Genomic DNA, 56368 nt, shown 5'->3' on the forward strand with positions numbered 1-56368 from the left:
GGCAGCCCGCGCTCGGCGGCCAGCCGGACACTCGCCGGTGAGGTGCAGGCGACGACGACCTCGGGGCTCTCGCCGCCCGTCAGGGCCTCCGACGGCCTTGGCACGACAGGGACTTCACGGAAAGCGAAGCGTTCCGAGCCGCCCGCGACGGACGGCTCACGCAGCCACCGCACCAGCAGATCGAGTGATTCCGGGAACCCCTTCTCGTACGCGTCGAGGCCCGTCCCGAAGACCTCCAGGTCCACCCACGGTCCGCCGCGCCCCAGCCCGAGCGAGAAGCGCCCGCCGGACGTCACGTGGAGCAGCGCGGCCTGCTCGCCGAGCGCCACGGGGTGCACGGTGGGCAGCACGCTGACCGCCGTGCCGACCCGGATCCGACGGGTGCGGCCGAGCAGTAACGCCGCGAGCGTGATGGCCGACGGGCACGTCCCGTACGGCACGAAGTGGTGCTCGGCCAGCCATACGGCGTCGAGCCCCGCCTCCTCGGCGACCTCGGCGGACCGCACCGCGCGGTGCAGTGCCTCCCCCTGGCCCTGGCCCGGGAACTGGGCCGCCAGTACAAAACTTCCTACGCGCATCGCACTCCTGCCTCCTTGTGCCGACGCGGCTCCCCCACATCGCATAACCGTCTGACACGTGCCAAGGACACGGCTTGGCGGGGAGATTGGCGGATTGTCTGCAGAATGAGCCGGCCGTGCGGGGGATCTGTGGGGGTTGGTGACGTACGCGTACCCCTGGGTGCTCCGCGTAGGCTGGACACAGCCCGTGCTCCCTGTATAGCTCCGTGAGGTGTCCTGTGTCCCCGCGTCGCAACCGTCCCAAGGGTGCCGGTGACTCCGGCCGGAGCCCGGACGGAGATCCCTCCGACCGTTACGGAGGCTGGCAGTCGACGGAGAGCTGGCAGGGCGAGGCGTGGAGCGTGCGGCACGTGGCGGGCGCGAGTGCCCAGGGCAAGACGTACCGCTGCCCCGGCTGCGACCAGCAGATTCCCTCCGGCGTCCCGCACGTGGTGGCCTGGCCCGAGCACTCCGGTGTGGACGAGCGGCGGCACTGGCACAAGGCCTGCTGGAACGCGAAGGACCGCCGCACCACACGGGTGCAGCGGTCCCGGAACGCCCCGAGGTTCTAGACCTTCGAACGAAGATCCGTACGTTTTCTACGCCCTAGACATCCCGCTTCTCCAGCAGCGCGTACGCCCCGGCGATCGCCGCCGCGGTCACGCCGACGAGGAGGAGGAGCTGGGAACTGCCGTTCCCGTTGTCCGAGTCGATCTGGAAGATCCGGGCGAGCGCGTTCGGAGCGTTGTACTCCATCATCTTCTCGCCGATCGTCCGCATGCTCTCGGACATCAGCAGGAACGCGGGCAGGATCGCGGGCACCAGCACCACACCGAGCATCGTGGTGATCGCGCCGGCGGAGTGCCGCAGCATCGAGCCCACAGCGAGCGCGAGGACGCCGAGCAGCGACACGTAGAGCGCGCCCAGCAGGACGGTCCCGCCCCACTCGTTGTCCGACGATCCGCCGTGCATGCCCGACGTGATCAGGCCGACCACTCCGATGGAGAGGGCCGACACGACGAACGCGACGACGAAGAAGATCATCAGCTTGGCGGTGAGCACCCGGTAGCGCTGGGGCGACGCCGTGAACGTCGTACGGATCATGCCCGTGCCGTACTCCGACGAGACCACGAGCACGCCCAGCGTGATCAGACAGATCTGCCCGAGGATCAGGCCGAAGAAGGCGGGGATCGTGTACGGGACGTCCGTGAAGTCCTCGTTGGTGGTCTGGGCGGCGACCAGGAAGCCGATGCCGACGACCAGCAGCACGAAGACACCGAGCGTCCACATCGTGGAGCGCACCGACTTGATCTTCGTCCACTCGGAGGTGAGCGCGTGACCGAGGTGCGTACGCGTGATCGGAATCGGCGAGGTGTACGAAGTCCCGGGCGCGCCCTGCCAGTTGGGGGCAGGGGCGCCCTGCTGCTGCATCTGGTGCTGGGGCGTGCTCATCGGGCGTCCTCGGGCTTGGTCAGGTCGGGGGCGGCGGAGGAGGGCTGCGCCGGGGCGGCGGTCGCGGGCGCGGCACCGGCCGGCTGGGCGTACGGGTTGGGCTCTCCGGCTCCGGGCGCGGCCGGGGCGCCGTACGGGCCCGAGGGCGCTCCGGCGGGCGGCTGCGCCTGCGGCATCGCGAACGGCTGGCCGCCCTGCTGGGGCGGCGGCGGGGCGTACCAGCCCGGCTGGCCCTGACCCGGCACCGGCATCTGCTGCGGCGGCATCGCGCCCGGCGGCAGCTCCTGCTCGAAGCCCGCGCGCTGGTCGATGGTGGAGCGGTAGTCGACGGCGCCCTGCGTCATCCGCATGTACGCCTCCTCCAGCGAGGCCTGGTGCGGGGAGAGCTCCCACAGGCGTACGTCGGCGCTGTGCGCGAGGTCGCTGATCCGGGGGAGCGGCAGGCCCATGACACGCAATGCGCCGTCCTGCTCGGGCAGCACCTGGCCGCCCGCCTCGGTCAGCGCCGCCGTCAGCTTCTCGCGCTGCTGGGGCTCGGTCTCGGGCGTACGCACGCGGGCGAAGTCGGCCGAGTTGTGCGAGATGAAGTCGCGGACGCTCATGTCGGCGAGCAGCTGGCCGCGGCCGATCACGATGAGGTGGTCGGCGGTGAGCGCCATCTCGCTCATGAGGTGGGAGGAGACGAAGACGGTCCGGCCCTCGGCGGCCAGCGACTTCATCAGGTTCCGCACCCAGAGGATGCCCTCGGGGTCGAGGCCGTTGACCGGCTCGTCGAAGAGCAGCACCTGGGGGTCGCCGAGGAGCGCGGCGGCGATGCCGAGCCGCTGGCCCATGCCGAGCGAGAAGCCCTTGGAGCGCTTTCGCGCCACGTCCTGGAGGCCGACGACACCCAGCACCTCGTCCACGCGGCGGGCCGGGATGCCGGACAGCTGGGCGAGGCACAGGAGGTGGTTGCGGGCGTGCCGGCCACCGTGCACGGCCTTGGCGTCGAGGAGCGCGCCGACCTGGCGGGGGGCGTTGGGCAGCTTGCGGTAGGGGTAGCCGCCGATCGTGACCTGACCGGAGCTGGGGTTGTCGAGCCCGAGGATCATGCGCATGGTCGTCGACTTGCCCGACCCGTTGGGCCCGAGGAAGCCGGTGACGGAACCCGGCCTTACCTGGAAGGAAAGGTTGTACACGGCTGTCTTGTCGCCATAGCGCTTCGTCAGGCCGACTGCCTCGATCATTCTCCGCACCCATCGAATGGTTCAGGACGTCGGGGCACACGCCCCCGTAAGGGTTAGGAGGATAGCCGGGCGCTGACGGTTCCCCCCAAAGCTGAGCAAAATCGTGGGCCCTACGCGTCCCTCTTCTTCAGCAGCACATATCCGCCCACCACCGCCACCAGCACCCACAGGACCATGATTCCCAGGCCGCCCCACGGGCCGTACGGCACATCGTCGTCGATCGGGGTGACGACCTGCATGATCTTGCTGCCCGCCTGGTCCGGGAGGTACTGGCCGAACTTCTTGGTGGCGTCGACGTTGCCGAGGATGGCGGAGATCAGGAAGAAGAAGGGCATCAGGATGCCGAGGGAGAGCATCGGGCTGCGCAGCATCGTGGCGACGCCCATGGAGAAGAGGGCGATGAGGGTCATGTAGAGGCCGCCGCCGATGACCGCGCGCAGGACACCCGGGTCGCCGATCGATGCCCGGTGCGAGCCGAGCATCGCCTGGCCGAGGAAGAAGGCGACGAAGCTGGTGGCGAGGGCGACGACGAAGGCGAGTCCGGTCGCCACCGCGATCTTGCTGAAGAGGAACGTGCCGCGCTGCGGCACCGCGGCGAGCGAGGTGCGGATCATGCCGGTGCTGTACTCGTTGGAGACCACCAGCACGCCGAACACGATCATCGCCAGCTGACCGAGGCTCATCCCCGCGAAGCTGATGAACGTCGGGTCGAAGGAGAGCCGGTCCTTCGTGCTCAGGTCGTCGAACTCGTTCTTCGACAGCAGCGAGATCAGCACACCGAGCGCGACGGTGACCACCGCGGCGAGAGAGAGCGTCCACACCGTGGACGCCACCGACCGGATCTTGGTCCACTCGGATCGGACGACCTGGGTCGCGGCCATGGATTCAGCCCTTCTTCCAGTCGTTGCCCCACTGCGGTGCCTGCGGCTGACCGACCGGCGGAGCCGCGGCCGGCACGGGCCCGGCGAGTCCCGGGTCCGAGTGCGCGTGGTACTCCACCGACTCCGCCGTCAGCTGCATGAACGCCTCTTCCAGCGAGGCCTGTTGGGGGCTCAGCTCATGCAGCACGATCTGGTGCTGGGCCGCGAGCTCTCCGATGTGCTCCGACCTCGAGCCGTCCACTTCGAGCGCCTCGCCGCCGGACTCGACGACGGTGATCCCGGCCCCGTGCAGCACGTCGAGCAACCGCTCCCGCTGGGGCGACCGGATCCGTACGTACGAGCGTGAGTTCTGCCGGATGAAGTCGGCCATGGAGGTGTCGGCGAGCAGCCGGCCCTGGCCGATCACGACGAGGTGGTCGGCGGTCAGCGCCATCTCGCTCATCAGATGCGAGGAGACGAAGACCGTACGGCCCTGGGCGGCCAGCGACTTCATCAGGTTGCGGATCCAGTGGATGCCCTCGGGGTCGAGCCCGTTGACCGGCTCGTCGAACATCAGGATCCGGGGGTCGCCGAGCAGCGCGCCCGCGATACCGAGCCGCTGCCCCATGCCGAGCGAGAAGCCCTTGGCCTTCTTCTTCGCCACCGCGGTGAGGCCCACCGTGTCGAGGACCTCGTGCACCCGCGCCCGCGGGATCCCGTTGCTCTGCGCGAGGCACAGGAGATGGTTGAAGGCGCTGCGACCGCCATGCATGGCCTTGGCGTCGAGCAGGGCACCGATGTACTTCAGCGGATCCTTGAGACGGTCGTAGTGCTGCCCGTCGATCCGCACATCACCCGCGGTCGGCCGGTCGAGCCCGAGCAGCATCCGCATCGTCGTGGACTTCCCGGCCCCGTTCGGCCCCAGAAACCCGGTCACGATCCCCGGCCGCACGGTGAACGTCAGATGGTTCACGGCCATCTTCTCGCCGTACCGCTTGGTAAGCCCTTCGAGCTCGATCATGGGGCCACGCTAAAACGCGACAAAGCCCCCTGCCACTTCAGTGACAGGGGGCTCTATGTCTTTATGCGGCCGCGCCCCGTCAAGGGGCGCGAGGAACTGCGCGACCAGCCGCAACCGGCCCGCAGCTCTCCCACAACCCATCCCTACCGGGACTGCTGCGCCGGAACCCCACGGGAGATCGGCTCGTCCTCGGCCGGCGACCCGGCGGCGGCCACGGCCGCACCGGTCAGCGTCGCGAGCATCTCGCGGACGTTCGTCAGCTGAGCGTTGATCGAGTCGCGACGGTTCGTGAGAGCCGCCAGCTCCCGCTCGGATTCCGAACGGATCCGGTCCGCCTTGGCGTTCGCGTCGGCCACGATGTCCTCGGCCTGGCGCTGAGCCGTCTCCACCGTCTGACGGGCGCGGCGCTCGGCGTCCGTACGCAGCTTCTCGGCCTCCAGGCGGAGCTGCTCCGCGCGGTGCTCGATCTCCGCGAGACGCTTCTCGGCCTTGGCCTGACGCGAGGCCAGGTCGCGCTCGGACTGCTCCCGGCGCTTGGCGAGGTTCGTCTCGAAGTCGGCGGCGGCCTGAGCGGCCTTCGCACGGGTCTCCTCGAAGAGGGCGTCCGCCTCCTCGCGCTTGGACTGCGCGTCCTTCTGAGCCTCGGTGCGCAGCTGGGAAGCGTCGGACTTGGCCTTCTCGACGATCCGGACGCCCTCGTCCTCCGCCTTGGCCTTGCGGTCCGCAGCGAACGATTCTGCGTCGTTACGCACCTGCTGGGCCGCCGACTCGGCGAGCTCACGGTGCTGTTCCGCCGCGCGACGGGCCTCTTCGCGCAGGTCCTTCGCCTCCTCCTCGGCGAGGCGGAGGATCTTCTCGACGCGCGCGCCGAGACCCGCGTACGACGGCTCTGCGTCGCTGACCTGGGCCTGGGCGTTCTGCGTTTCGAGATGGAGTTCCTCGATGCGCTTTTCCAGAGCAGTGATACGGGCCAGAGCGCTGTCACGGTCGGAGACGAGCTTCGAGATGCGTTCGTCCACCTGAGCGCGGTCGTACCCACGCCGCACAAGCTCGAAGCCGTAGGGGGAAGTGTCGCTCATGGGGTTCCTGTCGAATGAGACCGGTGAGGTGATAGGTGGAATCCTAGGGGTCAAGACGGTGTGTCATCGAGCAGTAGCCCGATTGATATGGAGAATGACACCCTTTTTAGTGGCTAACAGCCGGACCGCTTGCCAGAGACGATGCCGAAGGCCTCTGGCAAGCACGGAAGTTGGCCATTTGGCTAGCCCTCCGACGGCTTGCCACCCGAACGAGTCGCACCGGCCGCAGCGGCAGCCTTGACGCCACCGTCCTTGCCACTCGACGGGGCCTCAAACGACTCCAACGCCTCAAGGACGTCCTGGACACGGGAGATCTCGGCATTGATGTCCTCGCGGCGCCGGACCAGCACCTCCAGCTCGCGCTTGCCCTCCTCGACCGCGGCCCGCGCCTCGCGCACGGCCTCGGATCTGATCGCCTCGGCCTCGGAGATGAGCGCGGCCTTCTTCTGCTCGGCCTCCTTGAGGAGCCCCTCCGCCTTCTTCACGGCGGCGATCCGGACCTTGCCCGCCTCGGAGTTGGCCTCCGACACCAGGTCCTTGGCCTTCGACTCGGCTTCCCTCAGCTGGTCCTCGGCGGCCTTGATGAGCGCGTCGCAGCGGTCGCCCGCCGCTTTCATCGTCTCCGCGGACTCCCGGCGGGCCCGGTCGTGCAGATCCTCGATCTCGCCGGTGATCCGGTCACGCAGCTCCTCGGCACGCTCTCTTATGGCGGTGGCGTCCCGGCGGGCACCGACCAGCAGCTCGTCCGCGTCCGTCCGGGCCCGCTCCACCAGCGAGTTGCCCTCGACGGTCGCCTCGGAGACCAGCCGCTCCGCCTCGTTGCGGGCGGCGCCGACCATCGTGTCGGCGTGCCCCTCGGCATCCGCGGTGGTCTTGTGCGCCGTCTGCTGGGCCTCCGTGATCAGCTTGTCGGCCTCGGCGGCCGTCTCCGTGATCAGCGTGTCGACCTGCTCGGCCGCCTCGGAGCGCCGCTTGTTGGCTTCCTTGCGCGCCTTGTCCAGGGTGTCGTCGGCCTCGTCGCGTGCGTTCGACATGAGCCGGTCGGCCTCGGCGGCGGCCTCGTTCTTGACGCGGGCCGCCTCCGACCTGACCCGCTCGGCGTGCTGCTGCGCGGAACCGACCGTCTCGGCCGCCTCGGCGCGCAGCCGCTCCGCGTCGCCCGTCGCGTCCGAGATCAGCTTCTCGGCCTTCGCCACGGACTCCGAACGGACCCGCTCCGCCTCCGCATTGGTCTCCGCCGTGAGCCGCTCCGCCTCCGACGTCACCTCGGTGATGAGGGTGTCGGCCTGCGTCGCCGCGTCCGACCGGATGCGGTTGGCGTCCTCGCGGGCCTCGGCCCGCGCCCGTGAGGCGTCCTGCTCGGCCGCCGCGACGGTGTCCGAAGCCTCCGTACGGGCCCGCTGGACGAACTCCGAGGCATCCGAGCGCAGCCGCTCGGACTCGGTGATCGCCTCCGAAACCGTGCGCTCCGCAAGGGACTTGGCGGCCTCCGCCTCGTCGTGGGCCTCGCGCCGGAGGCGGTTGCCGTCCTCGGCGGCCCGCTCCCGCTCCGCGTACGCGTCGGCGCGGACCCGGTCGGCCTCCTGCTGTGCCTCCGTACGCGTGCGCTCCGCCACGTGCTCGGCGGTGCTGCGCAGGCCCGTGATCTCCTCCTGGGCCTGCTCGTGCAGCCCGGCGACGGAGTCCCGTACCTGCTGTGCGGTCTGCTCGGCGGCCGACACCATCTCGGTCGCCCGGCGGTCCGCCTCCTCGACCAGCCGTACGGCCTCGGTCTGGGCCTCCTCCACGCGGTTGCGCGCCGAGGCCAGCAGCTCCTCGCTCTGCTCGCGGGCCCGCTCCCGCTCCTGGTCGGCCTCCTGCCGGGCGGCGCCGAGGAGCTCCTCGGCCTCGCGGCGGCGCCTGGCGGCCTCCTCCTGGGCGGCGGACAGCGCCTCGGCGGCCTCCGTGGCGAGCCGCTCGGCGGCGGCCTGCGCCTCCGTCCGTACGCGGTCCGCGGTGTCCTGTGCCTCCGACTTCAGCCGCTCGGCCTCCGCCGCGGCCTCCGAACGCAGCCGTACGGCGATGGACTCGCCCTCGGCACGCGACGCGGACGCGTCGGAAGCGGCCTCGTCGCGCAGCCGCTCGGCCTCCGCCTCGGCCTGCGCCTGGAGTGTCCGGATCCGCTCGGCGGCCTCGCCGCGCAGCCGGTCGATCTCCTCGGCGGCCTCACGGCGGATCCGCTCGCCCTCGGCGCGCGCGTCGGTCAGCGCCTGCTCGGCGGAGGCGAGGCGCTCCTCGGCCTCCGTGTGCAGCCGGGTCAGCCCCTCGGCGGCCTCGGCCTGGCGGGCCGCTATGGCCCGCTCGGTGTCCTCGTGCAGTTCACGGGCGGCGCGCTCGGCCTCCGCGATGATGCCCTCGGACTGCTCGACGGCCTCCGCCCGGTGCCGCTCGGCCTCCGCGCGGGTGCGCTCCAGGGTTTCCTCGGCCTGCCGGCGCAGCGTCGTGGCGCGCTCGATGGCCTCGGTGCGGACCCGCTGGCTGTCCGTCGTCGCGTTCGACCGCTGGTCGTCCGCGTCGGCCTTCGCCTTGGCGAGCAGCTCCTCGGCGGTCTTGGCCGCCTCCTCGATCTGCTGGACGGCCTCACGCCGGGCCTCGGAACGGATCCGCTCGCCCTCGGCGTTGGCGTCCGCGCGCAGCTGCTCGGCGTCGCCGCGCAGGCGGCGCGCCTCCTCCTGCAGCTCGACCGTCTTGGCGCGGTACTCCTTGGTGTCGTCCTTCGCCGTGCCCTTGAGCTGCTCGGCGATGTCGTGCGCCTCGGCGCGCAGCCGGTCCGCCTCCGCCTCGGCGCCGGCGCGGATCCGCTCGGCCTCCTCGGACGCGGCCTTGGTGGTCGACTTGGCTTCCTCGGACGCCTTGTTCAGGACGTCCTCGGCCGTACGGGCCGCCTTGGCGAGCTGGGAGGCGGTCTCCTCGGCGGTGAGGCTGCGGGCGTTCTCCTCGGCCTCCGCGACGATCTTCTCGGCGGCGGTCTTGGCGTCCGCGACGACCTGCTCGGCCTCGGCCTTGGTGGTCTCGGCCTCCTTGGTGGCCTCGCTGACCAGCCGGGCGACCTGCTCCTTCGCCGTACGCGTGCGCTGCTCGTTCGCCGACTCCGCGCCGGCGAGCGCCTTGGCGGCGGCCTCCTTCGCCTCGGCGAGGACCTTCTCCGCCTCGGCCCGCGCCTCGCGCAGCGCCGCCTCGGCCTCGCTGGCGCGCTGCTCGGCGGCCCGGCTCAGCTCGCCCGCCTGACGGCGCGCGCTGTCCGACTCGGTGGCGGTCGAACTGCGCAGCTGCTCGGCGTGGTCGGTGGCCTCCTGGGCCTGCGTCGACGCCGCGTTCAGCAGCCGCTCCGCGTCGGTACGGGCCCGGCGCAGCAGCGCCTCGGCCTCCGCGCGTGCCTGCTCCGCGTCGGCCTGCAGCCGCTGACGGGCCTCCGCGGCGACCCGCTCGGCCTCCGCGCGGGCGGCGGCCAGGGCCTGCTCGGCCTCGCCACGGGACTCGTCGACCAGCCGGCGGGCCTGCTGCTCGCTGCGGGCGCGCAGCTGCTCGGCCCACGCCACGTTCTCGTTGACGTGCGACTCGACGCTCTGCCGGCGCTCGGAGAGCTCCTGGTCGAGCTGCTGGCGACGGGTGACCGCCTCCTGGTGCAGCTCCGCCTGGAGGCGGGCGGCCTGCTCGGCGTGCTCCTGGAGGATCCGCTGCGTCTGCGCGCGGGCCTGGCTCAGCTCCCGCTCGGCGTCCTGGCGCAGCTGATCGGCCTGGATCTGCGCGTTACGGAGCATCTGCTCGGCCTGATAGCCGATGTCGGCGCTGTCGTAGGCAGGCCGGGTCGCCAGACTGCGGCGCGCCTCGTGCAGCTTGGCGCGCAGCACCTCGACCTGATAGCCGAGGTCCTCGGCGTGCTGGACGGCCTTCTCCCGCTCGGTCTTCAGCCGTTCCATCTCGGCCTCGAACCGAGAGAGGTGGTCGACGTCAGCCGCCGGCTCTCGCTCCTGGCGTTCGTAGCCCCGCACTGCGCGGTCCCATCCGTCCCCTGGTCGCAAGTCTCTCCAAACGAGCACCGTCCATCCGCCGAACGGGGCCCCCGGGGAATGGTGTCAGATCAACGGCGGAGCACACGCTGCTGCCCCGCCACTCGCCCCCGAAACCTGGACCCCGGCCCTCGGATCCTGACGATGAGGATCCGGACCGCCCCGTAGAAGCGGCGGCCGTCCCCAACCCTACCGGCCCTTATGTACGCGGGTCAGTGCTCAGGTGACTCAACGGGCGCCGATGTGACCAGTTCTGTCAGGACGCCGTGGCAATCCTTCGGGTGCAGAAAGGTGATGCGCGACCCCATCGAACCCCTGCGCGGCTCGTCGTACAGCACGCGTACGCCCTTGTCGCCGATGGCGGCCGCGTCCGCGTCCACATCCGCCGTACCGAAAGCGATGTGGTGCACGCCCTCACCGTTCTTGGCCAGCCACTTCCCGACGGCGGAGTCCTCGCGGGTGGGTTCCAGGAGCTGGAGATAGGAGGCGCCCCCGTCGGACGTCTCATTGATCTTGAGCATGGCCTCGCGCACGCCCTGCTCCTCGTTGACCTCGGTGTGGAAGACCTCGAAGCCGTACGTCGCCCGGTAGAACTCGACAGTCCTGTCGAGGTCGAAACAGGCGATCCCGATGTGGTCGATTCGCGTCAGCATGGTGTCAGTGCAGCGCTCCCGGGGCGGTTACGCAACGTGCGCGCGATCACACACCGCGCCGGATGACGGGGGGCGTACCGCTCAGTACATTTTCAGTAAACCCTCGTTCACTCCTCAGCTGTGCAAGCTGGAAGGGGATCGCTCCTCATGTCTGGAACGAACAGCACCACCTCCGTCATCGTCGCGGGTGCCCGCACCCCGATGGGACGGCTGCTGGGCTCTCTGAAGTCCTTCTCCGGAGCCGACCTCGGTGGTTTCGCGATCAAGGCCGCCCTCGACCGTGCGGGCATCGGCGGCGACCAGGTGCAGTACGTGATCATGGGCCAGGTGCTCCAGGCCGGGGCAGGGCAGATCCCGGCACGCCAGGCCGCGGTCAAGGCGGGCATCCCGATGAGCGTCCCGGCGCTCACGATCAACAAGGTCTGTCTCTCGGGTCTCGACGCAATCGCGCTCGCCGACCAACTGATCCGCGCCGGAGAGTTCGACGTGATCGTCGCGGGCGGCCAGGAATCCATGACCAACGCCCCCCACCTGCTCCCGAAGTCCCGGGAGGGCTACAAGTACGGCGCGATCGAGATGCTCGACGCGATGGCGTACGACGGGCTGACCGACGCCTTCGAGAACATCGCCATGGGCGAGTCGACCGAGAAGCACAACACACGCCTGGGCATCCTGCGGCCCGAGCAGGACGACTTCTCGGCCCTCTCGCACCAGCGGGCCGCCGCCGCGCAGAAGAACGGCCTCTTCGAGGCCGAGATCACCCCGGTCGAGATTCCCCAGCGCAAGGGCGAGCCGGTCGTCTTCAGCAAGGACGAGGGCATCCGCGGCGAGACGACCACCGAGTCGCTCGGCAAGCTGCGGCCCGCGTTCGCGAAGGACGGCACCATCACGGCCGGCTCGGCCTCCCAGATCTCCGACGGGGCCGCCGCCGTCGTCGTCATGAGCAAGGCCAAGGCGCTGGAGCTCGGACTGGACTGGATCGCGGAGATCGGCGCCCACGGAAACGTCGCGGGACCCGACAACTCTTTGCAGTCGCAGCCGTCGAACGCGATCCAGCACGCCCTCAAGAAGGAGGGCATCGGCGTGGAGGATCTTGACCTGATCGAGATCAACGAAGCCTTCGCCGCCGTCGCGGTCCAGTCAATGAAGGACCTGGGCGTGTCCACGGAAAAGGTGAACGTCAACGGCGGTGCCATCGCCCTCGGCCACCCGATCGGCATGTCCGGCGCCCGGCTCGTACTGCACCTCGCCCTCGAACTGAAGCGGCGGGGCGGCGGAGTGGGCGCGGCGGCGCTGTGCGGTGGCGGCGGGCAGGGTGACGCACTGATCGTGCGGGTACCCAAGGCCTGACGCGTTTTCCCGCTCGATGAACGGAGCTGTGATGCAGGACGTCGCCTCGCTGGTGACCCAGGCCAGGGAAGGCCGGCCGCGGGCCGTGGCCCGGCTGATCTCCCTGGTGGAGGGGGCGTCCCCGCAGCTCCGCGAGGTCATGGCCGCGCTGGCGCCGCTCGCGGGCAACGCGTACGTCGTGGGGCTCACGGGCTCGCCCGGTGTCGGCAAGTCGACGTGCACGTCGGCGCTCGTGACGGCCTACCGGCGGCAGGGGAAGCGGGTCGGTGTCCTCGCCGTCGACCCGTCCTCGCCCTTCTCGGGCGGTGCGCTTCTCGGGGACCGGGTGCGGATGTCGGACCACGCGTCCGACCCCGGGGTCTACATCCGCTCCATGGCGACGCGGGGGCACCTCGGCGGGCTCGCCTGGGCCGCCCCGCAGGCCATCCGGGTGCTGGACGCGGCCGGGTGCGACGTCGTCCTCGTGGAGACCGTCGGCGTCGGGCAGTCCGAGGTCGAGATCGCTTCGCAGGCCGACACGAGTGTGGTGCTGCTGGCTCCCGGCATGGGCGACGGCATCCAGGCAGCCAAGGCGGGGATCCTGGAGATCGGTGACGTGTACGTGGTCAACAAGGCCGACCGGGACGGGGCGGACGCGACCGCCCGTGAGCTGAACCACATGCTGGGGCTCGGGGAGTCCCGGGGGCCCGGGGACTGGCGGCCTCCCATCGTGAAGACGGTCGCTGCGCGGGAGGAAGGGATCGACGAGGTCGTCGAGGCGCTGGAGAAGCATCGGGCGTGGATGGAGGAGCGGGGAGTTCTCGCGGAGCGGCGGCTCGCCCGGGCCTCCCGCGAGGTCGAGACGATCGCCGTCACGGCCCTCCGCGAACGGATCGCCGACCTCCACGGAGACCGCCGCCTCAGCGCCCTCGCGGAACGAATCGTCGCGGGCGACCTGGACCCGTACCGGGCGGCGGACTCCTTGGTGGAGGGCCTGACAGAGGGCTGACCCGGGGGTTCCTCGCCCCCGCCGCCCCTACCCGTCCCGTCCCTGGGGGCTGCCGCCCCCAGACCCCCGCATCGGCCTGAACGGCCTCGTCCTCAAACGCCGGACGGGCTGAAAGTGTCGGCCCGGCCGCAGAAAATCTAGCCCCTCCGGCGTTTGAGGAGCGGGGGTTCGGGGGCTGGCCCCCGAAAAGGGACGGGAATGGGTAGGGGCGGCGGGGGCGAGGAAAAGGCCTGTTGGTGGACCGGGGACGCTGGTAGCTTCGGGAGCGTGTTTCTCCTCTTGGCGTAGGGCCCGCTCCGGCCCGCGATCGGCAGCGCGGTAGGCGCAGTCGTCGCGGAGCACAGGCGTCCCCGTCGCCCGGGCGCCCGCCCACCCCGGCGGCGCCCTCTTTCTGAGGAACCCTTCGCATGTCTGCGTCTTCAACGCGGCCCTCGTACGCCGCGGTACTACGCACGCCCCACGCCACCCGCACCTTCACAGCCGCCCTGGTGGGCAGGCTGTCGTACGGCATGGTCTCGCTGGCCGTGCTGCTGGCGGTGAGCCGGGCCACCGGCTCGTACGCCGTGGCCGGCATCATCATGGCGCTCTTCGGCGCCGCGAGTGTCTTTCTGTCGCCCCTGCGGGCCGCCCTGGTGGACCGCCACGGCCCGCGCCGCGCACTGCTGCCGATGGCCGCGCTCTACGCGGGCCTGCTCGGCACACTCGCCGCGGCGACCTGGCGCCCCGGCGCACCCGCGGCCGTCCTGGGCACGGTCGCCGTCGCGGCAGGCGCCTGCACCCCGCCCCTCGGCCCCACCATGCGCGCCGTCTGGGGCGAACTCGTCACCGACAGGCGGCTGTTGCAGCGGGCGTACAGCCTGGACGGCGTCGCCGAGGAACTGCTGTTCGTCTCGGGGCCGCTGCTGGTGGGCGTGCTCGTAGGGTTCGCGCCCCCGGCCGCGGGGGTCGCCGTCAGCGCACTGCTGGTGGGCATCGGCACGCTGGCGTTCGTCACCTCACCCGCGGTGAAGGGCGTTGCCGTACGGGCATCCCGCGTCCGGGCCAGGAGGAGGATCGGGCGCGGGATCGTCCAGCCCGTCGTCGTGGCCGCGGGCGTCGGGCTCTCGCTCGGCGCCGTCGACCTTCTCGTGCTGGCCTTCGCCGAGCAGCGGGGCCACGGGGACGACACCGTGGCGTGGATCTTCGCCGCGCTGTCGGCCGGGAGCGCCGTGGGCGGGCTGCTGTACGGCGCGGTCGAATGGCGCACCGGAACCCGGGTGCGACTGCCGGCGTTGGCGGCGGGCCTCGGCCTCTCCCTGGCCTTCGCCGGGCTCGCCCCGGGCCTCGCCACGCTCACCGGCGCCGTCGTGTGCGCCGGGTTCTTCGTCGCCCCGGCGCTGACCACCGCGTATCTGGTGGCCGACGAGTCCGCCGCGCCGGGCGCCCGGGTCCAGGCCGGTGCCTGGGTCAACACCGCGGTGAACGCGGGCATTTCGACGGGCGCGGCAGCCGCGGGACTCCTGGTGGGCCGCCTGCCCGTGGAGGCCGGATTCGCCCTGGCCGGCGGGGCGGCACTGCTCGCGGCAGCCGCCGTCGCAGTCACCGTCGCCGTGGGAACCCGATATCCCCGCGCACGCCCGGAGAAGCAGGAGCAGCAACAGGAGCAGGAGCAGGGGCACGCGCAGGAGGCCGGCACGGCGTAACAGGCCCGCGAACGCCGGTAAGGGCACCCGGTGCCGGGTGCCCTTACCTGTGGTTCTTGTTGTTCTGTAGTCCCTGGGGGAGGGACGTCAGTCGTTCGAGCGGTCCGCCGTGATCTTGCCGGAGTCGGGGTTGACCCTCCAGTCGCTGCCGGTGCCGTTCGCGGCGGTGGTGTCGACCTCCCAGGCCTTGTCCGTGCTCTCCTCGTCGAGGTCGACGGAGGTCACCGTGCCCTTGGCGGCGCCGGCCTCCGCGGCCTCGGCGGCGGTGACGGAGCTGCCCTTGAGGGCGGCCCGGATCTGCGCGGTCTCGGCGGCGTCGTCACCGTCGTCGTCCCGGTCGACGTGGGAGCCGACGACCTTGCCGGTGGCGGGGTCGACCTGCACGCTGTGCCAGGCGCCGCCGTTGGTGAGGATGTCCACGTCCCACACGTGCTTGGTGCCCTCGTCGTCCAGGTCGGCCGAGACCGCCGTACCGGCCGTGTTCTTCAGCGCCGCCTTGATCGCGTCGGCGGCGTCGACCTGCGCGACCTTGGCGTCGGCGGCGTTCTCGGCCTTGTCCTCGGCGTCCTCGCCGGTGTCCTTCGCGGCGTTGTCCTCGGCCGCGTCGGCCTTGTCCTCCGCCTTGTCGTCCGCGTCGTTGTCGTCGGTGTCGTTCACATTGGCGTCGTCGTCACGGCCCGTGTCGTCGTTCGACACCTGCACGTTGGACTTCTTCGCCGGCGCCTCTTCGTCACCCGAGACCGCGATGGCGGTCGCGGTGCCGCCGCCGATCAGGGCCGCTGCCGCGATGGTGGCGATGACGATGTTGCGCTTCATGGGATTCCTCCAGAATGCGACTGGTTGCAACCAGTAACGGATGGTGTCGCCGGTTGCAGTGGCTTGTTCTGCCTTGTCTGCTGTCGACGGGAACCAATCTGGCCGACCGACGCTGAAGCGGACCTGAAGGCTCCTGAAGGCTTCTTCAGGTTCGGTTTGCGACCCTTGGCCCATGCGCCTGTTGATCGTGGAGGACGAAAAGCGGCTGGCCCTGTCGCTCGCCAAGGGCCTGACGGCCGAGGGCTACGCCGTGGACGTGGTCCACGACGGCCTGGAAGGGCTGCACATGGCCGGCGAGGGCTCGTACGACCTCGTCATCCTCGACATCATGCTGCCCGGCATGAACGGCTACCGCGTGTGCGGCGCCCTGCGCGCCGCGGGACACGACGTGCCGATCCTGATGCTGACGGCCAAGGACGGCGAGTACGACGAGGCCGAGGGTCTCGACACGGGCGCCGACGACTATCTGACCAAGCCGTTCTCGTACGTCGTCCTCGTCGCCCGGGTGAAGGCGCTCCTGCGGCGGCGCGGCCCGTCGGGCGGGGCCTCGCCCGTGCACGAGATCGGGCACCTGAAGGTCGACACCGCGGCCCGGCGCGTGTTCCTCGCGGACGACGAGATCACCCTGACCACCAAGGAGTTCTCCGTCCTCGAGCAGCTCGTCGTGCGGGCCGGGGAGGTCGTGTCGAAGGCCGACATCCTGGAGCACGTCTGGGACTTCGCGTACGAGGGCGACCCGAACATCGTCGAGGTCTACATCAGCACCCTGCGCCGCAAGCTCGGCCCGGAGCTGATCAGGACCGTACGCGGGGCCGGATACAGACTGGAGGCACGGGCATGAGGCGGCGGATGCGATCGGTACGGGCCCGCGCCACGCTGGCCGCGACCCTCGTCGTCGCCATAGCCCTGGTCGCCGCGGGCGCCGCCGTGCTGCTCGCGCTGCGGGCCAGCCTCATCGGCCAGGCGGACGCCGAGGCCGACTCGGTGGCCCGCAACGCCGCCTCGGCGCTGTCGCACGGGCTTGCGTACAACGATCTCGACCTGCCGGACGGTGACGAGAACCCTGTCGAGGTCCTGGACCGGAAGGGGAAGGCCGTCGCCTCCGGCGAGGACGTCGAGGGCATGAGCGTGGCCGCCAAGTCCTCGGACCGGCTGAACTCCGTCGCCAATGACGACGCCGGCGACACGGACGAGGGACTGGCCGACGAGGAGGACGCTCTCGAAGCCGGCGACATGGCCGACGAGACTTGGTACGGCGAGGGCACCGCGACCGTCGAGGGGGAGACGGCCGACTACCGGTTCGCCGGGGTCGACGTGGTCACGAAGGGAGGCGTCCCGCTCACCGTCTATGCGGGCGCTCCGCTCTCCGCCGAACAGAACGCCGTCGGTACGGCGTTGACGGCCATGCTGATCGGCCTGCCGCTGCTGCTGGTGACGAGCAGCGGGGTGACGTATCTCGTCACCAGGCGGGCCCTGCGCCCCGTGGAGGGGATCCGGGCCGAGATGGCCGCCATCACCGCCTCCGAGGACCTCTCGCGGCGCGTCCCCGAGCCCGCCACCCACGACGAGGTCGCACGCCTGGCCCGTACGACGAACGAGACGCTCGCCGCTCTGGAGGCCTCGGTGGAGCGCCAGCGCGCGTTCGTCGCCGACGCCTCGCACGAGCTGCGCAGCCCCATCGCCTCGCTGCGTACCCAGCTCGAAGTGGGCGCCGCGCACCCGGAGTTGCTGGACGTGGAGGGGGCCGTCGAGGACACCGTACGGCTGCAGCGGCTGGCCGCCGATCTGCTGCTGCTCGCCCGGCTGGACGCGGGGGAGCGGTCGGCGGACGCGCCCCTGGACCTGGCGGCGCTCGTCCGCGAGGAGGCGGGCCAGCGGGTCGGGGACCGGGTCGAGGTGTCCGTGGACGCCGAGTCCGTCGAGGTGGCCGGGTCGCGCGGGCAGTTGGCGCGCGTGCTGGGCAATCTGCTGGACAACGCGCAGCGGCACACCCGGACGTCGGTCGCCGTGACCGTGCGGCGCTCGGGGGAGTGGGCGGTCGTCGGGGTCGCCGACGACGGTGAGGGCGTGCCCGCGGACGAGCGCGAGCGGGTCTTCGAGCGGTTCGTACGGCTCGACGAGGCCCGTACCCGCGACGACGGCGGTGCCGGTCTCGGCCTCGCCATCGCCCGCGATGTCGCCGTCCGGCACGGTGGATCACTCACCGTCCGGGACACGCCGACAGGCGGAGCCCTGTTCGAACTCCGCCTGCCCTTGGACCGGTCGGCCCGGCCGACTCAGCCGGTCTAGCCGGCCGAGTCAGCCGGTCTGCTCGGCCGCCAGGTCGGTCGGATCGGTCAGTGGTCGGTCCGGTCGATCAGGTCGTACGTCACGAACGCCCCCGCTGCCCCCGCAGGTGCTCCGCGATCGGGGTCAGGGACTTGTGGAGCTCTTCCAGGGCCTCCGGCGAGAGGAGGTCGATGAAGTGCCGCCGCACGGACGCCACATGATGGGGCGCGACCTTCCTCATCGTCTCCAGGCCGTGGTCCGTGAGCACGGCGTACAGCCCACGGCGGTCGGACTCGCAGTTCTCGCGCCTGACCAGGTCCGCGTTCTCCATGCGGGTGATCTGGTGGGAGAGGCGGCTCTTGGACTGGAGGGTGGCGGACGCGAGGTCGCTCATCCGCATCCGTTTGCCCTCCGACTCGGAGAGGTTCACCAGGATCTCGTAGTCGTTCATCGTCAGGCCGAACGGTTGGAGGTCCTTCTCGAGCTGATACGTCAACAGCCTGTTGACCTCCAGGTGGGTGCGCCAGGCGCACTGCTCCGCATCGGTCAGCCAGCGAGTGGCCGTCTCGGTCTCCATGTATGAATTCTACCTAAGATGTTGAAAAGCGAACTAGTGAGGGTGGCGTGACGGCGCGCACACGTTCGACGTCACACTCCGCAGACTACCGCTCACAGCCCGAAGCGACGCTGGAGGTCTCCCAGCTGTCCGGGAAGGCGCGGTGCGCCGGCTTGCTGTCCCTGGTGGCCGGGTGCCCCGCCGCCACCCGGCACTCCGGGCTCGTGCGGGACCGCGCCCGCGGCCTGCTCCGCCATCAGGGCCTCGCTGGACTGGAGCAGCACCGTGCCGGCCCCCACGAACTCGAACTGGTGCTCCTCCCCGGAGGCCCCGCCCAGGCCCGTCAGCGCACGTAGACCGCCCATCAGGCCTGTCATGTACCCGTGGTCGTAGTGGTGGCACGGCGAGGGGCAGTCGGCCCAGCCGACCAGGGCCTGCGGGTCGACCCGGATCGGGGGTTCCATGAACACCACGGGGCCGTTCGACGCGGCCACGAACTTGCCCGTTCCGATCAGCGTGAGAAAGCCCGGCACGATCGACTGCTTGAGCGCGAGACTTGGCTGAAAAGCGAGGAGATTGCCCGAGCGAATGGTCAGATTGCCCTCCTCCAGATCGAAGGAGTTCACGTCGAAGGCCCGGTCGGCGAGGAGCATCTTGCCCGAGCCGGAGGCCACGACCCAGTCGCTCGCGTGCAACGGCGAATGAAAACTCGTCCGCACCAGCCGGTCCAGACGGCCGTGCCCGATGCCGTTGAACTCCATCGAGCCGTAGTAGGCGATCATCTTGCCCTTCTGCAGGAACCACTCGCTCCCCTTGAGTTCCACGCAGAAGGTGTACGCGTTCACGTTGTCGTCGACCGGCAGCGTCGACGGGTCGTGGATCACGGGGCCCGTGCCCGGGTAGGTGGTCACAGCTTCTCCTCCGACGCCTGCACGTACACCGCACCGCTTCCGCTGAGCTCCAGCTGGAACGCCTCGCCCGAGCCGCGGCCCACCAGATCGCGCAGACCGAGCGCGCTGGAGAGCTTGTTGCGTACGTCCCCGTGGTGGGCGACGTACGCCTGCGGGTCGACATGCACCGGGCGCTGCGGGCTGATCGGCACCTCGATGACCCCGCCGTGCGCCATGACGGCGACGCTGCCGTGCCCCTTGAGGGTCGTGGTGAACAGCCCCTGACCCGTCATCTGGCCGCGCACCATGCCCATGACCCCGCCCTGCGAGCCCATGAACATCGTGCCCTGCGTCAGCGTGCCGTCGAAGGCGAGCAGCCGGTCCGCCTCCACGTACAGGGTCTCGCCCGTCAGGCCGATCACCTGGATGTGGTGGCCGCCGTGCCCGAACAGGACCGTGCCGGAGCCCTCGACGGTCATCAGCGGGGTCGCCTCGTCGGCCACCCGCCGTCCGATCATCGACATGAGGCCGCCCTGGCCGCCCTGCATGTTGGGGGTGAAGGACACCTCGCCCTTGTAGGCGAGCATCGCGCCGCGCTGGCTGAACAGCCGCTGCCCCGGCATGACCGTGGCCTCGATCATCTTCGAGTTGATCTCACGGAAGGGCATGTCACACATCTCCCGCGATCGAGTTGCGCTCACTGGGCTGCACGTACACGACGCCGTCGCCCTCGAAGCGGATCTGGAAGGCCTCGCCGCCGCCCTCGCCCATGAACGTGCGGAACGTCACACCGGACTGGAAGGACTGCCGCAGATTGCCCTGATGGGCGATGTACGCCCCCGGGTCGACGGTCAGCGGGTACTGCGAGCTCACCCGCAGCACCACGGCCGGACCGTCCGACATGATCGCCGCCTGGCCGTGCCCCTCGATGGTCGTCGTGAAGAGCCCGTTGCCCTGCGAGGCTCCCCTGAGCCCCGTGAAGGACGTGCCCGTGCGCAGGCCGGAGTCGGTCGCGAGCAGATTGCTCGACTCGACGAAGAGTTTGTCGCCCTGGAGGTTCACGAGGTTGATCTCGCTGGCCCGGTCGGCGAACCAGCAGGTCCCCTGCCCCTTCACCTCCATGAGGGTCATCTGCTCACCGGTGATCCGGCGCGTCACCATGCCGCGGATACCCTCGCCACCGCCGCTGAGCTTCTTGAAGGCCATCTGACCGTCGTACGCCACCATCGAACCGTTCTTCGCCTTCACGGCGTCGCCGGTCATGTCGACGGCCAGCACCTTGCTGCCTTGGAGTCGGAACATCGCCACGGGGACGACGGTAGCCGTCGGGCCTGGTCGCCGAACAGATCCTTCGGGATGATCCGTCCCTGAAAAGACCCCGGGGTCCGGTCGGCCGGGTTCCGTGGGTCCGGACCCCGAGGCCGGACGGCAGGGGTCAGGATGCTTCAATGGGAAAGCTTGTGCGTGCGTTCACAAAGCTTCGGCGCGGCACCGGCACCCCTTCCGAATCCACCCCAGACTCCTCCCACCGAAGGTGACTCGTGGACATCAAGACCGCCTCCGCCCTCCGTCGTCTCCGTCTGGTCTCGGCCCCCGAGGCCGTTTCCTTCCTTCTGCTGCTGGTCTGCTCGGTGCTGAAGCGGACGACGGACTTCAACGCGGTGCCCGTGATGGGCATGGTCCACGGCATCCTCTTCATCCTGTACCTGATCTTCTGGGCCGACGCCTGGAACCGTGCCAAGTGGGGCCTGAAGACCGCGGCCCTCTACTTCGTGCTTTCCGTGCTGCCGACCGGCGGTTTCTTCGCCGAGCGCAAGCTCAAGCGTGAGGCGGAGAGCGCGCTGATCGCGTCCCGCGCCCGGAACGAAGGGATCGTCAACGCATGATCGTCGCCTTCTCCGTGACGCCGTTGGGTGTCGGTGAGGACGTGGGGGAGTACGTCGCCGACGCCGTGCGGGTTGTGCGGGAGTCGGGGCTGCCCAATCGCACCGATGCGATGTTCACCTCGATCGAGGGGGAGTGGGACGAGGTGATGGACGTCGTTCGGCGGGCCGTCGCTGTGGTGGAGGAGCGGGCGCCTCGGGTTTCGCTCGTCCTCAAGGCTGACATTCGGCCTGGGGTTACTGATGGGCTGACGTCCAAGGTGGACACGGTGGAGCGGCACCTGTCGGCTTAGCGGTGCCGCTGCCGCGGTGGGTGTGTGGGGTGCGGGTGGGTCTGTGCTGGGTGCGCAGTTCCCCGCGCCCCTAGAAGATCCGGTGCCTAGGTCTGTTTGCCGTGTGCGGGTCGGTTTTCGTTGCCCGCGCAGTTCCTCGCGCCCCTGAAACGACCGGTGCTCGGGGCTGTTCGTCGCGTGAGCAACCCCCGCCCACCCGCAGGTGAATAGGCAAAGCCCGACCCCCCTCTACCCCCCCAACTGGACCCCCTCCGTTCGACACGCCGACTAAAAGCCACTTTTGTGTGGGTATCGGCTCGTTCGATCACTGGAGGGCGCTGTGCGGCCGGAGGGCTACGACTACGACACCCACAGCCAACTGGCCGGACCGCTCACGGAGCCGTCCGGCACCGCGTACCGGGTGCAGTACACCAAGCTCCTGTCGCGCGAGCCACACCGAATACGAGCCGTCCTGCTCATGACGCTCGCCCCGCTGCTCACGGGGCTGCTCCTCGTCTACCTGGTCTGGCCGACCCACTGGGTCGCCAGAGAGGGTGGCACCCGCTGGCTCGTCGGCCTCGACATCGCGATGCTCATATCCATCGGCCTGATCGAGCTGTTCATGGTCGTCAACGTGGTCTCCATCGCCCACGCGACCATGGTGGCGAGGGACCCGATACCCGTCTTCCCTGAGCCCGGCACCCGGGTCGCCTTCCTCACCACGTACGTCCCGGGCAAAGAACCCCTCTCCATGGTCCGTGCCACCCTCGAAGGCGCGGTCCGCGTCACCCACCCCGGCCTCCTTGACGTCTGGCTCCTCGACGAGGGAGACGACGAACAGGCCAAGGCACTCTGCGTCGAACTGGGCGTACGCCACTTCACCCGCCACGGCGTCCCCGAGTGGAACAGGGCCAAGGGCGTCCACAAGGCCCGTACGAAGCACGGGAACTACAACGCGTGGATCGCGATGCACGGCGGGGAGTACGACTTCTTCGCCTCCGTCGACACCGACCACATCCCGCTCCCCGAGTTCCTGGAGCGGATGATGGGCTACTTCCGAGACCCGGACGTCGCGTTCGTCGTCGGCCCGCAGGTGTACGGCAACTACACCACTCCGGTCACCAAGGCGGCCGAGTCCCAGCAGTTCCTGTTCCACGCGCTGATCCAGCGGGCCGGCAACCGCTACCGCGCCCCCATGTTCGTCGGCACCAACAACGTCGTACGGATCGCGGCCGTCAGACAGGTCGGCGGGCTGTACGACTCCATCACCGAGGACATGGCCACCGGGTTCGAACTGCACCGGCACAAGAACCCGCGGACCGGTCACCACTGGCAGTCGGTCTACACACCCGACGTGCTGGCCGTGGGGGAGGGCCCCGAGTCCTGGACCGACTTCTTCACCCAGCAGATGCGCTGGTCGCGCGGCACGTACGAGACGCTGTTCAAGCAGTACTGGAAGGCACCGTTCACGATGCCGCCCGGCCGGCTGTTCTCGTACACGATGATGCTCGTCTACTACCCGATGACGGCCGTCAACTGGCTGCTGGGCATCCTCAGTTGCGTCCTGTTCCTGTGGTTCGGCGCGTCCGGCACGCAGGTCGCCGCCTCCATGTGGCTGATGCTCTACAGCGACGCCGCCGCCCTCCAGATCGGCCTCTATCTCTGGAACCGGCGGCACAACGTCTCCCCGCACGAACCGGAGGGCTCGGGAGGCCTCGCCGGCATGGCGATGTCGGCGCTCTCCGCGCCGATCTACCTCAAGTCGCTCGGCGCGGCCGTGGTCCGCCGACCCAGCCGTTTCGTGGTCACCCCGAAGGGCGGCGGCGCCAGCCCCGACCGGGTGCTGACGTTCCGGATCCACCTGTTCTGGGCGGCCGTCCTGACGGCCTCGCTGGTGGCGTCGTTCGTCCTCGGACACACGCACGCGGCCATGCGCACCTGGGCCGTTCTCGCCCTGGCCATCTCCCTCGCCCCGGTCGGCGTGTGGCTCGGCACCCGGTACCAGGCACGCCGTGCCCGGCAGCGCGTCGCCACCCCCGCCGTCGCCCGCGTCCCGGACGGCGAGCCGGCACCCGCGCCGGTCTTCAGCGCCGGCGCCACGCTTCCCAGTGGCTCGCTCCCCAGCGGGACGGTCTCCAGCGGTACGACAGGAGGTAACTAGGCCATGGCCTACCGCCCTTCGAAGAAGACCCAGAAGAGGCTGCTCGGCATAGGCGGCGTCGCGCTGCTCGCCGGACTCAACGCCCCGGCCGCGATCGGCTTCGCCTCGGAGCAGTACTACGAGTACAAGATCGCGCAGCCCGGCTACAAGGCGAAGTACGGCTCGTGGAAGCACCTGGACATCCCCAAGAAGTTCCGCACCAACGCCATCCACGCGGCGCTCCTGCACACCGGCAAGGTGCTGATCGTCGCGGGCTCCGGCAATGAGCAGAAGAAGTTCGACAAGGGTTCCTTCGACACGATCCTGTGGGACCCGAGGACCGACACCTTCAAGAAGATCCCCACCCCGGACGACTTCTTCTGCGCCGGACATGCCCAACTCCCCAGCGGCAGAATGCTGGTGGCCGGCGGCACCGCCCGCTACGAGCTGCTCGACGGCGAGGTCGACCGGGCCGGCGGCGGCATGCGCGTGAAGAACGAGAACCCCGACAAGCCGGTCGTCCTCAAGAAGGGCACCCGGTTCCGCTCGCCGACCGGTGTGGAGTACGTCAGCAGGTTCGACGTCACCGTCCCCAAGGCCAAGCGCACGCAGGAGATCACCTACAACAGGGCCGGTGTGATGCAGCCCTGGAAGACGAAGGTCACCGCGAGCGAGGCCCGGGTCTTCGTCGAGGCCACCGAGGTGGGGCCCCGGTCGGTCACGGCCAAGCAGGCCCAGTACGAGATCCTCGGCCTGAAGGGGAAGGAGGCGGCCAACACGTACGGCCTCTCCGAGAAGATCACCATGGACAAGCAGGACTTCCAGGGGATCAAGGCCGCGTACGAGTTCGACCCGACGGCGGAGAAGTACGTGCCCGTCGCGCCGATGGGCAAGGCCCGCTGGTATCCGACGCTGGTCGGTCTGCAGGACGGGCGGGTGCTGGCGGTCTCCGGGCTCGACGACGTCGGGGTGATCGACCCGGGCGACAACGAGATCTACGACCCGAAGACCAAGAAGTGGACCCCGGGCCCCAAGCACTACTTCCCCACCTATCCCGCCCTCTTCCTCACCAAGGGCGGCAAGCTCTTCTACCCGGCCTCCAACGCCGGTTACGGGCCCGCCACCATGGGGCGCGAACCCGGCCTGTGGGATCTGAAGACCAACAAGTTCGAGAAGGTGCCGGGGCTGAGCGACACCGACCAGACGGAGACGTCGGCGTCCCTGCTGCTGCCCCCGGCCCAGGATCAGAAGGTGATGATCCTCGGCGGCGGAGGCGTCGGCGAGTCCAAGAAGGCGACCTCGCGCACGGCGGTCATCGACCTCAAGAAGGACAACCCCGCCTTCGAGAACGGCCCCGACCTCCCCCAGGGCACCCGCTACCTGAACAGCGTGATCATGCCGGACGACTCGGTGTTCACGTCCAACGGCTCCTCGGACTACCGCGGGCGCAGCGCCAGCAACATCCTCAAGGCGCAGTTCTACGACCCCAAGTCCAACTCGTTCCGTTCGGCCGCCTCGCCCAGGGTCGGCCGCAACTACCACTCGGAGGCGCTGCTGCTGCCCGACGGCCGGGTCGCCACGTTCGGCTCCGACCCGCTCTTCGACGACCAGCAGAACACCAAGCTCGGCCACTTCGAGCAGCGCATGGAGATCTACACCCCGCCCACCCTGCACAAGAACGCCAAGACCCGTCCCGTACTCGGCGACGGTCCGCAGGAGGTCGACGGCGAGGGCCGCGCCACCTTCGCCACCCGGAATCCGGACCGGATCGTGAACGCCCGTCTGATGCGGCCCAGCGCGGTCACCCACACCACGGACGTCGAGCAGCGGTCCATCGCGCTCGGGCTCACGAAGACGAAGGACTCGGTCACCGTGGACGTACCGAAGGACCGGACGCTGGTGCCGCCCGGCTGGTACATGCTCTTCGTGACGGACACGGACGGGACTCCGTCCGAGGCGAAGTGGGTCCAGGTCAGGTGAAGCGGTCCGACAGGTGAAACCGCCTGCTACACACTGGAGTTGCGGGCCAGCGCCAGTGCGTAGTCCGCCCACCACTGGCCCGCCGACGGGCCCCCGCGGCACTGTCCGTCCGATTCCCCGGGCCGCTTGATCCACAGGTAGGCGTCCACGAGCGGGTCGCCGGTGTCCTTGGTGGGCGGGGTGCCGAGCGCCCGGCCCGGCGGGTTGCACCAGGCCTGGGAGGGGTCGCCGCCCAGCGGGCCGTTGCCGTTGCGGCTGGTGTCCACGACGAAGTGCTTGCCGCCGAGGTCCTCCGAGAGCCGGCGGCCGTACTCCTTCGTCGTCTCGTCCGTCTGGAAGTTGGAGACGTTCAGGGCGAACCCGTCGGCGTTCGCGACGCCCGCGCGCTTGAGGGGCTCGACCAGCTTCCACGACTCCCGGATCCAGGCCGGGTTGCCCGCGTCGAGGTACACCTTCGTCCGCGGCTGCCGCTTCAGCCGCACGATCGCCTCGGAGAGCATCTGCTCGCGCTCGGCGTGGTACTCGCCCGGGGTGCAGCCGTCCACGATGTGCGCGACCGCGTCCGGCTCCAGCACCACCAGGGCCTGGCTGTCGCCGATGGCCCGCGCGAACCGGTCGATCCAGTCCCGGTAGGCGTCCGCGCCGTACGCCCCGCCCGCCGAGTGCTGTCCGCAGTCGCGGTGCGGGATGTCGTACGCGACGAAGACCGCGGTACGCCCCTCCCGGGCCGCCGCCGCGGTCGCCTCCCTGATCTTCGGCTCGGGTCGCTCGGCGGAGGGCCAGATCGCCGCGGGCCGGTCCGCGATGAGCTTGAGGAGCCGGGCGTCGCGCTCGCGCCCCTGCTGCTCCCACCGCTGCACCTGCTGGGCCGCGGGGCTCGCCGGGTCGACCCAGAACGGGGAACCGGCGGCGGGGCTCGCCTGTGCGGACGTCTCACGGGCGGCGGTGGTCGTGTCGGCGTCGGGCGCGGACGAGCAGCCCGCCGCGAGTCCGAGCACGGCGAGCGCCGCGAGGGTACGGGTACGGGTCTGCCGGAACATCCTGCCCCCTTGGGCGAAGGTGACGGTCAGTGACGATGTCCGACTATCGTGACATAACGGACTTGACCGGCAAGGGTGCGACACCGTGGGCCGCCGCCTCCTGTAGGGCTGCTGCCGGGTTCCTGTCGGGGCGTCAGGCGCCGCCCGACGCCAGCGCGATGCCCAGTGGCGTCCTCTCGTACAGCACCTGGTGTCCGTACCGGCGCGAGACGAGCAGGCCCGCGTCGCGCAGCGCCGACAGATGCGCCGACACCGACGAGGGTGCGAGACCGAGGCGGTGTGCGAGGACCGTCGTGGTGGCGGGGTCGTCGAGCGCGGTCAGGACGGCGGCCCGGCCGCGGCCGAGGATCCGCACGAGCGCCTCGGGCGTACGGTCGGACGGCTCGGCCCACAGGCCCCCGATGCCGCGCGCCGGGTAGACCAGTGTCGGCTGCCAGGGCGGTTCGAAGCCGCTCACCACGTTCGGCCAGGAGAAGACGCTGGGCATCAACACCAGTCCCTGGCCGCCGAGTTCGCGTACGTGTTCGCCCTTCACGTCGATCGTGAGCGTGCCCGCGTCCCAGGCGAGCCGCCGGTCCAGCTCGGACAGCAGCTCGCCCAGGCCCACCTCGGCGAGGCGGCGCGAGTGGAAGACCACGTCGGCCTCCAGGAGGGCGCGCAGCCTTGGCCAGTCGGGCTCGACCAGGGCACGCCAGGCCGCCGCCAGCAGGTCGGTCAGCTCCTGGATCATGCGGACCGGGTCGGCCAGCAGGGCGCGCCCGCGCGGGGATTCGAGGGCGCCCGGGGTGTCCGCGAGCGCCAGCGCGGTGTCCTCGCGGGCCGCCTCGGGGTCGGCACCGCGGACCGCCGCGATCTCCTCGTCGAACGTGGCCGAGGGGCCGAGCGGCGGAGGCCCCAGCCAGTCCGGGGTGTGCCCGCGCTGGGGCATCAACAGCCACAGGAGTGTGAGGTCGAGCTCCGCGGCGGCCGACCGCGTACGACGGAGCCAGTGCGCGTGATACCCGTGCCGCTCGGGGCGGTTGAGGGTACGGACCGCCTCCTGGGTCTCCCACAGAGGGGACACCGCGAAGCGGCACCGGAGGAGGTCGTCCTCACCGAAGCGCAGATGGAACGGCACGGACCCTCCCACCGCGGTCGATCCCGAAGATTCGGCTGACACCGAAACTCTACGGCGGACGCCCCGCTCACGGGCACGCTGCGGGACATGCCGGAAGAGAACAGGGGCACCACGACGCTGCCCACCCCCGAGAGGACCGGTTACGGTCCCGTCTTCGCCGTACGCGAGTTCCGTGCCGTGTTCCTCGCCCACGCCCTCTCGCTGCTCGGCGTCGTCGTCAGCGAGATCGCGCTGACCGTGCTCGTGTACGGGCTGACGGGATCGCCGCTCCTCAGCGCGCTGGTGTTCGCGCTGGGCTTCCTCCCCTATCTCGTGGGCGGCACGCTGCTGTCCGGGGTTGCCGACCGCTTTCCGCCGCGGCGGGTACTCGTCGTCTGCGACCTGGTGTGCGCCGGGTGCGCGGCACTGATGGCCCTGCCGGCCACACCCGTCGCCGCGCTGCTCGTCCTGCGGTGCGTCATCGCGGCCGTGTCACCGGTGTTCAGCGGCACACGGATGGCCACGCTGACCGACATCCTCGGCGACGGCGACCTGTTCGTGCTCGGCCGCTCCCTGCTGCGGATCGTGTCGCAGAGCGCCGTCCTCGTGGGCTTCGGCCTCGGCGGTGTCCTGCTCACCGTGGTCTCGCCGCGCGGGGCACTGGCCGTCACGCTGGGCACTTTCCTCGCCTCGGCGCTGCTCCTGCGGCTGGGCACGCGGCGCCGGTCGGCCCGGGCCGGGGGCGGGGCGCTCGTGCGGTACTCGCTCTCCGGCGCCCGGCAGGTCCTCGCCGACCGCCGGATCCGGGCGCTGCTGCTCCTCCTGTGGGTGCCGCCGATGTTCGTCGTGGCGCCCGAGGCACTGGCCGCCGCGTACGCGGACGAGGCCGGGGTCGGCACGGCCTGGATCGGGCTGCTGATGTGCGCGATGCCGGTCGGGACGATCGCGGGGGAGCTGTACGCAGGCGCCGCCCTGTCGCCCGCGGCCCGCTCCCGGATCGTGCTGCCCCTGGCGGGCGCCGGACTCCTGCCGCTCCTCCTCTACCCCTTCCATCCCGGCCTCGGCTGGATCCTGCTCGCGCTGGTGCTCGCCGGGTCGGCGGGCGCGTACACCCTCGGGCTCGACCGCTGGTTCGTGGACGCCGTGCCCGAGGAGCTGCGCGGGCGTGCCATGACCGTGCACACGGCCGGGCTGATGACGATCCAGGGCGTGGGCATGGCGCTCGCCGGTGCGGCCGCCGAGTTCTGGGCGGTCAGCACGGTCGTGGGCGGCGTCGGCGTGCTGGGGACCGTGTGTTGCGTGCTCCTGGCGGTGGAGGTGCGGCGTACGGGAGGGGCCGGAGAAGCCGAGGGGAAGGGGGCGGCCGAGTGGCCGGGAAAGGGACCGGGAAGGAGACCGGGCAAGGCCTTGGAAAAGGGGGCGAATATCGATACGCGAGACGGGGCTGACCACGATATGACCGGCCGGTAGGGTCTTTGCCGTGCCGAAGCCGCTCAGTCTTGCCTTCGATCCCATCGCCCGTGCCGACGAGCACTGGAAGCAACGCTGGGGATCCGTGCCGTCCATGGGCGCGATCACCTCCATCATGCGCGCGCACCAGATCCTCCTCGCCGAGGTCGACGCGGTCGTCAAGCCGTACGAGCTGACGTTCGCGCGCTACGAGGCCCTGGTGCTGCTCACCTTCTCCAAGGCCGGCGAGCTGCCGATGTCCAAGATCGGCGAACGGCTGATGGTGCACCCGACGTCGGTGACCAACACCGTGGACCGGCTCGCCCGCTCCGGCCTCGTCGACAAGCGCCCCAATCCCAACGACGGCCGCGGCACCCTCGCCTCCATCACCGACAAGGGCCGCGAGGTGTGCGACGCCGCCACCCGCGACCTGATGTCGATGGACTTCGGCCTCGGCGTGTACGACGCCGAGGAGTGCCGGGAGATCTTCGCGATGCTGCGTCCGCTGCGGGTGGCGGCGAACGACTTCGACGAGGAGTGACGGGGAACGGACGAGCAGGGGACCGGGGCCGTACGGGGCCGGGGGTGCCCGAAGATCGTGCGAAACCGGTGGTTACGCTCGTAGCCATGAAAAAGAGCGTGCTGACCCGCTACCGCGTCATGGCCTACGTCACCGGTGTCCTGCTGGTCCTGTTGGTCCTCGGGATGATCGGCAAGTACGTGCTCGACCTGGACGGCGCCGCGGACTTCACGCGTGTCGTCAGCGTCGCGCACGGCTGGCTGTACGTCGTCTACCTGGTCTTCGCCTTCGACCTGGGCTCCAAGGCCAAGTGGCCGGTCCCGAAGCTGCTGTGGGTGCTGCTCGCGGGCACCGTCCCCACGGCCGCCTTCTTCGTGGAGCGCAAGGTCAGCCGCGAGCTGGAGTCCAAGGTCACGGAGGACGCGGGCGCGGTCGCCAAGGCGTGATGCCGTTCTAGGCGCTCTCACTGTCCCCACCGCCACGGGTGCGATCTGTGGCGGTTTGCCGTCGACGTCTACTAGGGCGTCCTAGTAATTTTGATGGTATGGACGCTGACGCCATCGAGGAGGGCCGCCGTCGCTGGCAGGCCCGGTACGACGCCTCGCACAAGCGTGAGGCCGCCGGGGGTTTGGGGGCGAAGCCCCCAAGGGATTGGACACGCACGACGCTCTCCGGGGATGCGGTGGAGCCCGTGTACGGGCCTCGGCCCGGGGACGAGTACGACGGGTTCGAGCGGATCGGCTGGCCCGGGGAGTACCCCTTCACGCGCGGGCTCCACTCGACCGGCTACCGAGGGCGGACGTGGACCATCCGGCAGTTCGCAGGGTTCGGGAACGCCGGGCAGACCAACGAGCGGTACAAGAAGATCCTCGCCGACGGCGGGGGCGGGCTCTCCGTGGCCTTCGACATGCCCACGCTCATGGGGCGCGACTCCGACGATCCGCGCTCGCTCGGCGAGGTCGGCCACTGCGGGGTCGCGGTCGACTCCGCGGCCGACATGGAGGCCCTGTTCCAGGACATCCCGCTGGGTGACGTGACGACGTCGATGACGATCAGCGGACCTGCCGTCCCGGTCTTCTGCATGTACCTGGTGGCCGCCGAGCGGCAGGGCGTGGACCCGGCCGTACTCAACGGCACGCTCCAGACCGACATCTTCAAGGAGTACATCGCGCAGAAGGAGTGGCTCTTCCGGCCCGAGCCCCATCTGCGCCTCATCGGCGACCTGATGGAGTACTGCGCCTCGTCCATCCCCGCGTACAAGCCGCTGTCCGTCTCCGGCTACCACATCCGCGAGGCCGGCTCCACGGCCGCGCAGGAGCTGGCGTACACGCTGGCGGACGGGTTCGGGTACGTGGAGCTGGGGCTGTCGCGCGGGCTCGACGTCGACGTGTTCGCGCCCGGACTGTCGTTCTTCTTCGACGCGCACGTCGACTTCTTCGAGGAGATCGCCAAGTTCCGGGCCGCGCGGCGGATCTGGGCGCGGTGGATGCGGGACGTGTACGGGGCGCGGACCGAGAAGGCGCAGTGGCTGCGCTTCCACACGCAGACGGCGGGCGTCTCGCTGACGGCCCAGCAGCCGTACAACAACGTCGTCCGTACGGCCGTCGAGGCGCTCGCGGCGGTGCTCGGCGGCACGAACTCCCTCCACACGAACGCCCTCGACGAGACGCTCGCCCTGCCGTCCGAGCGGGCCGCGGAGATCGCCCTGCGTACGCAGCAGGTGCTCATGGAGGAGACCGGCGTCGCCAACGTCGCGGATCCGCTGGGCGGTTCCTGGTACGTCGAGCAGCTGACCGACCGGATCGAGGCGGACGCGGAGCGGATCTTCGAGCAGATCAGGGAGCGGGGGGTGCGGGCTCATCCCGACGGGGTGCATCCGATCGGGCCCGTCACGTCCGGGATTCTGCGGGGGATCGAGGACGGGTGGTTCACCGGGGAGATCGCCGAGTCGGCGTTCCGGTACCAGCGGGGTGTGGAGAAGGGGGAGAAGCGGGTTGTGGGCGTCAACGTCCACCGGGGCTCTGTCACCGGTGACTTGGAGATCCTGCGGGTCGGGCATGAGGTGGAGGGGGAGCAGGTGCGGGTGCTTGCGGGGCGGCGGGCGGGGCGCTCGGAGGCGGCTGTGCGTGCCGCTGTCGCCGCGATGCTCGCCGCCGCGCGGGACGGGTCGAACATGATCGCCCCGATGCTCGACGCGGTACGGGCCGAGGCCACCCTCGGCGAAATCTGCGACGCCCTCCGGGAGGAGTGGGGGGAGTACACGGAACCGGCGGGGTTCTAGCCGTTTTTCCTCGCCCCCGCCGCCCCTACCCATTCCCGTCCCTTACTCGGGGGCTTCGCCCCCGAACCCCCGAACCCCCGAACCCCCGAAAAGATTGCGCAGTTCCCCGCGCCCCTAAAAGGTCAAGTGTCCGAGGTGGCCGCGCCCGACAAGCCCAGGAGCAGGACCCGGGTGAAGTCGTGGACCCACGTCGGAGTGACAGGTTCGGCGCAGACCAGGGTTCGGTGGACCACCGCGCCGGCGACCATGTCGAAGATGAGGTCGACCGTGCGGGCGGCGGCCGAGGGGTCGGACTCCGGAGGGAGTTCGCCGCGGACCTGGGCCCGTCGGCGCCCTTCGACGACCAACCGCTTCTGACGGTCGACGACGGACGCCCGGATCCGCTCCCGCAGCGCGTCGTCCCGCGTCGACTCGGCGAGGACGGCCATGAGCCCGCTCTTCGCCTCGGGGCGGGCGAGGATCGCCGCGAACTGGAGGACGACGCCCTCGATGTCGGCCGAGAGGCTTCCCCGGTCGGGCAGCTCCAGCTCGTCGAAGAGCGCCGCCACCGCGTCGACCACGAGCTCGTTCTTGCCCGCCCACCGCCGGTAGAGGGTCGTTTTCGCGACCCCCGCACGCGTCGCCACGTCCCCCAGCGTCAGCTTGGACCAGCCCAGTTCGACGAGAGCCGCCCGCGTCGCCGCCAGGATCGCGGCGTCCGCGGCGGCGCTGCGGGGACGCCCGGTACGAGGGGCGGAGGTGCGGCTCTGCATGCCGGTGACCATATCCGGGGACTCTGAGTATGGGGATTCCGTGGAGCCGTGAGGGAGATCACCGAAATGCGTCTGCCGCGATTCCCCGGAGGCAGTTACGCTACGACCCGTAGCGAAAGCTCGTGCGCGAGCGACAACCGCGCGGCGCCAGGTGGGGACCCGGCGCCAGGACCGACGTTGACCAGTACTGGACCATGCAAGCGGCCGGCTTTCACAACGCTTTTCACGCAGGCGCGCGGAGGGGGGAGGATAGACGCATGCAGCCACGGAACATGTCCATGAGCGGAGTCGTCGACCTCGCCGCGGTGAAGGCGGCCCAAGAGGCCAAGGCGAAGGCGGAGCAGGCGCGTGCGGAAGCGGCGCGGCAGGGCGGCGGAGCCGTCTCCGCGGTGTCGCCGTCGAGTCTCGTCATCGACGTCGACGAGGCGGGTTTTGAGCGGGACGTCCTGCAGCGCTCCACCGAGGTGCCGGTCGTCATCGACTTCTGGGCCGAGTGGTGCGAGCCGTGCAAGCAGCTCAGCCCGCTCCTGGAGCGGCTCACCGCCGAGTACAACGGCCGGTTCGTCCTCGCCAAGATCGACGTCGACGCGAATCAGATGTTGATGCAGCAGTTCGGGATCCAGGGGATCCCGGCGGTGTTCGCGGTGGTGGCCGGTCAGGCCCTGCCGCTCTTCCAGGGCGCCGCCCCCGAGGCCCAGATCCGGGGCACCCTCGACCAGCTCGTGCAGGTCGCCGAGGAGCGCTTCGGTCTGACGGGCCTGACCGTCGACCCGGACGGCGAGCAGGGTGCGCAGGGCGGGCAGCCCGTGGAGGCCCAGGTCCCGGCCGGTCCGTACGACGCGCTGCTCGAAGCCGCCGTACAGGCCCTGGACGCGGGCGACTTCGGCGGCGCGGTGCAGGCGTACAAGAACGTACTGAGTGACGACCCGGGCAACACGGAGGCCAAGCTGGGCCTGGCCCAGGCCGAGTTGCTCCAGCGGGTGCAGGGCGCCGACCCGCAGCAGGTGCGCAAGGAGGCCGCCGACAACCCCGGTGACGTGCAGGCGCAGATCGCCGCCGCCGACCTGGACCTGGTGGGCGGCCATGTCGAGGACGCCTTCGGGCGGCTCGTCGACGCGGTGGCGCGTACAGCGGGTGACGACCGGGACGCGGCGCGCGTGCGGCTGCTCGAGCTCTTCGAGGTGGTGGGCGCCGACGACCCGCGTGTCGCCGCGGCGCGCCGGGCGCTGGCCCGGGCCCTGTTCTGACCAGTCGCTAAACGTCGGGACCCGTGGTGCCCGAGTGAAGAATTTGGCGACAGAGCGATACTGCGGCCGCGTTTTACCAAAACTTGGTAAACGCGGCCGCTGTTACTGCGAGTAAGTCATGGGCGGTGATCTGTCGGATTCCGTCCAAGGTTCGATCACTTTGTCACCACCCTTGGTGCCACCCAGAGTTGTCGGCCGATACCGACGGGTCGTTGTTCGGTTATCCGGCCGTTACTAGCCAGTAACGAACCCCCTTGTGCGGGCGGCGAGAATGCACCACGATCGGCGACGCTCGGTCCATTCCCCTTCCCCGACAGCCAATCGGGTCAGCGGGTTTCCTTGGGTCCCCACCGAGTAGGGACGGCGGCAGTGGCGCCGGCCCTTGGGCAGGGGGGTCTTCGCCGTTCGGTGGAGCCTGTCCGGCAGGTTGTGCGTGAAGTGTTCAGGCGCGACCAGTGGTTGTCGCTCGGGGGTGATCGCCGGTGATTCGGGTGCGTTCCGCGCCTCCGGGTTGGGGCGCTCTCCTTCCCGAGGACGTAGCACTTCTCCCATCCCTGCCCGGCTGAGCCGCCGTCTGGGGGCAGCCAGGGCCGGAGATGTACGTCCGAGAAGGAGGAAATATGGAGTCCCAGGTGCGTGGCGGGACCAGATGGAAGCGGTTCGCGGTAGTCATGGTGCCCAGCGTGGCCGCGACCGCCGCGATAGGTGTCGCCCTGGCTCAGGGTGCTCTCGCCGCGTCGTTCAGCGTGTCGGGTCAGTCGTTCAAGGTGACGGCGGACCGGCTCGATGGTGTTGGTTTCTCGCAGTACGGGGCCATCGACCAGGGCTACACGCTCAAGGGTGAGAAGACGGCGCACCCGGTTGCGGTGTCGGCGTTCAAGAGCGCCAAGATCACCAACATGTGCCAGTCCGTGGTCACCCCGGACATCCCGTTGATCGGTTCCGTCAGCCTGACGCTGAAGGCCGGCGGCGGCAGCACGCCGGTCGAGGCCGAGAACCTCTACATCGACGTCGAGGATCTGCAGGCCAACGCGACCTTCCGCAACATCGACATCGGTGTTGCCGCCGGAGACGCCACCAAGGGTCCCGGCATGAAGGGCGGCAAGGAGCAGGCGAACCCCTACGGTTTCGCCCAGCAGGCCGAGTCGGCCACGCTGACCGATGTGAAGCAGACGGCGTGGGCGACCACCGCCGGCACCTTCAAGCTCAGCGGCCTGAAGATGTCGCTGTCCAAGGGTGTCAAGGAGTGCTACTAGGCACTCCGTGGGCGGGTGAGGGAGCCTGCGCTGCCTCACCCGCCCGTCCCTTTTCGTAGTACGTGAAACCCTCAGCAACGCCGTTCCAGGGAGCTGTTTTCCATGAGCGCCGAGACTCCTGCCGCGCGCGGTCAATTCCACATCTGGCGGCTGCGGTTCCGTGCCTGGCGGGGCGGCCGGCCGTTCTGGGCGGGCCTGTTCATCCTGATCGCCGGATTCCCGATCGCATACCTTCCGTACGCGAATCTGCAGATCGGGCATCTCACGCTCGCCATGGCGACGACCGCGGGTGCGGGGTCCCTCATCATCGGCGTGCTCCTGGGTGTTCTCGGAATCAGCCTCTGGTACCAGAAGCACATCCGGACCTTCGCCGGTGTCGCGGCGATCCTGCTGGGCCTGGTGTCACTGCCGGTGTCCAACTTCGGAGGCTTCTTCGTCGGCTTCCTGCTGTCCCTGGTGGGCGGCGGAATGGCCGTGGCCTGGGCCCCGGGCGAGGAGCCCGCCGCGCGCCCGGCCGAGACGGACCGTACGGACAAGGGAGACGCCCCGGAGGCCGCACTGGCCAACGGTGCGAGCGAGCCGAACGATCTGTCAGGAACGAGCCCGACCAACGGGGCGAACGGGAGGCACAGTGCCGGCTGACGAGGTCCAATACGCGGGCCCCGCGGGGGAGTCCCGTGAGAGAACCGGGCCGCGGCACGCAGCCCCCAAGAAGCCGTTGTTCACCAGGTTGCACGTGCCCGCGGGCAAGGCGATAGCCATCGCGTCGATGCCGACGGCCATCCTCATGGGGATGGGCTTCACGCCGACGCTCGCCCGGGCCGAGGACAAGCCGTCGGCGAAGAATCTGACGATCGACGAGTACAAGGACTGCGTCGACGCGTTGGAGGAGGAGACCGAAGAGGCCAAGGACGACGCGTCCCCCACGCCGTCGCCCTCCGCCTCGACGAGCGCTCCCGCGGACGACGACAAGGACGAGCCGAGCGCCTCGGACCCGTCGGGTTCGGACACGCCGGGCTCGGGCTCTTCGTCGGATTCAGGTTCCGACGACAAGCCCGAACCGACGCCGTCCGCCTCGGAGTCCAAGGCGCCCGCCGAGAACACCGAGCCGACGCCGACGCCCACCCCCTCGGCGTCCGAGTCGAAGAACCCGCTCGACCCCCTGGGTCTCGGCGAGGCGATCAAGGACATCTTCACCCCCGACGAGGAGGAGACGGCGACCCCGACCCCGACTCCCTCCGCGTCGACCCCCGCGGCCGAGAAGCCCGCCGAGACGTCGACGGACAAGGCCGAGGACCCGGTCAAGGACACGGTGGAGAAGGCCGAGGACACGGTCAAGGACGTCACCGACGCGGCGACGGACGCGGCCGAGGACACCGCGGACAAGGCGGAGGAGGCGGCCGACGACGCCACCGCGTCGCCGACCCCCAGCCCGTCCGCGAGCTCCACCACCGACCCGGACGACTGCCCGGCCGCCACGGACGACGAGGGCGGTGTCGAGCAGGGCATTCCCGCCCTGGCCGACGACCCCTGGCAGCTGGAGGCCAGTTCGCTCCTGCTCAAGGGCGCCGACTACCAGGGCATCGTCAAGGTGAAGACGGCCAGCGGCAAGGTCAAGGAGGTCCTCAAGTACGTGATCTCCGACGGCACCGACATCGGCGACCTGCACCAGACGGTCACCGACAAGCAGGCCGGCAAGACCTACCACGTGCAGGCGGGCAAGGGCACCACGTCCACCATCCGCGAGGGCAAGACGGTCATGTACACGGAGAGCATCTCCGGCAACCTGCTCGGCCTGATCCCGATCACGTTCGACCCGGAGCACCCGCCGCCGCTGAACATCCCGCTGATCTACTTCACGAAGGTGAAGGTCATACAGGCCGCCCAGTTCGGCGGGACGCTGACCGTCCCGGGCATGCACCAGTTCACGACCGACTGACCAGACTGACCAGACTGACCCGGACGCGACGGACGGGCCGTACACGGCCCGCCGAGCGCCCACCGGAGCCCACATACCTCCGGGAGCCGCAAAACACGCTGAGGGCGCCCCCTGCGCGGCAGGGGGCGCCCTCAGCGGCGTACAGCGGCCGGTATGCCGGTACGGGCCGACAAGGCCGCACAAGCGGCACAGGCGCCCGTACCGGCCAACGAGCGGCCGTACGGGCGGAATCAGCCGCCCAGGTGGTGCACGCGGACCATGTTGGTGGTGCCGGGGACGCCGGGGGGCGAGCCGGCGGTCATCACGACGATGTCGCCCTCGGTGAACCGGTTGAGCTTGCGCAGCTCCTGGTCGACCAGGTCGACCATCTCGTCGGTGCTGTTCACGAACGGCACGACGTAGGACTCGACGCCCCAGCTCAGCGCGAGCTGGTTGCGGGTGCCCTCCTCCGTGGTGAAGGCCACGATCGGCTGCTCGGCGCGGTAGCGGGAGAGCCGGCGGGCCGTGTCACCGGAGTTGGTGAAGGCCACCAGGCCCTTGCCGCCCAGGAAGTCCGCGATCTCGCACGCGGCACGGGCCACCGAACCACCCTGCGTACGCGGCTTCTTGCCGGGCACCAGCGGCTGCAGGCCCTTGGAGAGCAGCTCCTGCTCGGCCGCGACGACGATCTTCGACATCGTCTTCACGGTCTCGATCGGGTACGCGCCCACGCTGGACTCGGCCGACAGCATGACCGCGTCCGCGCCGTCCAGGATCGCGTTGGCGACGTCGGACGCCTCGGCGCGCGTGGGGCGGGAGTTGGTGATCATCGACTCCATCATCTGGGTCGCCACGATCACCGGCTTGGCGTTGCGCCGGCACAGCTCCACGAGGCGCTTCTGCACCATCGGGACCTTCTCCAGCGGGTACTCGACGGCGAGGTCACCACGGGCCACCATCACACCGTCGAAGGCCGCGACGACGGCCTCCATGTTCTCCACCGCCTGGGGCTTCTCCACCTTGGCGATGACGGGGACCCGGCGGCCCTCCTCGTCCATGATCTTGTGCACGTCGTTCACGTCGTGGGCGTCGCGCACGAAGGACAGCGCCACCAGGTCGCAGCCCATCCGCAGGGCGAAGCGCAGGTCCTCGACGTCCTTCTCGGACAGCGCCGGCACGTTCACGGCCGTGCCGGGCAGGTTGATGCCCTTGTGGTCCGAGATGACACCGCCCTCGATGACGATCGTCCTGACCTGGGGGCCCTCGACGGCGACGACCCGCAGCTCGACGTTGCCGTCGTTGATCAGGACCTGGTCGCCCTTGGAGACATCGCCCGGCAGACCCTTGTACGTGGTGCCGCAGATCGACTTGTCGCCCGGGACGTCCTCGGTCGTGATGGTGAACTCGTCACCCCGCTCCAGCTCCACGGGACCCTCGGCGAAGGTCTCCAGCCGGATCTTGGGGCCCTGCAGGTCGGCGAGCACGCCGATGGCGCGGCCCGTCTCCAGGGCGGCGGCCCGGACCCGCTCGTAACGGCCCTGGTGCTCGGCATGGGAGCCGTGGCTGAAGTTGAATCGGGCCACGCTCATGCCGGCCTCGATCAGCGAGACGAGCTGCTCGTGGGAGTCGACGGCGGGGCCCAGTGTGCAGACGATTTTGGAACGGCGCATGGGGCGATCCTATCGGTTTGTTTCGCTACGGAATATTCCGTCTGGTGGAAGATACAAATGGGCGGGTACGCGCTCAGGCGTGGACCTGGCCGGCTTCCTCGGTGCTCTCTTCGAGCGGCTCGTCGGCTGCTCCCCGGCGGCTCCTCAGGCGTTCCCGTTCCTCACGAGTGCGTAGGTCTGGTCGGCGATCTCCAGTTCCTCGTCGGTCGGTACGACGGCCACCGCGACCCGCGCGCCCTCGGGCGAGATCAGGCGCGGCTCGCCGGACCGTACGGCGTTCAGCTCGTCGTCGACCGCCAGGCCCAGCGCCTGAAGGCCCGCGATCGCGGCCTCGCGCACGGGGGCGGCGTTCTCACCGACGCCCGCCGTGAAGGCCACCGCGTCGACATGGCCGAGCACCGCGTAGTACGCGCCGATGTACTTCTTGAGTCTGTGTATGTAGATGTCGAAGGCGAGCTGGGCCTGTGCGGCGTCCTCGGTGCCTTCGTCGATGCGGCGGCGGATCTCCCGCATGTCGTTGTCGCCGCACAGGCCGATCAGACCGCTCCTCTTGTTGAGAAGAGTGTCGATCTCGTCCGTGGACATCCCGCCAACACGCATCAAATGGAAGATGACCGCGGGATCCATGTCACCGGAGCGCGTACCCATCACGAGCCCCTCCAAGGGCGTCAGCCCCATGGAGGTGTCCACGCACCGGCCCTTCTCGACCGCCGACGCCGAGGCGCCGTTGCCGAGGTGCAGCACGATCACGTTCACCTCCTCCGGTGACTTGCCGAGCAACTCGGCGGTCGCGCGGGACACGTACGCGTGCGAGGTGCCGTGGAAGCCGTACCGGCGGATGCGGTACTCGTCGGCGGTCTTCACGTCGATCGCGTAGCGGGCCGCGGCCTCCGGCATCGTCGTGTGGAAGGCCGTGTCGAAGACGGCGACCTGCGGGAGGTCCGGGCGCAGGGCCTGCGCGGTACGGATTCCCGTGAGGTTGGCCGGGTTGTGCAGGGGCGCCACCGGGATGAGGCGCTCGATCTCGGCGAGGACGGCGTCGTCGATGACGGTCGGCTCGGTGAAGGTCTTGCCGCCGTGTACGACCCGGTGGCCGATCGCGGCCAGTTCGGGGGAGTCCAGACCGAGCCCGTCCTTGGCCAGCTCCTCGGCGACGGCCTTCAGGGCGGCGTCGTGGTCTGCGATCGGCCCGGTCGTCTCGCGGGTCTCGCCGGTGGCGAGGGGCGTGTGCTTCAGCCGGGAGGTCTCCTCGCCGATGCGCTCGACGAGCCCGACCGCCAGCCGGCTGCTGTCGCTCATGTCGAGCAGCTGGTACTTCACCGACGAGGAGCCGGAGTTGAGGACGAGGACGCGGGTGGCGGTCACTGGGCGGAGGCCTTCTGTGTCGGGGACGTGGAGGGGGCGGGGGCCTGCTGGGCGGCCTGGGCCTGGATCGCCGTGATGGCGACGGTGTTCACGATGTCCCCGACCAGGGCGCCGCGGGACAGGTCGTTGACCGGCTTGCGCAGGCCCTGGAGGACCGGCCCGACGGCGATCGCGCCGGCCGAACGCTGCACGGCCTTGTACGTGTTGTTGCCGGTGTTGAGGTCCGGGAAGATCAGCACGGACGCCTGTCCCGCGACCTCCGACCCCGGCAGCTTGGTGGCCGCGACGGTCGGCTCCACGGCGGCGTCGTACTGGATCGGCCCCTCGATCTTCAGGTCGTCGCGGCGCGAGCGGACCAGCTCGGTGGCCGTGCGCACCTTGTCGACGTCCGCGCCCGAGCCGGACGTGCCGGTCGAGTACGACAGCATCGCGATCCGCGGCTCGACCCCGAACTGCTCGGCGGTGGCGGCCGACTGGATGGCGATGTCGGCCAACTGCTCGGCGTTCGGGTCGGGGTTGACCGCGCAGTCGCCGTACACGAGGACCTTGTCGGCCAGGCACATGAAGAAGACCGAGGAGACGATGGAAGCGTCGGGCTTGGTCTTGATGATCTCGAAGGCCGGGCGGATGGTGGCCGCCGTGGAGTGCACGGACCCGGACACCATGCCGTCGGCGAGGCCCTCCTGGACCATCAGCGTGCCGAAGTAGTTCACGTCCGACACGACGTCGTACGCGAGCTCGACGGACACGCCCTTGTGGGCCCGGAGCTGGGCGTACTTCTCGGCGAAGCGGTCGCGCAGCTCGGAGGTCTGCGGGTCGATCAGCTGGGCGCCCCCGAGGTCGACGCCGAGGTCGGCCGCCTTCTTGCGGATCTGGTCGACCGGGCCGAGCAGCGTGAGGTCGCAGACACCGCGGCGCAGCAGCACCTCGGCGGCGTGCAGGACGCGGGCCTCGGTGCCCTCGGGCAGCACGACGCGCCGCTTGTCGGAGCGGGCCTGCTCCAGCAGCTTGTGCTCGAACATCATCGGCGTGACCCGGCCGCTGCTGGGCGCCGAGACCCGCGTCAGCAGGCCGCCGGTGTCGACGTACCGCTCGAAGAGGCCGAGGGCCCGCTCCGCCTTGCGGGGTGTCGCCGCGTTCAACTTCCCTTCCATGCCGAAGAGTTCGGACGCGGTGAGGAAGGAGCCGGTCTCGACCGCGACCACCGGGGTGCCGGGCGCGAGGCGGGCGGCGAGGGTCAGGACGAGGTCGCTCGGCCGCTCGTTCAGAGTGAGCAGGACGCCCGCGATGGGCGGGGTGCCGGCGCTGTGCGCGGCGAGGGCGCCCACCACGAGGTCGGCGCGGTCGCCGGGCGTGACGACCATGCAGCCCGGGGTCAGCGCGCCCAGGAAGTTCGGCAGCATGGCACCGCCGAAGACGAAGTTCAGCGCGTCGCGGGCGAGCCCCGAGTCGTCGCCGAGGAGCACCTTGCCGCCGAGGGCGTGGGTGATCTGGGCGACCGTCGGCGCGGAGAGCGCGGGCTCGTCCGGCAGCACGTAACACGGCACGGGGAGGCGGTTGTCGAGCCGCTCGTGTATCTCGGCGCGGTCGGCAGGGGTGACCCGGTTCACCACCATCGCGAGTACGTCGCAGCCGAGGCCGTCGTAGGCGCGGAACGCGTTGCGGGTCTCCGCGAGCACCGACTCCGAGGTCTGGTTGCGGCCGCCCACGACCGGGATCACGGCGGCGCCGAACTCGTTCGCCAGCCGGGCGTTGAGCGCGAGCTCGTCGGGGAACTGCGTGTCCGCGTAGTCCGTACCGAGCACGAGGACGACGTCGTAGTCGCGGGCCACCCGGTGGAAGCGTTCGACGAGCTGCGAGATCAGCTCGTCGGAGCCCTGCTCGGCCTGGAGCGCGGACGCCTCGTGGTAGTCCATGCCATAGACCGTCGCCGGGTCCTGGGCCAGCCGGTAGCGGGCCCGCAGCAGCTCGAAGAGACGGTCGGGCCCGTCGTGGACGAGGGGGCGGAACACCCCCACCCGGTCGACCTGGCGGGTCAGGAGCTCCATGACTCCCAGCTCGATGACCTGGCGGCCGTCTCCTCGGTCGATCCCGGTCACGTACACGCTGCGCGTCACGCGTGCTCTCCGTTTCCTCCGATAGCGGTAAAAAGACAGCCGTTATCATCGGCTGTGCCCTCTTGACAATACCTCCGGGCCTGGTTAGGACGCCCGTCACGGCAGGGGCGGACGGCGGCTCCGCCGAGGGGGAGCGGGGGCTTGAGGGGCGCGCCGAGGGCGTGCGCAGGCGCGAAGGGCGCGGACAGCGCCCCCCTGTCGCCCATGAAACAATCGGACTGGCTCTCAGGTACCACAGGAGAAACAGCCCAACAGCGAGCAGGAGACACAGCACGATGCGCATCGGAGTTCTCACCGCAGGCGGCGACTGCCCGGGGCTGAACGCAGTGATCCGGTCGGTCGTGCACCGAGCCGTCACGAACTACGGAGACGAGGTCATCGGCTTCGAGGACGGTTACGCGGGACTGCTCGAAGGCCACTACCGGGGCCTCGACCTGGACGCCGTCAGCGGCATCCTCGCCCGCGGCGGCACCATCCTCGGCTCCTCCCGCCTCCAGCGCGACCGGCTCCGCGAGGCCTGCGAGAACGCGCAGGACATGGCCCGCGAGTTCGGCATCGACGTGCTGATCCCGATCGGCGGCGAGGGCACCCTGACGGCGGCGCGCATGCTGTCGGACGCGGGCCTGCCGGTGGTCGGCGTCCCCAAGACGATCGACAACGACATCTCCTCGACGGACCGCACCTTCGGGTTCGACACCGCGGTCGGTGTCGCCACCGAGGCGATGGACCGCCTCAAGACGACCGCCGAGTCCCACCAGCGGGTGATGGTCGTCGAGGTCATGGGCCGGCACGCCGGCTGGATCGCCCTGGAGTCCGGCATGGCCGCCGGCGCCCACGGCATCTGCCTGCCCGAGCGGGCCTTCGACCCGGCCGACCTGGTCAAGATGGTCGAGGAACGCTTCGCGCGCGGCAAGAAGTTCGCCGTCATCTGTGTCGCCGAGGGCGCCCACCCCGCCGAGGGCACCATGGACTACGGCCACGGAGCGATCGACCAGTTCGGCCACGAGCGCTTCCAGGGCATCGGCACGGCGCTCGCCTACGAACTGGAGCGCCGCCTCGGCAAGGAGGCCAAGCCGGTCATCCTCGGCCACATCCAGCGCGGCGGCACACCGACCGCGTACGACCGGGTGCTGGCGACGCGCTTCGGATGGCACGCGGTCGAGGCCGCGCACCGCTCCGACTTCGGCCGGATGACCGCGCTGCGCGGCACGGACGTGGTGATGGTCCCGCTGGCGGAGGCGACCACCGAACTCAAGACGGTCCCGAAGGACCGGATGGACGAGGCGGAGTCGGTCTTCTAGAGGGCCGGTTGTTCGGGGCGGGCTTCGGCGGGGAGGTCCGGGCGGTCGCAGCTGACCTGCCCGGGCGGTCGTTGCGGGGCTGCCCGGACGGTCCTTTCGGGTCTGCCCGGATGGTCGTCATGGGTTTGCCGGGCGGTCCTTTCGGGTCTGCCCGTACGGTCCTTTCGGGTCTGCCCGGACGGTCGTCATGGCTCTGCCCGGATGGTCGTCATGGGTCTGCCGGGCGGTCGGGACGGGTCGGCCCGACCGGGGCTTCGCGGCAGCCGCTGTCAGCCGCTTTCACCCTCTGTCCGCCGCTTTCAGCTGCTGTCAGGCGCTGTTGCGCTGGACCACCGACCAGAAGCGGTCGACGATCCGGTCCAGGAAGTCCCGGCCCGCGTCGTCGGCCTCGCCGGCTGCCGCCCCGCCGCTCCAGCTCAGCGTGGCCACCATCTGCCCCTGGTACTCGGTGTGCAGGGCCCGCAGCACATCACCCACGAGCCGCCGGTCCAGCGGCAGCAGCTTGCCCACCGGGCGTACGTATGCCTGCCAGCGGGTCGTCACCGCGTTGCGCAGCATCTCCGCCAGCTTCGTCTCGTGGCCGGTGACCGTGACGAGGTCGGCCAGGGAGAGGTCCAGTATCTCGGCGAGCGCCGAGGACTGACGCTCGTTGCCGCGCCACTCGTCCGCCTCCTCCATCCGTACGTACGCGAGGAGTTCGAGCCCCACGGCGCGCGCGACGTCCTCGGTCGCGAGACCGCGCGCGATCCGGTGCTCGCGCAACGTCCGCGGCGCGCCGATGAGATCGCCCGGCGAGCACCACAACACGCCCGCGAGCGCGGTGAGTTCGGTGTTGCTCGGTGCGGCTATGCCGCGCTCCCAGGCGACGACCAGGTCCGGGGTCACATAGGGGAGCCCGAACGAGGCCTGCATGCCGTACGCGACATGCTCGGGCCCCATGCGCAGGGCGAGACGCAGCTTGCGGGCGGCCGGGGCGTCGAAGGGCGGGGTGGGCTGTTGGGCCGACGGTTGGTGCACGCGCACAACGTATGGGCGCGGGGCTGCGGTGACTACGGTCTGTTCGGCCAGGATTACGGATCGTGCGAACCTACGGTTTCGGATGTCTGACCGAGATCTGTTCGGGGTGGCCGAAGATCAGCTGGTGGCCGGGTGGTGTGGAGATCAGGATGTCGGGCATGGGCTCGTGCGGACGAGCCGGACGGACGGATTGAGGGTGGCAAGCGCCGTGAGCAGGATCGAAGGGCATATTCGCGAGCGACTGCTGGCGCCGAACTTCTGGCATCTGGCGACCGTGGGCGCGGACGGGGCGCCGCAGATCTCGCCAATGTGGGCGGACCTCGAAGACGAGTACGTCATGGTCAACACGTCAATGGGCCGCGTGAAGGAGGAGAATCTTCGGCGCAATCCGTTCGTTTCTCTGTCCCATCACGACACCGAGAACCCCTACGACCGGGTGGAGATTCGGGGGCAGGTCATCCGCTTCGTCGAGGGCGAGGTGGCCGAGCGGGCCATGGACCGGCTCACTCAGAAGTACATCGGCGAGGACCGGTATCCGTGGCTGCTGCCGGGAGAGCGGCGCGTGATGATCCTGATCCAGCCGACGCGGGTGCGGCATGTGGTGGGCGTGGAGAAGTTCCGACCCGGGGTGCTTCCCGAGACTGCCGAGGCTTCCGAGGCTCCCTAGGTTTCCGAACCCGCCGGGTGACGCCGGCGCGTCTTCCGTTCGATGCGGGTCTGCCCGTCCCGTTGTCAGTGCCGACTGACAGGATCCATGGACCAAGTCGGCCCAGGGGAAGGCGAGTTCAATGAAGGTGCTGGTCGATGACGAGGTGCATGTCGACTACGGGCAGATCTTCGTGGAGAGCGGCGAGGGCGACTGCGACCTGCATGACGCCTTCGCCGGGCAGGAGGGCGTCGGGCTCTGTGGGGCCGGGACGGACGGGTCGCTGCTTCTGCTGACCGGTCTGTGGATCGGCGGCGTCGACCTCACCGCCGAGTTGCATGACGGCCGGCCCGAGCTGGACGAGACGTGGGAAGAGATTGTCGAGGTCCCGTTCCGGCCGGTGTCGCAGGAGACGACACTGCGGCAGTGGAACGGGAAGGACTGGTGGGAGCTGGGCCTGGAGCAGCGCGACTACCGCGTGCGGTACTCCGCCTCCGGCATGGACGACGGCCGGAGCAAGAACGTCCGAGAGGACGACGAGCCCCCGACGGACGACCGCTACCTCCTCCAGTTCTGGCCCGCCCCGCCTGAACCGGCCCGACTCCTCAAGCAGACCAGCCGCACAGCCGCGAGCTGGCACGAATTCGCCACTTCGCCGGTGGGCTGACCGCTTGAAGGCGAAGGCCCGTCACCCCTTGACCGCCCCACCCAGCGCGAACCCCCCGCCCAACCGCCTCGCCACCAACACGTACAACAAAACCACCGGTGTCGAGTAGATGATCGAGAACGCGGCCAGTTGCCCGTACACGACCGTTCCCCGGTTTCCGAAGAAGTCGTTGATGCTGACCGATGCCGGCATCTGGTCGGGGGTCAGCAGGAGCATGAAGGGGACGAAGAAGTTGCCCCACATCATGACGAACGAGAAGACGGTGACCACCGCGACGCCGGGGCCCATCAGGGGGAGCACGATCCGCAGGAGGGACTGGAAGGAGGACGCGCCGTCCGTCCAGGCCGCCTCCTCCAGTTCCTTCGGTACGCCGTCCATGAAGTTCTTCATCAGCCAGATGGCGAAGGGCAGTTGGGACGCGGCGAAGAAGAAGATCGTGCCCTGCATCGTGTCGATGAGGTCGACCTGGACGAACAGGGCGTACACGGGAACCATGATCGCGGTGATCGGCAGGCTCGTCGCGAAGAGGATCGTCAGGAGGAAGGGGCGGTTCAGGCGGGAGCGGAAACGGGACAGCGGGTAGGCGGCCAGGGCCGCGCAGACCACCGTCAGCAGTGTCGCCCCGCCGCACAGGATCAGGCTGTTGAGGAGGGGCGTGAACGTGATGTCCGGCTTCAGGACGGCGTCGAAGTTGTCGAGGGTGACGCCGTCGGGGACCTTCACCTTCAGGTCGGCCTTCGGGTCCACCGAGGAGAGGAGGACCCAGGCGAGGGGAAGGACGAACGCGGCCGCCGCGAAGAGGAGGCCCGCGTCGGCGGCGTAGCGGCGGCTGTTGCGGCGGGTCGCCAGGGTCGTACTGCCGGGCATGTCAGACCTCCGTCCGCAGCAGGCGCATATAGACCAGGGAGAAGAGCGAGCCGACCACCAGAAGGAGCAGGGCCACGGCCGTTCCGTAGCCGATCATGCTTTTCTGGAAGGCCTGTTCGTACATGAAGAGCGGGAGCGTCTGGCTGCGGTTTCCCGGGCCGCCTCTCGTCATCACCCAGATCAGACCGAAGACCGAGAGGGTCTGCAGGGTGTTCAGCATCAGGTTCGTACCGATGGAACGGCGGATCATCGGCAGCGTGATGTGCCACATCCGCCGCCAGCCGCCCGCGCCGTCCACCTCCGCGGCCTCCGTGATCTCCTTCGGGATCTCGTTCAGGGCCGCCGAGTAGACGAGCATCGAGAAGGCCGTCCCCCGCCAGACGTTCGCGAAGGACACCGCGAGGATCGGAAGCGTGAACAGCCAGTTCTGGGACGGGAGATGGAGCCAGTCAAGGACGGCGTTCAGCGTGCCCTCGCGGCGGAAGAAGGCGTACAGCAGGAATCCCGCCACGACCTCCGGCAGCACCCAGGCGGCGATCACGATGCCGCCGGTGACCGTACGGACCGGCTTCGACGCCCGCTGCATCAGTACGGCCAGGGTCAGGCCCAGCGTGTTCTGGCCGATCAGCGAACTCAGCACCGTGAACACCAGCGTCAGCCATACGGCGTTGAGGAACGCGTCGTCCTTGAACGCGGCCCGGAAGTTGTCGAAGCCGATGAACGACGACTCGGCCTGGCCGGTGAGCTGGAGATCCGTGAAGGCGATGTACGCGCAGTACGCGATGGGGCCGGCGAGGAACAGGACCAGAAGGACGACGGCGGGGGAGAGCGGCAGCACGCGCGTCAACGCACGGCGGACATCGCGGCGGCCGGCGGACGTGGGCGGCGGCAGGGCGGTCGGGCCCGGCGCGGTCTTCACCACGCCGGGGCCCGCCGGAGGTGCGGAGGTCATGAGCGGCTGATCATTTCTCACTCGCCCCCTGGTGCGGCCGGGCCCAAGTGCTTCCGAGCCCCGGTCATTTCTCGATGACCTGGTTGTCCGTGGCCGTCTTCAGCTCCTCGTCGTACCCCTTCGCCGCCTCCTCGACCGAGCTGTCGCCCGTCGTCACGCCCTCCATCGCCTCCTGGATGGCCGTCGAGACCTTCGGGTACGCGGGATACGCGGGGCGGTAGTGCGTGCTGGCCACCAGGTCCGTGAAGAACTTGATGCCGGGCTGCGCCTTCACATACGCCGGGTCCTCCGCCACGTCCGTGCGCACCGAGATGCCGGAGTTGGCGATGTACCACTTCTGGGCGTTCTCCTTCGTCTGCATCGTCTTGATGAACTCGAAGGCCAGGTCGGGGTTGCCCGCCTTGCTCGGGATCGCCCAGGTCCAGCCGCCCGACATGCTCACCTTGCTCGGCGCCTGGCCGGTCTGCGTCGGCATGTACGCGAGGCCCAGCTTCTCGGACCACTCCGGCCATTCGTGGCCGCTGCCCTCCAGCCAGTCCTGCGGGAGCCAGGAGCCGTCGAGGTTGATGCCGAGCTTGCCCTCGGGGAGGAACTCGCCGCGGACCCTGGTCGCGATGTTGGGGTCGAGGGCGTCCGAGACGTCCGGGCCGAGCTTCTCCTTGAAGACCGTCTCGACGAATTCGAGAGAGTCCTTGAAGCCCTGGCTCCCCGTGATCCACTTCTTGGACGCCGGGTCGTAGAGGGGACTCTCGTTGGCCCCGCTGGCCGTCCCGTAGAGGAGCATCTCGAAGCCCTGCATGGTGGCCGCTTCACCCGCGGGCTTGCCCGTGTAGATGTTCATGGGGATGACGCCGGGGACCTTCGCCTTGATCGCGCGGGCCGCGTCGAGGATGTCCGCCCAGTTCGTCGGCTGCCAGTCGGCGGGGAGCCCGGCCTTCTTGAATATCGCCTTGTCGAACCAGAGGCCCCGGGTGTCGGTGCCGTCCGGGACGCCGTACGTCTTCCCGTCCTGGGCCTGCGCCGCCTCCTTCGCCGTGTCGATGAACTGGCTCCAGTCGTCCCACTTGGCGAGGTACGGGTCCAGCGGCTTGAGGTATCCGCTCGTGATGTCGGAGTTGATGAGGAACGTGTCCTCGTAGACCAGGTCAGGGGCCGTCTTCGGCGAGCGGAGCATCTGCTGGAGCTTCGTGTAGTACTCCGAGTCCGGGGCCTTGATCGGGACGAGTTCCACCCTCTTGCCGGGGTTGGCCTTCTCGAACTGGTCCTTGATGTCGGCGAGATACGTGTCCATCACCTTGATGGAGTTGTCCGTCGACTGTTTGAAGGAGATCTTCACCGTGTCCGGATCGCTTCCGGATTCGCTGCCACAGGCACTGAGTGCGGTGGCGGTGAGCAGAGTGGCGAGGAGAAGTGGAACGGCTGTGGGGCGCACGGGTACAACCTCCTGCTGGCCGACGTCTTTGTGGCCGGGTTGGGCTGCACGAGAACCTAAGAGGGCTGGTCCAGCCAGGTCAATGACTTTGCATGATCAGTCCGCCACAGTGCGTACGGTCGCGCACACTCAAGGTACTGCCGAGCCGCCCCCGCGGCGGGGTGTCGGGCGCCGGGAGGAGAGCGCGAAATGCCGGAACAGGACGTGACAGTAGGCCAGTTGATGCTGGCCGAGTACCAGAGCGTAAAGGACGAGCAGAAGGCACGTATCGGGTTCCGCGACAACCTGCTGTACGTGACGCTCGCGGTCGTGGCCGCCGTGGCCGCCGCCTCCGCACAGTCCGGACAGACCTCCATGCTGCTGGCGCTTCCGCCCGTGTGCGTCGTCCTCGGGTGGACCTACCTCGTCAACGACGAGAAGATCTCGGCGATCGGGGCCTATGTGCGGGGCGACTTGGGCCCTCGGCTGGCCGGCCTCGCACAGATCGAGCGGTCGTCGGCCTTCGGCTGGGAGACCGCGCACCGCACCGACACCCGCCGCACATCACGCAAGACCATCCAGTGCGGGGTCGACCTACTGGCCTTCTGCGCGGTGCCGTTGGCGGGCCTCGTCGTGTACTGGGCCGGCGGGCAGGTCGGCTGGGGACTGCTGGTGCTGTCCGTGCTCGAAGCACTGGTGGTGGTCGGGCTCGCGGTCCAAGTGGTGCTGTACGCCGGGGTGTTCGGCTCGGGGCGGCGATGACTGGCGTACCTGATGACTGACGTACCTCTTGGGTACGAGGACCCCGTCCGGCTAGCCCTTCACCCACCGGTACTGCAGCTCCGGTCTCCCCACCTGCCCGTACTGAGGGCTGCGCCCCGCTCGCCCCGCGTCCACCAGATGCTCCAGATAGCGCCGGGCCGTGATCCGGGAGATGCCGACGGCCTCGGCGACGCCCGTCGCGGTCAGGCCCTCGTCGGAGTCGCGCAGGGCCCGGGTGACCCGCTCCAGGGTGGGTGCGCTGAGCCCTTTGGGCAGGGCCGCCGGCCCGGGGGCCCGGAGGGTGGCGAGGGCGCGGTCGACCTCGTCCTGGCCGCTGGCCTCGCCGGCCGCCGCGTGGAACTCGGCGTAGCGCACCAGGCGGTCACGGAGGGTGGCGAAAGTGAACGGTTTCAGTACGTACTGCACCACTCCGAGCGACACCCCCTCCCGCACCACCGTCAGGTCGCGCGCCGAGGTCACCGCGATGACGTCCGCGTGATGCCCGGCGGCGCGCAGCGAGCGGGCCAGCTGCAGGCCGTGCACGTCCGGCAGGTGGAGGTCCAGGAGGAGCAGGTCCACGGGCATACGGTCCAGCGCCCGGCGGGCCTCCGCGCCCGTGTGGGCCTTGCCGACGGCCGTGAAACCGGGCACCCGCCCCACGTACAGGACATGCGCGTCCGCCGCGACGGGGTCGTCCTCGACGACCAGGACGCGGATGTCCCGCGAGGGGGAAGGCGTGCTCATACGGTGCCTCCGTGCGGCGTCGGCTCGGGCGCGGGCTCATGCGTGAACCCAGGACCGCCGCCGGACCCGTCCCCAGACCCGTCCACGGCCCCTGACCCGGACTCGGGCCCGGCGTGGACCTTAGTCCTCCCACGCGCCGCCGTCGGCAGCGGCAGCCGCACCTCGAAGGACGCGCCGCCGCCCGGGGCCTCCGTCACGGTCAGTGTCCCGTCGTGCCGGGCCACCGCCTGCCGTACGAGGGCCAGGCCCAGCCCCCGCCCGCCGGGCCCCGCGGGCTTGGTGGACCAGCCGCGCTGGAAGACCGCCTCCGCGTGGGCCGGGTCCACGCCCGTACCGGTGTCGACGACCCGCAGGACCAGCCCCTCCGCGTCCGCGATGGCCGTGACCGTGACCCGGGCGCCGACCGAGCCCTGCGCCGCGTCCACGGCGTTGTCGATCAGGTTGCCGAGGACCGTCACCAGGTCACGGGAGGGCAGGGACTCCGGGAGCAGGCCGTCGTCGATGCTGCTGTCCTCGGAGACCAGCAGCTCGACGCCGCGCTCGTTCGCCTGGGCCGTCTTGCCCAGGAGCAGCGCGGCCAGCACCGGCTCGCTGACCGCCGCGACGACCTGGTCGGTCAGAGCCTGGGCCAGCTCCAGCTCGGCCGTGGCGAAGTCGACGGCCTCCTCGGCGCGGTCCAGCTCGATGAGGGAGACGACGGTGTGGAGGCGGTTCGCCGCCTCGTGCGCCTGCGAGCGCAGGGCCGTGGTGAAACCGCGCTCGGAGTCCAACTCGCCCATCAGGGACTGCAGTTCGGTCACATCGCGCAGTGTCACGACCGTGCCCCGGCGCTCGCCGCCCGACACCGGCGAGGTGTTCACGACGAGCACCCGCGAGTCGGTCAGATGCACCTCGTCCACGCGCGGCTCACCGGACAGCAGGGCCCCCGTCAGAGGCGTCGGCAGACCGATGTCCGCCACCGAACGGCCCACCACGTCGTCGGTCACATCGAGCAGCTCGCGCCCACCGTCGTTGATCAGCGCCACGCGGAACTGCCCGTCCAGCATCAGCAGCCCCTCGCGCACGGCGTGCAGCGCGGCCTCGTGGTAGTCGTGCATCCGGCTGAGCTCGGCCGCGTTCATCCCGTGCGTGGAGCGGCGCAGCCGGGCGTTTATGACGTACGTACCCACGGCCCCCAGGGCCAGGGCAGCCGCCGCGACGCCGAACAGGGCCTGCACCTGGCCCTCGACCCGCTGACTGATCTCGTCGACCTTGATACCCGCGCTGACCAGGCCGACGATGCGGTCGTTGTCGTATATCGGCGTGACGGCCCGCACGGACTCGCCGAGGGTGCCCGTGTACGTCTCGGTGAAGGGATGACCGAGGAGCGCCCGCTGCGTGTTGCCGAGGAAGTGCTTGCCGATCAGGTCCTTGTTGGGGTGGGTCCAGCGGATGCCGTCCGGATTCATGATCGTGACGAAGTCCACCTGGGCGTCACGCTGCACCGACGTCGCGTACGGCTGCAGCGTCTTCGTCGGATCGTCCGTACGGATGGCCTCCCGCACGGACGGCGAGTCCGCGACCGACCGGGCCACCGCCATGGCCTGGCGGCCCGCCGCGTCCTCCGCCTGACTCCGGTCACTGATGTAGGTGAAGAGCGCACAGCCCGCGACCACGACCGCGACAAGCACAGCCTGCATGGCGAACAGCTGACCTGCCAGGCTGCGGGGGCGTGGAGCACGGGGGAGGCGCATGGAAACAGTCTGCCCCTCCGGATCAGCATGAACTAAATGAACGGAAGGGTGACCGGCCTCACAAGGCGGGAGATAGTCACCGACAACCCCCGGACGTGAGCCGCACGCCGGATGATGCCGACGACGTCGTCAAGGAGGGCAGCCGTGACCAGTACATCGAATACGGCACCTGCCGCTCCCGCTGCCAAGCGGGACCGCACCCACTACCTGTACATCGCGGTGATCGCCGCCGTGGCCGCCGGCATCGCCGTGGGCCTGATCGCTCCCGACTTCGCGGTCGAGCTGAAGCCCATCGGTACCGGCTTCGTGAACCTGATCAAGATGATGATCTCGCCGATCATCTTCTGCACGATCGTGCTGGGCATCGGCTCGGTACGGAAGGCCGCCAAGGTCGGCGCGGTGGGCGGCATCGCGCTCGGCTACTTCGTGGTCATGTCGTTCGTCGCCCTCGCCATCGGCCTGGTCGTCGGCAACATCCTGGAGCCCGGCACGGGCCTCGCGGTGACCGACGCGATCAAGGACGCCGGCCAGGGCCAGGTCACCGAGGCCAAGAACACCGAGGAGTTCCTGCTCGGGATCATCCCGACGACGATCGTCTCCGCCTTCACCGGCGGCGAGGTCCTGCAGACCCTGCTCGTCGCGCTGCTCGCCGGCTTCGCGCTCCAGGCCATGGGTTCCTCCGGTGCGCCGATTCTGCGCGGCGTCGAGCACATCCAGCGCCTCGTCTTCCGCATCCTCGCCATGGTGATGTGGGCGGCGCCCATCGGTGCGTTCGGCGCGATGGCGGCGGTCACCGGCTCGGCGGGTCTGGACGCGCTCAAGAGCCTCGCCGTCCTGATGCTCGGCTTCTACGTCACCTGTTTCCTCTTCGTCTTCATCGTGCTCGGCACGATGCTGCGGATCGTCGCGGGTCTCAACATCCTCACGCTCTTCAGGTACCTGGGCCGTGAGTTCCTGCTGATCCTGTCGACCTCCTCCTCCGAGTCCGCGCTGCCGCGGCTCATCGCGAAGATGGAGCACCTGGGTGTCAGCAAGCCGGTCGTCGGCATCACCGTCCCGACCGGTTACTCCTTCAACCTCGACGGCACCATGATCTACATGACCATGGCCTCGCTGTTCATCGCCGACGCCATGGGTACGCCGATGTCGGTGAGCGAGCAGATTCCGCTGCTCCTCTTCCTGCTGGTCGCCTCCAAGGGCGCGGCGGGTGTCACCGGAGCGGGTCTGGCCACCCTGGCGGGCGGCCTCGCGTCCCACAAGCCGGCCCTGGTGGACGGCATCGGCCTGATCGTCGGCATCGACCGCTTCATGAGCGAGGCCCGCGCCCTGACGAACTTCGCCGGCAACGCCGTCGCCACGGTTCTGATCGGTACGTGGACCAAGGAGATCGACAAGGGCCGCGTCGACCAGGTGCTCGCGGGTCAGCTGCCCTTCGACGAGACGACCCTCCTGGACGACGGCCACGGTTCCGCTCCCGCCCCGGCGGAGGTCCCGGACCAGCCGGAGGACAAGACCCTGGCGAAGGCCTAGCCCCCGGGCCCGGGCCCCGTCCCAGAACTCCGGGCGGCTGGGTGCATCCCCCGTCGCTCAGCCGCCCGGTCGCTCCGCTCACCCCGCAGCACCCCGGCCACCGGCCGGTGGCCCCGGTCCTCCCCGACCGGGCCCACCGGCCGGTGGCTTTTGGGCGGGCGGGAGTGGGTCGCAGGGTGCGGGTGGGTTGCGGCCGGGTGCGCAGTTCCCCGCGCCCCTAAGGGCGCAGACGGCCCAGGCGCGCCCCGCCCCGCAAGGGGCGCGGGGAACGCCGCGCCCAGCCCAAGAGGGCCGAGACATACGCACCGGCCTTGACGCACGCCCCCTCAGGGGCGCGGGGAACGCCGCGACTCCAGCGACGACGGACCGAGGCGTACGTACGGGCCTCGGCGCATGCCCCCTCAGGGGCGCGGGGAACTGCGCGACCTCAGCGACGACGGACCTAGATGTACGTACGGGCCTCGGCGCATGCCCCCTCAGGGGCGCGGGGAACTGCGCGACCTCAGCGACGACGGACCTAGATGTACGTACGGGCCTCGGCGCATGCCCCCTCAGGGGCGCGGGGAACTGCGCGACCTCAGCCACGACGGACCTAGACGTACGTACCGGCCTCGACACACCCTCCCCAGGGGCGCGGGGAACTGCGCGACCCAGCCCACCACGGCCTCAGCCATGCCCACCGGCCCCGCGGCCCCGGACGGGCCCCTCCGCGGCGCAAGCCGCCGCCCACGGTTCCCGCGGGGTCACCCACTTACCTCCCGCTCAGTACCTGACCAAATAGTGCGTACTTGTGGGGAGTTGGGCCCGAGACCAGCATGGTCGGCATGACGAATGACCTTGAAAAGACCCCCGTAACCGTCCTCGGCCTGGGCGCCATGGGCCAGGCCCTGGCCGCCGCGTTCCTGAAGGCGGGCCACCCCACCACCGTCTGGAACCGTTCCCCCGGCAAGGGCGACGAGCTGGTCGCAAGGGGCGCCGCAAGGGCGACCAGCGCCCGCGAAGCCGTACGCGCGGCCGACCTGGTCGTCGTCTGCGTGGTCGACCACGACGCGGTCGGTGCCGTCCTCGACTCGGTCGCGGACGAGCTGCCGGGCCGGGTGCTGGTCAACCTCACCTCGGACACCCCGGAACGCGCCCGCCGGACCGGCGCCTGGGCGCAGGAACACGGCATCGACTACCTCGACGGCTCGATCATGGTGCCGGTCGACCTGATCGGACAGCCGCCCGCGCTGATCTTCTACAGCGGCCCGCGAGCCGCGTACGACAAGCACGAGACGGCACTGAAGGCGCTCGGAGGCAAGCCCGCCCACCTCGGCGAGGACCAGGGCCTGGCCGCCGTCTACGACCTTGCGCTGCTCGACTACTTCTACGGTTCGATCTCCGGCCTGCTGCACGCGTACGCGCTCGCCGGTGCCGACGGGGTGCGCGCCGCCGACCTCGCCCCCTACCTGGACACCATCACCGCCTTCATGCCGTCCCTGGCCGCGGAGGCCGCCCAGCACGTCGACGCGGGCAGCCACCCGGGCGAGGCGGCGAACCTCGGGATGATGGCGTCCGGCGTGGGCCACATCCTGGAGTGGGCCGAGCACCGCGGCCTCGACGTGAGCACCCTCCGCCCGATCAAGGAGGTCTACGACAAGGCCGTCGCCCTCGGCCACGCCGCCGACAGCTGGACGAGCACGATCGAGGTCGTACGCGGCAACGCGGCAGGCACGCCACGTGGCGACCGGGCGAGCCAAACCCTTTGAGCTGTCCGTGAGTTCGGGCCACCCGGACGGGGTGGGCGGATCGACACGCCCTCAGGAGCCCGCCCCCGCCTCCAGCCGCGCCACCTCCTCGGCCGTCAGCTCCAGATCCGCCGCGCCCGCCGAGTCCCGTACCGTCTCGGGCCGGCTGGCGCCCGGGATGGGGACGATCACCGGCGAGCGAGCCAACAGCCAGGCCAGACAGACCTGTTGAGGACTGACACCCCGCTCACGAGCCACCGCGTGGAAGGCATCAAAGCCGGTGCCAGTGCCCAGGCCGGTGGCGTGACCAGGGGCGTCGGACGCCGTCTGCGACGGCCCGTCCAGCGAGCTCCGCGATATCCCGCCCAGCGGACTCCACGGCAGGAAGGCGAGTCCCAGCTCGGCGCAGAGCCGCAGTTCGGGCTCGCTGTCCCGGACGGCGGGGGAGTGCCGGTTCTGGACCGAGACCAGCCGGTCGCCGAGGAGGGCGTAGGCCAGGCGGATCTGGCCGACATCGGTGTTGGAAATGCCCGCGTAGCGGATCTTGCCCGCGTCGAGCAGGTCGCGAAGCGCGCCCA

50 protein-coding genes (2 of these 50 cut by a window edge) are annotated in these 56368 nt (G+C 70.0%); 24 read left to right on the forward strand and 26 right to left on the reverse strand.

The features are described from left to right. A protein-coding gene (locus tag ACN20J_RS33100) for an LLM class flavin-dependent oxidoreductase (protein WP_189837674.1) crosses the window boundary here: on the reverse strand, positions 1-578 show its 5' portion. 451 nt of this gene lie to the left of the window's left edge; only the first 578 of its 1029 coding nucleotides appear in the window; it begins with the start codon at positions 576-578; its stop codon lies beyond the left edge, outside the window. A gap of 218 nt (positions 579-796) precedes the next feature. Between ACN20J_RS33100 and ACN20J_RS33105 the strand changes: the two genes are divergently transcribed. Next, positions 797-1129 carry an ATP/GTP-binding protein gene (locus tag ACN20J_RS33105; protein ID WP_189837675.1) on the forward strand — a complete coding sequence of 111 codons (333 nt, stop codon included), beginning with the start codon at positions 797-799 and terminating at the stop codon, positions 1127-1129. A gap of 34 nt (positions 1130-1163) precedes the next feature. Here ACN20J_RS33105 and ACN20J_RS33110 read toward each other — a convergent pair whose 3' ends face one another. The 7 genes from ACN20J_RS33110 to mce form a co-directional block, all read right to left on the reverse strand. Further along, on the reverse strand, positions 1164-2009 hold the full coding sequence (locus ACN20J_RS33110; RefSeq protein WP_190232140.1) for an ABC transporter permease: 846 nt from the start codon (positions 2007-2009) through the stop codon (positions 1164-1166). Further along, on the reverse strand, positions 2006-3235 hold the full coding sequence (locus ACN20J_RS33115; RefSeq protein WP_190232139.1) for an ABC transporter ATP-binding protein: 1230 nt from the start codon (positions 3233-3235) through the stop codon (positions 2006-2008). The genes ACN20J_RS33110 and ACN20J_RS33115 overlap by 4 nt, the downstream gene beginning before the upstream one ends. A gap of 110 nt (positions 3236-3345) precedes the next feature. Beyond that, positions 3346-4116: an ABC transporter permease gene (locus ACN20J_RS33120; protein ID WP_266754697.1), complete on the reverse strand. Its 771-nt coding sequence runs from the start codon at positions 4114-4116 to the stop codon at positions 3346-3348. Positions 4117-4120: 4 nt separating this feature from the next. Next, complete coding sequence (locus ACN20J_RS33125; RefSeq protein WP_419667417.1) at positions 4121-5116, reverse strand: ABC transporter ATP-binding protein; 996 nt, start codon at positions 5114-5116, stop codon at positions 4121-4123. 143 nt (positions 5117-5259) lie between these two features. Further along, positions 5260-6195, reverse strand: a complete 936-nt coding sequence (locus ACN20J_RS33130; RefSeq protein WP_055617802.1) for a hypothetical protein — start codon at positions 6193-6195, stop codon at positions 5260-5262. A gap of 182 nt (positions 6196-6377) precedes the next feature. After that, positions 6378-10226: a polarized growth protein Scy gene (gene scy / locus ACN20J_RS33135; RefSeq protein ID WP_419667418.1), complete on the reverse strand. Its 3849-nt coding sequence runs from the start codon at positions 10224-10226 to the stop codon at positions 6378-6380. A 230-nt stretch (positions 10227-10456) separates the two neighbouring features. Further along, on the reverse strand, positions 10457-10897 hold the full coding sequence (gene mce / locus ACN20J_RS33140; RefSeq protein ID WP_398894547.1) for a methylmalonyl-CoA epimerase: 441 nt from the start codon (positions 10895-10897) through the stop codon (positions 10457-10459). 147 nt (positions 10898-11044) lie between these two features. Here mce and ACN20J_RS33145 point away from each other — a divergent pair, with 147 nt between their 5' ends. The 3 genes from ACN20J_RS33145 to ACN20J_RS33155 all read left to right on the forward strand — a co-directional run bounded on the left by ACN20J_RS33145 (position 11045) and on the right by ACN20J_RS33155 (position 14917). Continuing rightward, positions 11045-12247, forward strand: coding sequence for an acetyl-CoA C-acetyltransferase (locus tag ACN20J_RS33145; RefSeq protein WP_419667419.1), 1203 nt, complete (start codon positions 11045-11047; stop codon positions 12245-12247). A 31-nt stretch (positions 12248-12278) separates the two neighbouring features. Then, the gene (meaB, locus tag ACN20J_RS33150) at positions 12279-13235 is read left to right on the forward strand and encodes a methylmalonyl Co-A mutase-associated GTPase MeaB (protein WP_055617806.1); all 957 of its coding nucleotides are present in this window, start codon (positions 12279-12281) and stop codon (positions 13233-13235) included. A 407-nt stretch (positions 13236-13642) separates the two neighbouring features. Continuing rightward, a complete protein-coding gene (locus ACN20J_RS33155; protein WP_419667420.1) occupies positions 13643-14917 on the forward strand; it encodes an MFS transporter in 1275 nt (424 codons plus the stop codon). A gap of 87 nt (positions 14918-15004) precedes the next feature. Here ACN20J_RS33155 and ACN20J_RS33160 read toward each other — a convergent pair whose 3' ends face one another. After that, complete coding sequence (locus ACN20J_RS33160; protein WP_419667421.1) at positions 15005-15733, reverse strand: PepSY domain-containing protein; 729 nt, start codon at positions 15731-15733, stop codon at positions 15005-15007. A gap of 172 nt (positions 15734-15905) precedes the next feature. On the opposite strand from ACN20J_RS33160, the gene ACN20J_RS33165 reads away from it, so the two are divergent. Together ACN20J_RS33165 and ACN20J_RS33170 are read left to right on the forward strand one after the other, a co-directional pair. Continuing rightward, positions 15906-16574 (forward strand): response regulator transcription factor, encoded by a 669-nt coding sequence (locus tag ACN20J_RS33165; protein ID WP_361922204.1) that lies wholly within the window; start codon positions 15906-15908, stop codon positions 16572-16574. Then, the gene (locus ACN20J_RS33170; protein ID WP_419667422.1) at positions 16571-18022 is read left to right on the forward strand and encodes an ATP-binding protein; all 1452 of its coding nucleotides are present in this window, start codon (positions 16571-16573) and stop codon (positions 18020-18022) included. Before ACN20J_RS33165 ends, ACN20J_RS33170 begins: the two co-directional genes overlap by 4 nt. 79 nt (positions 18023-18101) lie before the next feature. On the opposite strand, the gene ACN20J_RS33175 is transcribed toward ACN20J_RS33170, so the two are convergent. The 4 genes from ACN20J_RS33175 to ACN20J_RS33190 form a co-directional block, all read right to left on the reverse strand. Then, entirely contained in the window at positions 18102-18578 is a 477-nt protein-coding gene (locus ACN20J_RS33175) for a MarR family winged helix-turn-helix transcriptional regulator (RefSeq protein WP_189845557.1), read from the reverse strand. Positions 18579-18670: 92 nt separating this feature from the next. Beyond that, positions 18671-19468 (reverse strand): AIM24 family protein, encoded by a 798-nt coding sequence (locus tag ACN20J_RS33180; protein WP_189845558.1) that lies wholly within the window; start codon positions 19466-19468, stop codon positions 18671-18673. Further along, positions 19465-20115 carry an AIM24 family protein gene (locus ACN20J_RS33185; RefSeq protein ID WP_189845559.1) on the reverse strand — a complete coding sequence of 217 codons (651 nt, stop codon included), beginning with the start codon at positions 20113-20115 and terminating at the stop codon, positions 19465-19467. The genes ACN20J_RS33180 and ACN20J_RS33185 overlap by 4 nt, the downstream gene beginning before the upstream one ends. A gap of 1 nt (position 20116) precedes the next feature. After that, positions 20117-20749, reverse strand: a complete 633-nt coding sequence (locus ACN20J_RS33190; protein WP_055617945.1) for an AIM24 family protein — start codon at positions 20747-20749, stop codon at positions 20117-20119. A gap of 239 nt (positions 20750-20988) precedes the next feature. On the opposite strand from ACN20J_RS33190, the gene ACN20J_RS33195 reads away from it, so the two are divergent. The 4 genes from ACN20J_RS33195 to ACN20J_RS33210 all read left to right on the forward strand — a co-directional run bounded on the left by ACN20J_RS33195 (position 20989) and on the right by ACN20J_RS33210 (position 25722). Beyond that, positions 20989-21333, forward strand: a complete 345-nt coding sequence (locus ACN20J_RS33195) for a DUF3817 domain-containing protein (RefSeq protein WP_055617946.1) — start codon at positions 20989-20991, stop codon at positions 21331-21333. After that, on the forward strand, positions 21330-21623 hold the full coding sequence (locus tag ACN20J_RS33200) for an MTH1187 family thiamine-binding protein (RefSeq protein ID WP_189845560.1): 294 nt from the start codon (positions 21330-21332) through the stop codon (positions 21621-21623). The genes ACN20J_RS33195 and ACN20J_RS33200 overlap by 4 nt, the downstream gene beginning before the upstream one ends. A 319-nt stretch (positions 21624-21942) precedes the next feature. Beyond that, on the forward strand, positions 21943-23763 hold the full coding sequence (locus ACN20J_RS33205) for a glycosyltransferase family 2 protein (RefSeq protein WP_190232129.1): 1821 nt from the start codon (positions 21943-21945) through the stop codon (positions 23761-23763). 3 nt (positions 23764-23766) lie between these two features. Next, positions 23767-25722: a kelch motif-containing protein gene (locus ACN20J_RS33210; RefSeq protein ID WP_190232128.1), complete on the forward strand. Its 1956-nt coding sequence runs from the start codon at positions 23767-23769 to the stop codon at positions 25720-25722. Positions 25723-25748: 26 nt separating this feature from the next. Here ACN20J_RS33210 and ACN20J_RS33215 read toward each other — a convergent pair whose 3' ends face one another. Beyond that, positions 25749-26762 (reverse strand): glycoside hydrolase family 6 protein, encoded by a 1014-nt coding sequence (locus ACN20J_RS33215; RefSeq protein WP_364197481.1) that lies wholly within the window; start codon positions 26760-26762, stop codon positions 25749-25751. 133 nt (positions 26763-26895) lie between these two features. Beyond that, entirely contained in the window at positions 26896-27879 is a 984-nt protein-coding gene (locus ACN20J_RS33220; protein WP_189845564.1) for an ArsR/SmtB family transcription factor, read from the reverse strand. 87 nt (positions 27880-27966) lie between these two features. On the opposite strand from ACN20J_RS33220, the gene ACN20J_RS33225 reads away from it, so the two are divergent. The 4 genes from ACN20J_RS33225 to ACN20J_RS33240 all read left to right on the forward strand — a co-directional run bounded on the left by ACN20J_RS33225 (position 27967) and on the right by ACN20J_RS33240 (position 32108). After that, the gene (locus tag ACN20J_RS33225; protein WP_419667423.1) at positions 27967-29328 is read left to right on the forward strand and encodes an MFS transporter; all 1362 of its coding nucleotides are present in this window, start codon (positions 27967-27969) and stop codon (positions 29326-29328) included. A gap of 10 nt (positions 29329-29338) precedes the next feature. Then, positions 29339-29848 (forward strand): MarR family winged helix-turn-helix transcriptional regulator, encoded by a 510-nt coding sequence (locus tag ACN20J_RS33230; protein WP_189845566.1) that lies wholly within the window; start codon positions 29339-29341, stop codon positions 29846-29848. An 86-nt stretch (positions 29849-29934) separates the two neighbouring features. Continuing rightward, the gene (locus ACN20J_RS33235) at positions 29935-30273 is read left to right on the forward strand and encodes a DUF3817 domain-containing protein (RefSeq protein WP_189845567.1); all 339 of its coding nucleotides are present in this window, start codon (positions 29935-29937) and stop codon (positions 30271-30273) included. A gap of 98 nt (positions 30274-30371) precedes the next feature. Continuing rightward, a complete protein-coding gene (locus tag ACN20J_RS33240) occupies positions 30372-32108 on the forward strand; it encodes an acyl-CoA mutase large subunit family protein (protein ID WP_419667424.1) in 1737 nt (578 codons plus the stop codon). Positions 32109-32230: 122 nt separating this feature from the next. Here the strand turns inward: ACN20J_RS33240 and ACN20J_RS33245 are convergent, their stop codons facing one another. Continuing rightward, positions 32231-32860: a TetR/AcrR family transcriptional regulator gene (locus ACN20J_RS33245; protein ID WP_189845569.1), complete on the reverse strand. Its 630-nt coding sequence runs from the start codon at positions 32858-32860 to the stop codon at positions 32231-32233. 257 nt (positions 32861-33117) lie between these two features. Between ACN20J_RS33245 and ACN20J_RS33250 the strand changes: the two genes are divergently transcribed. The 4 genes from ACN20J_RS33250 (at position 33118) to ACN20J_RS33265 (ending at position 37302) form a co-directional block, all read left to right on the forward strand. Then, positions 33118-34107 (forward strand): tetratricopeptide repeat protein, encoded by a 990-nt coding sequence (locus ACN20J_RS33250; protein WP_269646846.1) that lies wholly within the window; start codon positions 33118-33120, stop codon positions 34105-34107. 620 nt (positions 34108-34727) lie between these two features. Continuing rightward, positions 34728-35363: a DUF6230 family protein gene (locus ACN20J_RS33255; RefSeq protein ID WP_055614527.1), complete on the forward strand. Its 636-nt coding sequence runs from the start codon at positions 34728-34730 to the stop codon at positions 35361-35363. Positions 35364-35465: 102 nt separating this feature from the next. Then, complete coding sequence (locus tag ACN20J_RS33260; RefSeq protein WP_055614528.1) at positions 35466-36005, forward strand: DUF6114 domain-containing protein; 540 nt, start codon at positions 35466-35468, stop codon at positions 36003-36005. Next, entirely contained in the window at positions 35995-37302 is a 1308-nt protein-coding gene (locus tag ACN20J_RS33265) for a hypothetical protein (RefSeq protein WP_419667425.1), read from the forward strand. The genes ACN20J_RS33260 and ACN20J_RS33265 overlap by 11 nt, the downstream gene beginning before the upstream one ends. Positions 37303-37532: 230 nt before the next feature. On the opposite strand, the gene pyk is transcribed toward ACN20J_RS33265, so the two are convergent. The 3 genes from pyk to pta form a co-directional block, all read right to left on the reverse strand. Then, on the reverse strand, positions 37533-38951 hold the full coding sequence (pyk, locus tag ACN20J_RS33270; RefSeq protein WP_189845572.1) for a pyruvate kinase: 1419 nt from the start codon (positions 38949-38951) through the stop codon (positions 37533-37535). A 144-nt stretch (positions 38952-39095) separates the two neighbouring features. Further along, positions 39096-40316: an acetate kinase gene (locus ACN20J_RS33275; RefSeq protein ID WP_361922187.1), complete on the reverse strand. Its 1221-nt coding sequence runs from the start codon at positions 40314-40316 to the stop codon at positions 39096-39098. Beyond that, a complete protein-coding gene (gene pta, locus ACN20J_RS33280) occupies positions 40313-42433 on the reverse strand; it encodes a phosphate acetyltransferase (RefSeq protein ID WP_419667426.1) in 2121 nt (706 codons plus the stop codon). The genes ACN20J_RS33275 and pta overlap by 4 nt, the downstream gene beginning before the upstream one ends. A 275-nt stretch (positions 42434-42708) precedes the next feature. On the opposite strand from pta, the gene ACN20J_RS33285 reads away from it, so the two are divergent. Beyond that, on the forward strand, positions 42709-43734 hold the full coding sequence (locus ACN20J_RS33285) for an ATP-dependent 6-phosphofructokinase (protein ID WP_189845575.1): 1026 nt from the start codon (positions 42709-42711) through the stop codon (positions 43732-43734). Between the two features lie 309 nt (positions 43735-44043). On the opposite strand, the gene ACN20J_RS33290 is transcribed toward ACN20J_RS33285, so the two are convergent. Beyond that, on the reverse strand, positions 44044-44757 hold the full coding sequence (locus tag ACN20J_RS33290; RefSeq protein WP_419667427.1) for an XRE family transcriptional regulator: 714 nt from the start codon (positions 44755-44757) through the stop codon (positions 44044-44046). A 202-nt stretch (positions 44758-44959) separates the two neighbouring features. On the opposite strand from ACN20J_RS33290, the gene ACN20J_RS33295 reads away from it, so the two are divergent. Further along, positions 44960-45418 carry a PPOX class F420-dependent oxidoreductase gene (locus ACN20J_RS33295; protein WP_361922183.1) on the forward strand — a complete coding sequence of 153 codons (459 nt, stop codon included), beginning with the start codon at positions 44960-44962 and terminating at the stop codon, positions 45416-45418. A 121-nt stretch (positions 45419-45539) separates the two neighbouring features. After that, positions 45540-46064: a hypothetical protein gene (locus ACN20J_RS33300; RefSeq protein ID WP_419667428.1), complete on the forward strand. Its 525-nt coding sequence runs from the start codon at positions 45540-45542 to the stop codon at positions 46062-46064. A gap of 21 nt (positions 46065-46085) precedes the next feature. Here ACN20J_RS33300 and ACN20J_RS33305 read toward each other — a convergent pair whose 3' ends face one another. The 3 genes from ACN20J_RS33305 to ACN20J_RS33315 all read right to left on the reverse strand — a co-directional run bounded on the left by ACN20J_RS33305 (position 46086) and on the right by ACN20J_RS33315 (position 49315). After that, complete coding sequence (locus ACN20J_RS33305; RefSeq protein WP_189845578.1) at positions 46086-46931, reverse strand: carbohydrate ABC transporter permease; 846 nt, start codon at positions 46929-46931, stop codon at positions 46086-46088. Position 46932: 1 nt separating this feature from the next. Beyond that, positions 46933-47883 (reverse strand): carbohydrate ABC transporter permease, encoded by a 951-nt coding sequence (locus ACN20J_RS33310; protein WP_364197452.1) that lies wholly within the window; start codon positions 47881-47883, stop codon positions 46933-46935. Positions 47884-47947: 64 nt separating this feature from the next. Next, entirely contained in the window at positions 47948-49315 is a 1368-nt protein-coding gene (locus tag ACN20J_RS33315) for an extracellular solute-binding protein (RefSeq protein ID WP_190232117.1), read from the reverse strand. A 189-nt stretch (positions 49316-49504) separates the two neighbouring features. Between ACN20J_RS33315 and ACN20J_RS33320 the strand changes: the two genes are divergently transcribed. After that, on the forward strand, positions 49505-50056 hold the full coding sequence (locus ACN20J_RS33320) for a hypothetical protein (protein ID WP_419667429.1): 552 nt from the start codon (positions 49505-49507) through the stop codon (positions 50054-50056). A 51-nt stretch (positions 50057-50107) separates the two neighbouring features. Here the strand turns inward: ACN20J_RS33320 and ACN20J_RS33325 are convergent, their stop codons facing one another. After that, positions 50108-50800, reverse strand: coding sequence for a response regulator (locus ACN20J_RS33325; RefSeq protein ID WP_189845582.1), 693 nt, complete (start codon positions 50798-50800; stop codon positions 50108-50110). Continuing rightward, entirely contained in the window at positions 50797-52533 is a 1737-nt protein-coding gene (locus ACN20J_RS33330) for a sensor histidine kinase (protein WP_189845583.1), read from the reverse strand. The genes ACN20J_RS33325 and ACN20J_RS33330 overlap by 4 nt, the downstream gene beginning before the upstream one ends. Positions 52534-52677: 144 nt before the next feature. Between ACN20J_RS33330 and ACN20J_RS33335 the strand changes: the two genes are divergently transcribed. Together ACN20J_RS33335 and ACN20J_RS33340 are read left to right on the forward strand one after the other, a co-directional pair. Continuing rightward, positions 52678-54063 (forward strand): cation:dicarboxylate symporter family transporter, encoded by a 1386-nt coding sequence (locus tag ACN20J_RS33335; RefSeq protein ID WP_189845584.1) that lies wholly within the window; start codon positions 52678-52680, stop codon positions 54061-54063. 824 nt (positions 54064-54887) lie between these two features. Next, positions 54888-55811 carry an NAD(P)-dependent oxidoreductase gene (locus ACN20J_RS33340; protein ID WP_189845585.1) on the forward strand — a complete coding sequence of 308 codons (924 nt, stop codon included), beginning with the start codon at positions 54888-54890 and terminating at the stop codon, positions 55809-55811. A 51-nt stretch (positions 55812-55862) separates the two neighbouring features. Here ACN20J_RS33340 and ACN20J_RS33345 read toward each other — a convergent pair whose 3' ends face one another. Further along, a protein-coding gene (locus ACN20J_RS33345; RefSeq protein WP_419667430.1) for an aldo/keto reductase crosses the window boundary here: on the reverse strand, positions 55863-56368 show its 3' portion. It continues 418 nt past the right edge of the window; the window shows 506 of its 924 coding nt (coding positions 419-924); the start codon falls outside the window, past its right edge; its stop codon occupies positions 55863-55865.

The organism is Streptomyces sp. 2-1, assembly GCF_048564895.1.
Lineage (GTDB): Bacteria > Actinomycetota > Actinomycetes > Streptomycetales > Streptomycetaceae > Streptomyces > Streptomyces phaeochromogenes.

Excerpts from the sequence above, each read along its gene's own strand:
- ACN20J_RS33110 (WP_190232140.1), bottom strand. The coding sequence starts at position 2,009 with ATGAGCACGCCCCAGCACCAGATGCAGCAGCAGGGCGCCCCTGCCCCC.
- ACN20J_RS33115 (WP_190232139.1), bottom strand. The coding sequence starts at position 3,235 with ATGATCGAGGCAGTCGGCCTGACGAAGCGCTATGGCGACAAGACAGCC.
- ACN20J_RS33120 (WP_266754697.1), bottom strand. The coding sequence starts at position 4,116 with ATGGCCGCGACCCAGGTCGTCCGATCCGAGTGGACCAAGATCCGGTCG.
- ACN20J_RS33125 (WP_419667417.1), bottom strand. The coding sequence starts at position 5,116 with ATGATCGAGCTCGAAGGGCTTACCAAGCGGTACGGCGAGAAGATGGCC.
- ACN20J_RS33130 (WP_055617802.1), bottom strand. The coding sequence starts at position 6,195 with ATGAGCGACACTTCCCCCTACGGCTTCGAGCTTGTGCGGCGTGGGTAC.
- mce (WP_398894547.1), bottom strand. The coding sequence starts at position 10,897 with ATGCTGACGCGAATCGACCACATCGGGATCGCCTGTTTCGACCTCGAC.
- ACN20J_RS33145 (WP_419667419.1), top strand. The coding sequence starts at position 11,045 with ATGTCTGGAACGAACAGCACCACCTCCGTCATCGTCGCGGGTGCCCGC.
- meaB (WP_055617806.1), top strand. The coding sequence starts at position 12,279 with ATGCAGGACGTCGCCTCGCTGGTGACCCAGGCCAGGGAAGGCCGGCCG.
- ACN20J_RS33155 (WP_419667420.1), top strand. The coding sequence starts at position 13,643 with ATGTCTGCGTCTTCAACGCGGCCCTCGTACGCCGCGGTACTACGCACG.
- ACN20J_RS33160 (WP_419667421.1), bottom strand. The coding sequence starts at position 15,733 with ATGAAGCGCAACATCGTCATCGCCACCATCGCGGCAGCGGCCCTGATC.
- ACN20J_RS33165 (WP_361922204.1), top strand. The coding sequence starts at position 15,906 with ATGCGCCTGTTGATCGTGGAGGACGAAAAGCGGCTGGCCCTGTCGCTC.
- ACN20J_RS33170 (WP_419667422.1), top strand. The coding sequence starts at position 16,571 with ATGAGGCGGCGGATGCGATCGGTACGGGCCCGCGCCACGCTGGCCGCG.
- ACN20J_RS33175 (WP_189845557.1), bottom strand. The coding sequence starts at position 18,578 with ATGGAGACCGAGACGGCCACTCGCTGGCTGACCGATGCGGAGCAGTGC.
- ACN20J_RS33185 (WP_189845559.1), bottom strand. The coding sequence starts at position 20,115 with ATGCCCTTCCGTGAGATCAACTCGAAGATGATCGAGGCCACGGTCATG.
- ACN20J_RS33190 (WP_055617945.1), bottom strand. The coding sequence starts at position 20,749 with ATGTTCCGACTCCAAGGCAGCAAGGTGCTGGCCGTCGACATGACCGGC.
- ACN20J_RS33200 (WP_189845560.1), top strand. The coding sequence starts at position 21,330 with ATGATCGTCGCCTTCTCCGTGACGCCGTTGGGTGTCGGTGAGGACGTG.
- ACN20J_RS33210 (WP_190232128.1), top strand. The coding sequence starts at position 23,767 with ATGGCCTACCGCCCTTCGAAGAAGACCCAGAAGAGGCTGCTCGGCATA.
- ACN20J_RS33215 (WP_364197481.1), bottom strand. The coding sequence starts at position 26,762 with ATGTTCCGGCAGACCCGTACCCGTACCCTCGCGGCGCTCGCCGTGCTC.
- ACN20J_RS33225 (WP_419667423.1), top strand. The coding sequence starts at position 27,967 with ATGCCGGAAGAGAACAGGGGCACCACGACGCTGCCCACCCCCGAGAGG.
- ACN20J_RS33235 (WP_189845567.1), top strand. The coding sequence starts at position 29,935 with ATGAAAAAGAGCGTGCTGACCCGCTACCGCGTCATGGCCTACGTCACC.
- ACN20J_RS33240 (WP_419667424.1), top strand. The coding sequence starts at position 30,372 with ATGGACGCTGACGCCATCGAGGAGGGCCGCCGTCGCTGGCAGGCCCGG.
- ACN20J_RS33245 (WP_189845569.1), bottom strand. The coding sequence starts at position 32,860 with ATGCAGAGCCGCACCTCCGCCCCTCGTACCGGGCGTCCCCGCAGCGCC.
- ACN20J_RS33250 (WP_269646846.1), top strand. The coding sequence starts at position 33,118 with ATGCAGCCACGGAACATGTCCATGAGCGGAGTCGTCGACCTCGCCGCG.
- ACN20J_RS33255 (WP_055614527.1), top strand. The coding sequence starts at position 34,728 with ATGGAGTCCCAGGTGCGTGGCGGGACCAGATGGAAGCGGTTCGCGGTA.
- ACN20J_RS33260 (WP_055614528.1), top strand. The coding sequence starts at position 35,466 with ATGAGCGCCGAGACTCCTGCCGCGCGCGGTCAATTCCACATCTGGCGG.
- pyk (WP_189845572.1), bottom strand. The coding sequence starts at position 38,951 with ATGCGCCGTTCCAAAATCGTCTGCACACTGGGCCCCGCCGTCGACTCC.
- ACN20J_RS33285 (WP_189845575.1), top strand. The coding sequence starts at position 42,709 with ATGCGCATCGGAGTTCTCACCGCAGGCGGCGACTGCCCGGGGCTGAAC.
- ACN20J_RS33300 (WP_419667428.1), top strand. The coding sequence starts at position 45,540 with ATGAAGGTGCTGGTCGATGACGAGGTGCATGTCGACTACGGGCAGATC.
- ACN20J_RS33305 (WP_189845578.1), bottom strand. The coding sequence starts at position 46,931 with ATGCCCGGCAGTACGACCCTGGCGACCCGCCGCAACAGCCGCCGCTAC.
- ACN20J_RS33310 (WP_364197452.1), bottom strand. The coding sequence starts at position 47,883 with ATGACCTCCGCACCTCCGGCGGGCCCCGGCGTGGTGAAGACCGCGCCG.
- ACN20J_RS33320 (WP_419667429.1), top strand. The coding sequence starts at position 49,505 with ATGCCGGAACAGGACGTGACAGTAGGCCAGTTGATGCTGGCCGAGTAC.
- ACN20J_RS33325 (WP_189845582.1), bottom strand. The coding sequence starts at position 50,800 with ATGAGCACGCCTTCCCCCTCGCGGGACATCCGCGTCCTGGTCGTCGAG.
- ACN20J_RS33330 (WP_189845583.1), bottom strand. The coding sequence starts at position 52,533 with ATGCGCCTCCCCCGTGCTCCACGCCCCCGCAGCCTGGCAGGTCAGCTG.
- ACN20J_RS33340 (WP_189845585.1), top strand. The coding sequence starts at position 54,888 with ATGACGAATGACCTTGAAAAGACCCCCGTAACCGTCCTCGGCCTGGGC.